The organism is Clostridium sp. BJN0001 (assembly GCF_022869825.1).
Lineage (GTDB): Bacteria > Bacillota > Clostridia > Clostridiales > Clostridiaceae > Clostridium.
Genome location: NZ_CP094971.1, coordinates 474,747 through 532,417 on the forward strand (window position 1 = coordinate 474,747; position 57,671 = coordinate 532,417).

Annotated in this window: 54 protein-coding genes, 1 pseudogene, 1 riboswitch and 1 other annotated feature (1 of these 57 only partly in view); of the genes and pseudogenes, 50 read left to right on the forward strand and 5 right to left on the reverse strand. The window is 28.8% G+C overall.

From position 1 onward, the window contains the following. The 17 genes from MTX53_RS02260 to MTX53_RS02340 form a co-directional block, all read left to right on the forward strand. A protein-coding gene (locus tag MTX53_RS02260) for a glycosyltransferase family 2 protein (protein WP_244834588.1) crosses the window boundary here: on the forward strand, positions 1-349 show its end. It extends 656 nt beyond the left edge of the window; only the last 349 of its 1,005 coding nucleotides appear in the window; its start codon lies off the left edge, out of view; its stop codon occupies positions 347-349. A 20-nt stretch (positions 350-369) separates the two neighbouring features. Next, positions 370-2,232, forward strand: coding sequence for a nucleoside-diphosphate sugar epimerase/dehydratase (locus MTX53_RS02265; protein ID WP_244834590.1), 1,863 nt, complete (start codon positions 370-372; stop codon positions 2,230-2,232). 3 nt (positions 2,233-2,235) lie between these two features. Further along, positions 2,236-3,726, forward strand: coding sequence for an O-antigen ligase family protein (locus MTX53_RS02270; protein ID WP_244834592.1), 1,491 nt, complete (start codon positions 2,236-2,238; stop codon positions 3,724-3,726). A gap of 29 nt (positions 3,727-3,755) precedes the next feature. Continuing rightward, complete coding sequence (locus MTX53_RS02275) at positions 3,756-4,778, forward strand: glycosyltransferase family 2 protein (protein ID WP_244834593.1); 1,023 nt, start codon at positions 3,756-3,758, stop codon at positions 4,776-4,778. A 91-nt stretch (positions 4,779-4,869) separates the two neighbouring features. Continuing rightward, complete coding sequence (locus MTX53_RS02280; protein ID WP_244835441.1) at positions 4,870-6,120, forward strand: glycosyltransferase; 1,251 nt, start codon at positions 4,870-4,872, stop codon at positions 6,118-6,120. 62 nt (positions 6,121-6,182) lie between these two features. Further along, the gene (locus MTX53_RS02285; protein WP_244834594.1) at positions 6,183-6,788 is read left to right on the forward strand and encodes a sugar transferase; all 606 of its coding nucleotides are present in this window, start codon (positions 6,183-6,185) and stop codon (positions 6,786-6,788) included. A 37-nt stretch (positions 6,789-6,825) separates the two neighbouring features. After that, complete coding sequence (locus MTX53_RS02290; protein ID WP_244834595.1) at positions 6,826-7,938, forward strand: Gfo/Idh/MocA family oxidoreductase; 1,113 nt, start codon at positions 6,826-6,828, stop codon at positions 7,936-7,938. Positions 7,939-7,961: 23 nt separating this feature from the next. Further along, positions 7,962-8,858, forward strand: coding sequence for a UTP--glucose-1-phosphate uridylyltransferase GalU (gene galU, locus MTX53_RS02295; protein WP_244834596.1), 897 nt, complete (start codon positions 7,962-7,964; stop codon positions 8,856-8,858). Between the two features lie 38 nt (positions 8,859-8,896). Continuing rightward, a complete protein-coding gene (locus tag MTX53_RS02300; protein ID WP_244834597.1) occupies positions 8,897-9,964 on the forward strand; it encodes a sensor domain-containing diguanylate cyclase in 1,068 nt (355 codons plus the stop codon). Positions 9,965-10,011: 47 nt separating this feature from the next. Further along, positions 10,012-11,169: an RNA-binding domain-containing protein gene (locus MTX53_RS02305; RefSeq protein ID WP_244834598.1), complete on the forward strand. Its 1,158-nt coding sequence runs from the start codon at positions 10,012-10,014 to the stop codon at positions 11,167-11,169. Next, positions 11,170-12,138 carry an acyltransferase family protein gene (locus tag MTX53_RS02310; RefSeq protein ID WP_244834600.1) on the forward strand — a complete coding sequence of 323 codons (969 nt, stop codon included), beginning with the start codon at positions 11,170-11,172 and terminating at the stop codon, positions 12,136-12,138. Between the two features lie 48 nt (positions 12,139-12,186). Further along, complete coding sequence (gene tyrS / locus MTX53_RS02315) at positions 12,187-13,407, forward strand: tyrosine--tRNA ligase (RefSeq protein ID WP_244834602.1); 1,221 nt, start codon at positions 12,187-12,189, stop codon at positions 13,405-13,407. A 98-nt stretch (positions 13,408-13,505) separates the two neighbouring features. After that, entirely contained in the window at positions 13,506-15,347 is a 1,842-nt protein-coding gene (locus MTX53_RS02320) for a flagellar hook-length control protein FliK (RefSeq protein ID WP_244834603.1), read from the forward strand. A gap of 23 nt (positions 15,348-15,370) precedes the next feature. Next, positions 15,371-15,628: an EscU/YscU/HrcU family type III secretion system export apparatus switch protein gene (locus tag MTX53_RS02325; protein WP_244834605.1), complete on the forward strand. Its 258-nt coding sequence runs from the start codon at positions 15,371-15,373 to the stop codon at positions 15,626-15,628. 18 nt (positions 15,629-15,646) lie between these two features. Then, the gene (locus tag MTX53_RS02330) at positions 15,647-16,339 is read left to right on the forward strand and encodes a metallophosphoesterase (RefSeq protein ID WP_244834607.1); all 693 of its coding nucleotides are present in this window, start codon (positions 15,647-15,649) and stop codon (positions 16,337-16,339) included. 391 nt (positions 16,340-16,730) lie between these two features. Then, positions 16,731-17,141 carry a hypothetical protein gene (locus MTX53_RS02335; RefSeq protein ID WP_244834608.1) on the forward strand — a complete coding sequence of 137 codons (411 nt, stop codon included), beginning with the start codon at positions 16,731-16,733 and terminating at the stop codon, positions 17,139-17,141. 26 nt (positions 17,142-17,167) lie between these two features. After that, positions 17,168-18,163 carry a type II toxin-antitoxin system antitoxin SocA domain-containing protein gene (locus tag MTX53_RS02340; RefSeq protein ID WP_244834610.1) on the forward strand — a complete coding sequence of 332 codons (996 nt, stop codon included), beginning with the start codon at positions 17,168-17,170 and terminating at the stop codon, positions 18,161-18,163. Positions 18,164-18,393: 230 nt separating this feature from the next. Here MTX53_RS02340 and MTX53_RS02345 read toward each other — a convergent pair whose 3' ends face one another. Next, positions 18,394-19,074 (reverse strand): DUF2225 domain-containing protein, encoded by a 681-nt coding sequence (locus MTX53_RS02345; RefSeq protein ID WP_244834612.1) that lies wholly within the window; start codon positions 19,072-19,074, stop codon positions 18,394-18,396. A 124-nt stretch (positions 19,075-19,198) separates the two neighbouring features. On the opposite strand from MTX53_RS02345, the gene MTX53_RS02350 reads away from it, so the two are divergent. From MTX53_RS02350 to MTX53_RS02370, 5 genes are all read left to right on the forward strand, one after another. Further along, entirely contained in the window at positions 19,199-19,990 is a 792-nt protein-coding gene (locus MTX53_RS02350) for a GTP pyrophosphokinase family protein (RefSeq protein ID WP_244834614.1), read from the forward strand. A 23-nt stretch (positions 19,991-20,013) separates the two neighbouring features. Then, positions 20,014-20,799, forward strand: a complete 786-nt coding sequence (locus tag MTX53_RS02355; protein WP_244834616.1) for a hypothetical protein — start codon at positions 20,014-20,016, stop codon at positions 20,797-20,799. A gap of 17 nt (positions 20,800-20,816) precedes the next feature. Next, on the forward strand, positions 20,817-21,896 hold the full coding sequence (locus MTX53_RS02360; RefSeq protein WP_244834617.1) for an AAA family ATPase: 1,080 nt from the start codon (positions 20,817-20,819) through the stop codon (positions 21,894-21,896). An 18-nt stretch (positions 21,897-21,914) separates the two neighbouring features. After that, a complete protein-coding gene (locus tag MTX53_RS02365; RefSeq protein ID WP_244834619.1) occupies positions 21,915-23,255 on the forward strand; it encodes a VWA-like domain-containing protein in 1,341 nt (446 codons plus the stop codon). A gap of 138 nt (positions 23,256-23,393) precedes the next feature. Beyond that, entirely contained in the window at positions 23,394-24,074 is a 681-nt protein-coding gene (locus MTX53_RS02370) for a hypothetical protein (protein ID WP_244834620.1), read from the forward strand. 69 nt (positions 24,075-24,143) lie between these two features. On the opposite strand, the gene MTX53_RS02375 is transcribed toward MTX53_RS02370, so the two are convergent. Further along, positions 24,144-24,464 (reverse strand): HesB-like protein, encoded by a 321-nt coding sequence (locus MTX53_RS02375; RefSeq protein ID WP_244835442.1) that lies wholly within the window; start codon positions 24,462-24,464, stop codon positions 24,144-24,146. 104 nt (positions 24,465-24,568) lie between these two features. Here MTX53_RS02375 and MTX53_RS02380 point away from each other — a divergent pair, with 104 nt between their 5' ends. Further along, positions 24,569-25,309, forward strand: a complete 741-nt coding sequence (locus tag MTX53_RS02380; RefSeq protein WP_244834621.1) for a hypothetical protein — start codon at positions 24,569-24,571, stop codon at positions 25,307-25,309. A 199-nt stretch (positions 25,310-25,508) separates the two neighbouring features. Here the strand turns inward: MTX53_RS02380 and leuS are convergent, their stop codons facing one another. After that, entirely contained in the window at positions 25,509-27,959 is a 2,451-nt protein-coding gene (gene leuS, locus MTX53_RS02385; protein WP_244834622.1) for a leucine--tRNA ligase, read from the reverse strand. Positions 27,960-28,003: 44 nt separating this feature from the next. Further along, positions 28,004-28,209 (reverse strand) — a binding site (T-box leader). Positions 28,210-28,349: 140 nt separating this feature from the next. Here leuS and rpoN point away from each other — a divergent pair. The 17 genes from rpoN (at position 28,350) to MTX53_RS02470 (ending at position 46,629) form a co-directional block, all read left to right on the forward strand. After that, positions 28,350-29,654, forward strand: coding sequence for an RNA polymerase factor sigma-54 (gene rpoN / locus MTX53_RS02390; protein WP_244834623.1), 1,305 nt, complete (start codon positions 28,350-28,352; stop codon positions 29,652-29,654). A 191-nt stretch (positions 29,655-29,845) separates the two neighbouring features. Beyond that, a riboswitch (glycine riboswitch) is annotated at positions 29,846-29,945 on the forward strand. Positions 29,946-30,046: 101 nt separating this feature from the next. After that, positions 30,047-31,447 carry a sodium:alanine symporter family protein gene (locus MTX53_RS02395; protein ID WP_244835443.1) on the forward strand — a complete coding sequence of 467 codons (1,401 nt, stop codon included), beginning with the start codon at positions 30,047-30,049 and terminating at the stop codon, positions 31,445-31,447. 199 nt (positions 31,448-31,646) lie between these two features. Continuing rightward, on the forward strand, positions 31,647-32,729 hold the full coding sequence (locus MTX53_RS02400) for a hypothetical protein (protein WP_244834624.1): 1,083 nt from the start codon (positions 31,647-31,649) through the stop codon (positions 32,727-32,729). A gap of 61 nt (positions 32,730-32,790) precedes the next feature. Beyond that, positions 32,791-34,224: a cardiolipin synthase gene (gene cls / locus MTX53_RS02405; protein WP_244834626.1), complete on the forward strand. Its 1,434-nt coding sequence runs from the start codon at positions 32,791-32,793 to the stop codon at positions 34,222-34,224. 340 nt (positions 34,225-34,564) lie between these two features. Then, complete coding sequence (gene aroF, locus MTX53_RS02410; RefSeq protein ID WP_244834627.1) at positions 34,565-35,578, forward strand: 3-deoxy-7-phosphoheptulonate synthase; 1,014 nt, start codon at positions 34,565-34,567, stop codon at positions 35,576-35,578. Positions 35,579-35,713: 135 nt separating this feature from the next. Further along, positions 35,714-37,009: a 3-phosphoshikimate 1-carboxyvinyltransferase gene (aroA, locus tag MTX53_RS02415; protein ID WP_244834628.1), complete on the forward strand. Its 1,296-nt coding sequence runs from the start codon at positions 35,714-35,716 to the stop codon at positions 37,007-37,009. Beyond that, complete coding sequence (gene aroC, locus MTX53_RS02420; RefSeq protein ID WP_244834630.1) at positions 36,987-38,072, forward strand: chorismate synthase; 1,086 nt, start codon at positions 36,987-36,989, stop codon at positions 38,070-38,072. The genes aroA and aroC overlap by 23 nt, the downstream gene beginning before the upstream one ends. A gap of 23 nt (positions 38,073-38,095) precedes the next feature. Further along, positions 38,096-38,371 carry a chorismate mutase gene (locus MTX53_RS02425; RefSeq protein WP_244834632.1) on the forward strand — a complete coding sequence of 92 codons (276 nt, stop codon included), beginning with the start codon at positions 38,096-38,098 and terminating at the stop codon, positions 38,369-38,371. Between the two features lie 21 nt (positions 38,372-38,392). Next, positions 38,393-39,202 carry a shikimate dehydrogenase gene (aroE, locus tag MTX53_RS02430; protein WP_244834634.1) on the forward strand — a complete coding sequence of 270 codons (810 nt, stop codon included), beginning with the start codon at positions 38,393-38,395 and terminating at the stop codon, positions 39,200-39,202. Between the two features lie 2 nt (positions 39,203-39,204). Beyond that, positions 39,205-39,714: a shikimate kinase gene (locus MTX53_RS02435; RefSeq protein ID WP_244834635.1), complete on the forward strand. Its 510-nt coding sequence runs from the start codon at positions 39,205-39,207 to the stop codon at positions 39,712-39,714. A 5-nt stretch (positions 39,715-39,719) separates the two neighbouring features. Next, on the forward strand, positions 39,720-40,151 hold the full coding sequence (gene aroQ, locus MTX53_RS02440) for a type II 3-dehydroquinate dehydratase (RefSeq protein ID WP_244834637.1): 432 nt from the start codon (positions 39,720-39,722) through the stop codon (positions 40,149-40,151). Between the two features lie 11 nt (positions 40,152-40,162). After that, positions 40,163-40,996, forward strand: a complete 834-nt coding sequence (locus MTX53_RS02445; protein ID WP_244834638.1) for a prephenate dehydrogenase — start codon at positions 40,163-40,165, stop codon at positions 40,994-40,996. An 85-nt stretch (positions 40,997-41,081) separates the two neighbouring features. Then, entirely contained in the window at positions 41,082-42,494 is a 1,413-nt protein-coding gene (locus MTX53_RS02450) for a DUF2334 domain-containing protein (protein ID WP_244834640.1), read from the forward strand. A gap of 76 nt (positions 42,495-42,570) precedes the next feature. Further along, positions 42,571-42,711: a clostri-philic family protein gene (locus tag MTX53_RS02455; protein WP_244834641.1), complete on the forward strand. Its 141-nt coding sequence runs from the start codon at positions 42,571-42,573 to the stop codon at positions 42,709-42,711. A 720-nt stretch (positions 42,712-43,431) separates the two neighbouring features. Next, entirely contained in the window at positions 43,432-44,709 is a 1,278-nt protein-coding gene (locus MTX53_RS02460) for an IS110 family transposase (protein ID WP_244834460.1), read from the forward strand. 268 nt (positions 44,710-44,977) lie between these two features. After that, on the forward strand, positions 44,978-45,709 hold the full coding sequence (locus MTX53_RS02465) for an ATP-binding cassette domain-containing protein (RefSeq protein ID WP_244834643.1): 732 nt from the start codon (positions 44,978-44,980) through the stop codon (positions 45,707-45,709). Between the two features lie 2 nt (positions 45,710-45,711). Further along, entirely contained in the window at positions 45,712-46,629 is a 918-nt protein-coding gene (locus tag MTX53_RS02470; RefSeq protein WP_244834645.1) for a SufD family Fe-S cluster assembly protein, read from the forward strand. Between the two features lie 69 nt (positions 46,630-46,698). Here MTX53_RS02470 and MTX53_RS02475 read toward each other — a convergent pair whose 3' ends face one another. Next, positions 46,699-47,448 (reverse strand): MurR/RpiR family transcriptional regulator, encoded by a 750-nt coding sequence (locus MTX53_RS02475; RefSeq protein ID WP_244834648.1) that lies wholly within the window; start codon positions 47,446-47,448, stop codon positions 46,699-46,701. A gap of 293 nt (positions 47,449-47,741) precedes the next feature. Between MTX53_RS02475 and MTX53_RS02480 the strand changes: the two genes are divergently transcribed. The 7 genes from MTX53_RS02480 (at position 47,742) to MTX53_RS02510 (ending at position 54,366) form a co-directional block, all read left to right on the forward strand. Further along, a complete protein-coding gene (locus tag MTX53_RS02480; protein ID WP_244834650.1) occupies positions 47,742-49,295 on the forward strand; it encodes a PTS transporter subunit EIIC in 1,554 nt (517 codons plus the stop codon). Between the two features lie 4 nt (positions 49,296-49,299). Further along, positions 49,300-49,782 (forward strand): PTS glucose transporter subunit IIA, encoded by a 483-nt coding sequence (locus MTX53_RS02485; RefSeq protein WP_244834652.1) that lies wholly within the window; start codon positions 49,300-49,302, stop codon positions 49,780-49,782. Positions 49,783-49,804: 22 nt separating this feature from the next. Then, positions 49,805-50,554 carry a MurR/RpiR family transcriptional regulator gene (locus MTX53_RS02490; protein ID WP_244834654.1) on the forward strand — a complete coding sequence of 250 codons (750 nt, stop codon included), beginning with the start codon at positions 49,805-49,807 and terminating at the stop codon, positions 50,552-50,554. 103 nt (positions 50,555-50,657) lie between these two features. Further along, entirely contained in the window at positions 50,658-51,983 is a 1,326-nt protein-coding gene (locus MTX53_RS02495) for a 6-phospho-alpha-glucosidase (protein ID WP_244834655.1), read from the forward strand. A gap of 200 nt (positions 51,984-52,183) precedes the next feature. After that, positions 52,184-52,603 (forward strand): hypothetical protein, encoded by a 420-nt coding sequence (locus MTX53_RS02500; RefSeq protein WP_244834656.1) that lies wholly within the window; start codon positions 52,184-52,186, stop codon positions 52,601-52,603. A gap of 20 nt (positions 52,604-52,623) precedes the next feature. Then, a complete protein-coding gene (locus MTX53_RS02505; protein WP_244834657.1) occupies positions 52,624-53,289 on the forward strand; it encodes an HAD family phosphatase in 666 nt (221 codons plus the stop codon). 207 nt (positions 53,290-53,496) lie between these two features. Continuing rightward, positions 53,497-54,366, forward strand: coding sequence for a KilA-N domain-containing protein (locus MTX53_RS02510; protein ID WP_244834658.1), 870 nt, complete (start codon positions 53,497-53,499; stop codon positions 54,364-54,366). A gap of 24 nt (positions 54,367-54,390) precedes the next feature. Here the strand turns inward: MTX53_RS02510 and MTX53_RS02515 are convergent, their stop codons facing one another. After that, a complete protein-coding gene (locus MTX53_RS02515) occupies positions 54,391-54,792 on the reverse strand; it encodes a hypothetical protein (RefSeq protein ID WP_244834659.1) in 402 nt (133 codons plus the stop codon). 162 nt (positions 54,793-54,954) lie between these two features. Between MTX53_RS02515 and MTX53_RS02520 the strand changes: the two genes are divergently transcribed. From MTX53_RS02520 to MTX53_RS02530, 3 genes and pseudogenes are all read left to right on the forward strand, one after another. Beyond that, positions 54,955-56,085, forward strand: a complete 1,131-nt coding sequence (locus tag MTX53_RS02520; RefSeq protein WP_244834660.1) for a YibE/F family protein — start codon at positions 54,955-54,957, stop codon at positions 56,083-56,085. Positions 56,086-56,088: 3 nt separating this feature from the next. Continuing rightward, positions 56,089-56,850, forward strand: coding sequence for a YibE/F family protein (locus MTX53_RS02525; RefSeq protein ID WP_244834661.1), 762 nt, complete (start codon positions 56,089-56,091; stop codon positions 56,848-56,850). Positions 56,851-56,960: 110 nt separating this feature from the next. Beyond that, positions 56,961-57,221, forward strand: a pseudogene (locus MTX53_RS02530) (sugar phosphate nucleotidyltransferase); the annotation flags it as partial. Positions 57,222-57,671 lie beyond the last annotated feature (450 nt).

Here is a 57,671-nt window from a genome sequence, read left to right on the forward strand (position 1 = left end):
ACAAGTACCTTCTTTAAAACATCTTGATTGCTACTACTCATATGTAGAACTCTACATGTATATAAAAAGTCTTAAGGAATCTAAAATAGAAGGGTTATCAAAAATAGAAAAGATAGTTAGAGAACATAAAATTCCGTATTCGGTTGCTCATATTTTTTCTATGCTTTCAAGAGATGAAAGATATTTTAATGATCTTTTCAAATTTTTAGATAAAGAAGATGTACAAAAGAATTTAAAAGAATATAAAATTCAGACGATAAACAAATATCATATAAAGTATTTTATAGAAAATAAAATGATTAGATTTTGTCCTAAGTTATTTCTAAAAGTATTAAGAAAACTTAGATGATTTTTAAGGAGGATAATATAGTGAAGAATATAAAAACCATAATAGTCATACTGATAGACATGTTTATGGTAAATATGGCATATTTATTTGCAATAAATATTACACATACAGGAGCATTTAGCGTTATAGCTCAAATATATTCTCATGATGCTATAGCGGTAAGTTTAATATATTTAGTATGTTTTTATCTATTTAAAATGTATGAGAGCCTTTGGCATCTTACAGGAACAGATGAATTTTTGATGGGCGTTGGAGGAAGTATACTTGCAGGAGTTTTTTCAATTGCATATACAAGAATATTAGGAGCTACAATTCCACTTAATGTATCAGTTGTAGGAGTGCTTCTTACAATTTTCTCTGTCCTTGGATACAGAATAATATATAGAGTATACAGAAGAGCACTTTTATATATTCCTTACAAATATTCATCAGATCAGAGAAGAGTTATGATAATAGGTGCAGGATCGGCTGGAAGCATGATAATAAATGAAATGATGGCAAGAAGAGAACTTAAGTATAATCCGATTGCACTTATTGATGATGATAAAAGTAAGCTTGGAAAAAGAATTTCTGGAGTTAAGGTAATGGGAAATAGAAATGATATCCCATACATAGTAAATGAACAGCAGATAGATTTAATTTTAATAGCAATTCCTTCATTAGATGCTAAAAACAAATCTGAAATGATAGATATCTGCAAAAACACAAACTGTAAACTTAAAATAATTCCTGGAATGTATGAAATTTTAAATGGCGATGCAACAGTAAGTAGAATTAAAGATGTTGATTTAGAAGATCTTTTAGGAAGAGATCCTATCGTTCTTGATAATAAGGGAATCTCTGAATATTTAAATAACAAAACTATTCTTGTAACAGGCGGAGGCGGTTCTATAGGTTCAGAGCTATGTAGACAGATAGCAAACTTTAATCCAAAGAGACTTATAATTTTTGATATTTATGAGAATAATGCATATGATATCCAAAATGAGTTAAAAGAAAATTATCCTGATATGCCTTTATCTGTTCTTATAGGTTCTGTTCGTGATAAAGATAGACTTAATGAGATATTTACAAAGTATAAGATTGATGTTGTTTTCCATGCAGCAGCACATAAGCATGTTCCTTTAATGGAAGACAGTCCAAAAGAAGCTATAAAGAATAATGTTTTTGGAACATTAAATCTTGCAATGCAGGCAAATGCTTCAGGCGTTAAAAGATTTGTTATGATTTCTACAGATAAAGCTGTTAACCCTACAAACATCATGGGTGCAACAAAGAGATTATGTGAAATGATAATTCAAGCAATGGATAAGAAGTCAAAGACTGAATTTGTTGCAGTAAGATTTGGTAATGTCCTTGGAAGCAACGGTTCTGTTATTCCACTTTTCAAAAGACAGATTGCAAATGGCGGCCCAGTTACTGTTACACATAAAAAAATAGTAAGATACTTTATGCTTATTCCAGAAGCAGCACAGCTTGTACTTCAGGCAGGTGCATTCGCAAAGGGTGGAGAAATCTTTGTACTTGATATGGGAAAACCAGTTAAGATATATGATTTAGCTTGCGATTTAATAAGACTTTCAGGACTAGAACCTAATAAAGATATTAAGATTGTTTTTACAGGACTAAGACCTGGAGAAAAACTTTACGAAGAACTTCTTATGAGCGAAGAAGGATTAAAAGATACAAATCATAAGAAAATTTATGTTGGGAAACCTACATTTGAGAGTATGGATACATTAAAGGTAAAGCTTGATCAACTTCATGGACTTATTAATGTTGATGATATAGCTGAAGTGAAAAATCAAATGCAGAAAATTGTACCTACTTATCACTACAAAAAAGAAGATGAAATTGCAGCTGAGAATGCGGATAAGGAGTAAATTATGTTTATGACAAAAGAAAATAATATGAAAAACATACTGTTTTTTATATTTATTGTTTTAGCGGTAGCTATGGGGGTATTAAATAAGAGCTATATTGTAACTTCTATGTATGTAGTAACTTTATTTGCTATATATTTATTGTTTAAAAATGATTCTCTATATGATTTATTTTATGGAGTGCTTATGGTTTCGGTAGTATATGATTATGTATTATATGTTCCTGGAATAAAAAATATTTATATATTTCATATAGCACTTGCATTATTTACTTTAGGAACTTTAATAAAACTTATTAAGGATCCACAGATATTTTTATCAGTAAATAAATTTGCAGCATTAATTTTATTTATATGGTTTATATATATATGTGCAAGTTTTTTCTGGGCACTTAATAAATCTCTTGCAATGAAGTACATAATGATATATGTTCTTATGTTCTGTTTTATTGCAAATCTTGCAATTTATAATATAACAAAAGAGAGATTCTCTAAAACTGTAAAGCTTATTATAGGCCTTACATCTCTTATAATTATCATAGGATTTGTAGAAGCTCTTATTGGATATCAGCTTCCTGTAGAACATCATTATGACGGACTTACAGTTACATATGATGTATTAAAATTAATGGCAAGACCTCTTGCATTTTCATTTAATATAAATAATTTTGCAGCAACATTAGCTATAATGATTCCTATACTTATGTTTACAATTAATAAAACAAGGTATATATCATTAAAGATATTTCTTCTTATAATATGTTCGTTATCATTTTTAATAGTTTCACTTACAACATCAAGAACAGGAATAGTTGCAATTGGAGCATCATTAGGTATTTATGTATTATATAGCTTAATTACTATAAAAAAAGATGGTTTAATGAATATAGCATACAGCATTATTTTAATTGTAGCTTTTGCAGTTGCAGTTACTAATGGATACAGAATGTTAAATGTACATGGAGAAGATAAAATTGAACAGCAAAGCAATGATCTTTTAAGCAAGATGGATAAACTTGTAGATGATCAGGTTATAATTGGTGGAGACGGTTCTATAAATGAGAGAATCACAATAATTCACGATGTAGTTGATGATGCAATTGAAAACAAGAAGCTTTTAGGTAATGGAGCAGGAAACGTATTTCAGCTTTTATATAATAAAGGAAATACATACGGTGTATATAATCCTCACTGCTACCCAATTGAAATACTTGGAGATTTCGGAGTTATTGGTATTATAATATATGCGATATATTATTTATATCTTCTAATATCAAACATAATACTTGGAATAAAGAAAGATAATATTTATTGTCTTGCAGCAGCAACTGGGCTTATTGCTTTTGCACCTGCATCATTTGGACCAAGTTCAATTACATATGTATTTTCATACTGGATACTTATGGCTTTTGCAATATCAACAATTCAAGTAGCTAAAAAAGATAATAACAATTTATTATATAGCAGAGTTAAGGAATTTAGTTTTTACAAATAAAAGTAAAATTGAAAGAGAGAGAATATTAAATGGATAAGACAGTTTCCATAATTATTCCATGCAGGAATGAGGAAAAATATATAAAAAAGTGTATAACTTCATTTTCAAATCAGAGTTATCCACAAAATTTACTTAAAATAATAGTATCAGATGGAATGTCTACAGATAAAACAAGAGAAATAATAAAGAAATTGCAAAAAGATAATTCTAACGTTATTTTACTTGAAAATAAAGAACTTACTGCACCTAAAGGAATGAACCTTGGAATAAGATATTCTGATTCTGAAATAGTAATAATTTTTGGAGCACATGCTTTTGCAGATAAGGATTTTGTAAAAGAGAGCGTAAAGGCAGTCGTAAAAGAAAACGTAGGCTGTGCAGGAGGAGTTATTACTACTATAAATGAAACAAATAAAGGAGCAGCTATAGCAGAATCAATGAGCTGTCCATTTGGAGTAGGAAACGCTCTATTTAGATTTGCAGATAAAGAATGTTATGTTGATACAGTAGGTTTTGGAGCATATAAAAAAGAAGTTTTAAATAAAATTGGATATTTTGATGATGAGTTAGTTAGAAATCAAGATGATGAATTAAATTACAGAGTTATAAAAAGTGGTGCAAAAATACTTTTGTCACCTAAAATAAAATCTACATATTATGGTAGAAGCGATTTTAAGAAACTCTGGAGACAGTATTTTCAATATGGTTTTTGGAAAGTAAGAGTTATTCAAAAACATAAGAAACCTGCAGCTTTAAGACATCTTATTCCTATGATGTTTGTATTATTTTTAGGACCTATCGGAATATTAAGTCTTATATTTAAACTTCTTAGAATACCTTATTTATGTATATTAAGTTTATATATTCTTTTAGACTTGATATTCAGTATAAAAATTTCGCTTAAAAATAAATGGAGCTATCTATGTTATCTTATAGTAACATTCCCAATTCTTCATTTATCATACGGAATAGGATTCCTTCTTGGAATTATAAATTTTTATATGATGAAGAGTTCTAAACTTGAAGAAAAAAACAAAAAAATGTCTAGATAATTAAAAAATGACGGCTGCACTTATGTAGCCGTTAGTTTGCGTTATAACGAATTAACAATATTTTGACAAAAGAGGTGATTTTGTGAAAAGTATGCTTTTATTTCTTACAAAGAACTTTCCTTTTGATAAAGGTGAGGAATTTATTGAAGATGAAATAATTAGTCTTTCTGAAAAATTTGATAAGATTGTACTTATTGCAACAAGTGTAATAGACGATTCTAAAAAAACAAGAACAGTACCTGAAAATGTTACTGTATTTTCAATTAAAGCTTCACAAGTAAAGAAGAATCTTCTTAAAGAAACAATAAAACTTTTTCCGTATATAGATTATAATAAAATGGTATCTGAAAAAGAGAAGGAATGTATAAAAGGTTCTATTAAAAAACGAGCGTTTTTAACTTACTTTCTTTCAAAATCAAATGCTGTTTATGAGGAATGTTTAAAAATAGTAGATAAGACAGATATACTTAAATATGATTCAGTTACTTTTTATAGTTATTGGCTTTTTGATACAGCTATTGCTATATTAAGCTTAAAAAAACATTATAACATTAAAAATTCATGCGCTGTAAGTAGAACTCATAGATATGATCTTTATGCAGACAAAAACAGTTTAAAGTATCTTCCAATGCGTTATTATCTTCTAGAAAATCTCAATATGGTATACCCTTGTTCAGATGATGGAACAAAGTATTTAAAAAAGCTATACCCAAAGTGTACTGAAAACGTAGAGACAAGATATCTTGGAACTAAGGATTTTGGAGTATCTTCTATTAAAGATAAAGATGTATTTAATATCGTAAGCTGCTGCCATATCTCACCTGTAAAGAGAGTTGATCTTTTAGCTAAATCTTTAGAATGCCTTAAAGATTCAGGATTAAAACTTAAATGGACACATTTTGGTTCTGGTGAAAAACTTGAAAAGTTAAAAGCTTTTTCCAAAGAGAATTTAAGCTTTATGGATGTTAATTTTTATGGCGCTATAAAAAATGCTGATTTGATGAAGTACTATAAAAATAATTCTGCTGATGTATTTATAAATACAAGTAGTTCTGAAGGACTTCCTGTAAGTATAATGGAAGCTTGTTCTTTTGGAATACCATCTATAGCTACAGATGTTGGTGGAACATCAGAAATTGTAAAAAATGGTGAAACAGGATATCTTATAGATGCAGATTTTAAGCTATCTGCTTTAGCTTCAAGAATAAAAGAAATGGCATCAATGCCTTATGAAGAAAAGCTCAAGCTTAGAGAAAAGTGCAGAAAAATATGGGAAAATAATTTTTATGGAAAATTAAATTTTCAAAAATTTTCAGACGAAATAAAAAGTAAATCTTTATAATGAAAAGCGTTAAATATGTTATAATATAAACGTATATTATAAATTACATTCAGGAGTGACTTATGGATAAATTCAATGAAATATTAAAGAGAATATTTGATATATTTTTTTCAGCAGTAGGAATACTTGTATTGAGTCCAATTCTTATAATTATATCAATACTTATAAAAATAGGCTCTGATGGTCCTGTGTTTTTTAAGCAAATAAGAGTTGGAAAAAATGAGAAAAATTTTAAAATATTAAAGTTTAGAACGATGATTGTTGATGCTGAAAAAGTTGGAAAGCAGATAACAGTTGGAGATGATAACAGAATAACAGGCGTTGGAAAGTTTTTAAGGAAATATAAAATCGATGAACTCCCACAGCTTTTTAATGTGTTAATTGGCGATATGAGTTTAGTTGGACCAAGACCTGAAGTTCCAAGATACGTTAAAATGTATAATAAGGAACAAAAAAAAGTCTTTAAGGTAAGACCGGGAATTACGGATCTTGCGTCATTAAGATATAAAGATGAAAATGATCTTTTAGGAGAATCAGATAATCCTGAAGAATTTTACATAAAAAAGGTAATGCCAGATAAATTAGCATTAAATCTTGAATATATAAAGAAAAGTAATATAATTTTTGATATTTATATAATAATAAAAACAATAATAAAATGTATCTAAGAGCAGTATAGTACTGATGGAAGGAAGTAAATTGGAAATGAAAAAATTAAATTTTGCGATTATTGGTTGTGGAAGAATATCATATAAACATGTTGAAGCATTATATAATAATAGAGAAGAAGCAGTTTTAAAGGCAGTTTGTGACGTCATTTTAAAAAAGGCTGAATCAAAAAGAGATGAATACTTAGAAAAGATGGGCGAAGACAAAAAAGTCTCTACATATACTGATTATAAAGACATGATAGATAATGAAGATTTAGATGTCGTTACAGTAGCTACAGAGAGTGGATATCATGCAAAAATTGCTATTTATGCAATGGAACATGGAATAAATGTTATTGTAGAAAAACCTATGGCAATGTCAATTGACGATGCTAATAAAATGATAGAAGTAGCAGAAAAGAACCATGTAAAATTAAGTATATGTCATCAGAACAGATTTAATAAACCAGTAGTAAAACTTAGAGAAGCAATAGAAAACAATAAGTTCGGAAAGCTTGTAAATGGAGAAGCAAGAATTTTATGGAATAGAAACATGGATTATTATAATCAGGCTCCATGGAGAGGAACATGGAAACTTGATGGAGGAACTTTAATGAACCAGTGTATTCATAATATAGATCTTCTTCAATGGATGATGGGAGGAGAGATAGACAAAGTTTATGCAGAGTGTGATACATTCTTAAGAGATATTGAAGCAGAAGATTTTGGAACTATCTTAATTAGATTTAAAAATGGTGCAATAGGTATTGTTGAAGGTTCAGCATGCGTATATCCAAAGAATCTTGAAGAAACTTTAAGTGTATTTGGAGAAAAAGGAGCAGTATCTATCGGAGGTCTTGCAGTAAATCAGCTTGAAACTTGGAGATTTGAAGGTGATGATGAAGAAAAAGTAAAAGGCGAAGTTAATACAAAGATAGATAACGTTTATGGAAAAGGACATACTCCTTTATTTAAAAATGTAATAGATGCTATAAATAATGATACAGAGCCTCTTGTTTCAGGAAAAGAAGGAATAAAGGCAATGTCAATTATACTTGCAGCATATAAATCAAGAAAAACAGGACTTCCAGTAAAATTTCCATTTACAAACTTTAAAACAACAGACATGGAAGATACATTTGAAGGAAGAAAAAAATATAGAAAATAAAAGATAAAAGGTGGGTATGAGTTATGAAAGTTAAAAAAGCAATTATCCCTGCAGCAGGTCTAGGAACAAGATTTTTACCTGCAACAAAAGCACAACCTAAGGAAATGCTTCCAATAGTTGATAAGCCAACTATTCAGTACATTATAGAAGAAGCTGTTGCATCGGGAATAGAAGAAATACTTGTAATAACAGGTAGAAATAAAAAATGTATAGAAGATCATTTTGATAAATCAATTGAACTTGAACTTGAACTTGAAAAGTCAGGTAAAACAGAAATGCTTAATATGGTAAGAAAGATTTCTGATATGGTAGATATACATTATATAAGACAAAAAGAGCCAAAAGGTTTAGGCCATGCAATTTATTGTGCTAAAACATTTGTTGGAAATGAACCATTTGCAGTTCTTTTAGGAGACGATGTAGTTCATAGTAAAAAGCCATGCTTAAAGCAGCTTATTGACTGTTTTGATGAATACAATACAACAATACTAGGAGTGCAGCATGTAAATAAGAATGATGTATCTAAATATGGTATTGTTGAAGGAATTCATATTGAAGGAAACGTATTTAAAGCAAAAAGACTTATTGAGAAACCTAAAATTGAAGAAGCACCAAGCAATATCGCTATACTTGGAAGATATATTATAATGCCTCAAATTTTTGATGTACTTAAAAATACAAAGCCAGGTAAAAATGGAGAGATACAGCTTACAGATGCATTAAATACACTTATAGGAAGAGAAGCTATGTATGCATATAGTTTTGAAGGAAGACGTTATGACGTAGGAGACAAAATGGGATTTCTTCAGGCGACAGTAGAATATGCACTTAGAAAACCAAAGTTACGTGATAGATTTATTGAATATTTAAGTAGCAAACCATGGGACAAAATAGAATGCGAACAAAAGAATAAGCAATAATATTTTAATATGTGAGTCGAAAGTGGTGAATAATCTAGATGCCTAATTATAAAGAATTATATTTGAATCTAAAAAAAGAGTATGAATCATATCAGCTTTCCTCAGAAAAAAATTTGCAAAAATTAAGCAACAGAGTTACAAAACTCGAAAAAGATATAAGTTCGCTCAGTAATATAGTTGAAATAAGTAAATATATAAATACGTTTTTATGCAATGATAATCTCACAATGATGATTAATGATATGATAATAGGTATTTTAGGGGTTACGTATTCAACTATATTAGTAAAACAGGGGGACATGCTCTTAATAAAGAGCACAAATGTTCCTGAAAATGAAAATGCATTAATTCCACAGGAAATTGATAAAATAAATAAATACGAAAGATTTATTATAAATTCTAAAAAGCCAATAAGACCTGAAAATGAAAATAGAACTCAAATAAAATCAATAATGGGAATGCCTATAAAGCTTAGAGAAAAATTTATTGGGTATGTAATAGTAGAGCATTATATATATAATTTTATGAATGCTGAACTTGAAAAGTTTTTAAATTCAATTGCGAATCAAATAGCAGTTGCACTTGATAATTTTGAATTATATAAAAAACTTGAGGACATTACTAAAAAAGATGCACTTCTTGGAATATACAATAGAAAATACTTTTTTGAATATATGAATAGTGAAATTATTGGAAAGACAAAGAATATGTCTATTATAATGCTTGATATAGATGATTTTAAGAATGTTAATGACACTTTTGGACATCAGTTTGGTGATGAAGTTTTAAGAGTAATTACGAGTATTATAAAAAGCAGACTTACTAAAGAAGATATTCTTGCAAGATATGGTGGAGAAGAGTTTATTATATGTATGCGTGATAAAGATAGAAATGACGTATATAAAATTATAGAGAATATCAGAAAAACAGTTGGAGAAACTGATGTAAAATATCAAGAAAGTTCAAGAAAAGTAACTGTAAGTTTTGGAATTGTATTTTATTCAGAAAGTATAAATAGTGCAAATAAACTTGTAAAAGTCGCAGATAAAATGCTTTACAAAGCAAAAGAATTGGGAAAAAACAGGGTAGTTGTATCAGAATTATAAAAAAAATATGTAACTTCGATTAATTTTAAGGAGGCTCTTTATTTAAAATGAATATAAAAAAATTAAAGCTTCTTATAAAAGGTGATGAAGGAGTTAAATTAGATTTTAAGCAGCAGCTTGAATTATCTAGTGAGACAGGTAAAAAAGAACTTACAAAAGACATATGTGCTATTGCAAATTCAAATGGTGGACGAGGCTACCTTGTAATAGGTGTTGAGGACAAGACTAAAAAAATAATAGGTCTTGATGATGAAAATATGTTTAAGGAAGAGCAGGTTCAGCAGATAATAACAAGTAGATGTGAACCTCCAATTCCTATAAAGGTAGATTTTGTAAATTATAAAGAGAAGGTTATTGGAGTAATTACAATATTTGATGCACAGCAAAGACCTTATCAGGTAAGAGATAATGGGGCTTTTTATATAAGACGTGGATCAACTACAGATGTAATGAGAAAGCAAGAGCTTATATCACTTTTGGAATCAGAACTTAGTCTTACAATAGAAACGTGTCCTGTTATTCAAAGTGATATAAAAATGCTAAACATGGATATTGTGAAAAAATATTTTCAAAAGAAAGATATTGAGCTTAATGAAAAAAATGAGAAGTTTCTTTTAGTAAGTGCAGGAATTATTTCAAAACAGAGAGAAACCTGTGAGTATAAATGCACTTATGGAGGTCTTCTCGTATTTTCAGATGAAAATTATTTGAGCATACCAAATAACATAATAAAGATAGTTTATTCAAATAATGGAAAAAGTGAAGTGGCAGTAATTCAAGGAAGTTTATTATCAATGATAGAAAAGTGTATGGATACTTTAAAGAAAATTCTTCCGTCAGATTATCCTATAACTTCAGTTCTTGAAGCTATAAAAAATGCAGTTTTATATAGGGAATACTTTGCATTAAACAGAATTATAGAAGTATTTATATCTGATGATGATATAATAGTAACAAGTCCTGGTGAATTTATTAATCAGAACATAAATGGTGAAAAAACTAATTACAGCAGAAGAAATATATGGCTCTATGAGAAGATGATTACTTTAGATGATGGAAAAGGTTTTTTGAATAATGGAAATGGGCTAAAGAGAATAAAGAATTCTTTTAAGGGAAGAAGAGTAAAGTTTATAAATTCAAGAGTTGAACATAGTTTTAAAGTAATACTTCCTGGAACAAAATATAAATTAAGAGGTGATATATAGGTGTCTAAGGAAAGAATAGATTACTTTGATTATGTAAAGGGAATTGCGATTTTACTCGTTATATGGGGACATTTAAATTATTGTAATGATAATATAAGAATGTTTATATATTCATTTCATATGCCTCTTTTTTTTATAGTTTCAGGTGCATTAATTAGATACATAGGTATTGATTCGGATTTAAAAAAAGGATTAATAAAAAAATTTAAAGCACTCATTGTTCCATATTTTACATTTGGAATTTTAAGCATATTAATACAGCTTAATTTTAGTGAATTTAATGATGAAACATTTTCTTATTATATTAAAAGACTTTTAACGCTGCAAGGATTTGATGCGTTATGGTTTCTACCATCTATGTTTTTTTCTATAATAATTTTTATGGTATTAAAAAAATATATAAAAAATGATTTTATTATAGCAGGTTCATGTATTTTTTTATTTATTGTAGGTTTAACACAAAATAGTATGGAAAGCATATTTTTATTAATACTTTTCAGAGTTTTTGTTGCTCTTTTTTTTATAGCTTTTGGATATTATTTATTTGAAGTTATAAAAAAATATGATGTGCCGCTTAGTCTTTCAATTGTAGGAATGATAATAGTATATTTTGCTTCACAGTATAATGGAGATGTTGAAATTTATGCACTTCAGCTTAATAATAAATTTATTTTTATTTTTACATCTTTATTTGGTACATATTTTCTTATAAACATGTTTAAAAATGAAAAAAATAATAAGGCTCTATTATTTTTGGGAAAAAATTCACTTTTAATAATGCTTACACATCAGATTATAATAAGAGCATTTAAAAATTATGGTTTTGTCATTTCAGGACATAGAAAAATGGCACTATTTTTAGTTGTAATTGCTTTTATTGAAGTGCCTATTATCTTTATTGTTAATAAGTTTCTGCCATTTATGATTGGTAGAAAATATAAGGGCAGTATTGATAAAATTAAAGGATAATGATATTATATTTAAATAGTTATAACATAAAGTACGGAGGTTTTAATAATGTCAAACGTTTTAGATGAGTTATTAGAAAGAGGTTACATAAAACAGTTTACTCACGAAGAGGAAACAAGAAAATTATTAGAAAATGAAAAGGTAACTTTTTATATAGGATTTGATCCAACAGCAGATAGTCTTCATGTAGGTCATTTTATTGCACTTATGTTTATGGCTCATATGCAAAGAGCAGGACACAGACCAATAGCACTTTTAGGTGGAGGAACAGCTATGGTTGGTGATCCAAGTGGAAAAACTGATATGAGAAAAATGCTTACTAAAGATCAGATTCAGCATAATGTTGACCATATAAAGAAGCAGATGTCAAGATTTATTGATTTTTCAGATGGAAAAGCACTTCTTGTTAATAATGGAGACTGGCTACTTAATTTAAATTATGTAGATTTTTTAAGAGAAGTAGGAGTACATTTTACAGTAAATAAGATGCTTACTGCTGAATGTTTTAAGCAGAGAATGGAAAAAGGACTTTCATTCTTAGAATTCAACTATATGCTTATGCAGGGATATGATTTTTACGTATTAAATCAGAAATATAACTGTAAGCTTGAACTTGGTGGAGATGACCAGTGGTCAAATATGATTGCAGGTGTTAATCTTGTAAGAAAAAAGGCACAAGGTCAGGCAATGGCATTAACATGTACACTTTTAACAAACAGTCAGGGACAGAAGATGGGAAAAACAGTAGGTGGAGCTTTATGGCTTGATCCTGAAAAGACATCTCCTTATGACTTCTATCAATATTGGAGAAATGTAGATGATGCAGATGTAGAGAAATGTCTTTCACTTTTAACATTCCTTCCTATGGATGAAGTAAGAAGATTAGGCTTACTTGAAGGAGCTGAAATAAATAAGGCTAAAGAAGTTCTTGCATATGAAGTTACAAAGCTTGTTCATGGTGAAGAAGAAGCTAAAAAAGCAGATAAGGCTGCAAAAGCATTATTTGTTGGAGGAACTGATATGAGTAGTGTTCCAACAAATGAAATGGGAAAAGAAGATTTAGGTCTTCCTATTATAGATGTTTTAGCAAAGCTTAAAATTGTATCTACAAAATCTGAAGCAAGAAGATTAATTCAGCAAAATGGATTATCATTAAATGATGAAAAAGTTACAGATGTTAAGAGAACACTTACAGAAGATGATTTTAAAGATGGTTCTGCTTTAGTAAAAAGAGGAAAGAAAAATTATAACAAAATAGTTATTAAATAATTTAAAGGAAAACTTCTCTATTAATTTTATTGTATTTATTTCGATATATAATATAGTAAAGTTAATTCAGAAGTTTTTTTTATAGGAGTTTAATAATAATGCCAAGTATTAATAATATAAACAATGGATACAAAGTTAATAATAAAAAAATATCAAGTAAACTTACATTTGAAGTTGGAGAGAAATTTACAGGAAGAATAGTAGATAAAGGTGATGGAAATGATATCACAGTAAGACTTTCTGATGGATGGCAGTTTATTGCAGAGTACGATGGACCAGATGTAAATCTTGATGATATTAAGCTAGTACAGTTTCAGGTAGATGGATATAGTAATGGAAAGCTTAAATTAAAACTTATAAAATCATCAGCAAATGCTGAGGATTTAAGTAGTGATGAAAATTTTAATAATATAATTGAAAAAGAAGGACTTTCAAAAGAGGATATTAGTATTTTAAAAGATATGGTAGATCATGGTATGAGCCTTACTAAAGAAAATATTAATCTTGTTAAAGGTCTTTTACAGTTTAAAGGAAAAATTTCGCTAGATAATGAAGAGGTAAATGAATTTATTCAGAAGTTTTTAAATAGTAGAGGAGTAAGTTCTGATTCTACAGAAGGAAATAAAATAAAAGAAATATTAACTAAATTTTTTAACGAATTTCAAAGTATGTCAGAGAAAGATATTTTAACATTTATTGAAAATAATATAGATTTTTCTGAAGAAAATATAAAAAGCTTTGAAGGTCTATTTAAAAACAGTGTAGATTCGAGTACCCCACAGAAAACTATTGAAAATGTGGTTAAGAATATAAATGATCAAATTCAAAATTTATCTAAAGGAGAAAATTTAACTGACTTTCCATCAGATAAGGATATTGAGTTATTTAATAAAATGATTATGGATAATTCAAATGATACGGAAAATCTTATCAAAGAAGATAAGCAAAATATATCTTCGCCTCAAAGCCAGATGAAAGCAACTGAAACATACGTTTCAAATGATCCTGGCAAAAAGATAAATGTTATGGATCTTTTAAAGACTCTTTCGGAAAATTATGATAATGATACAAAATTTCAGCAAAACGATGAATTTGTTGAAATAAAAAATATAATACAAAATTTAGATGATGAGTCTATAAAAAATATAATAAATGATCTTAATATAGATGGTAGTTATGATGAAAATAATATAAGTAAAGAAGCTTCAAAAATTATAGATGAAGCTAATAAAGCAAAACTTGAAAATATTATTTCAAAATCGCAAAATAAAGATGTAAATCTTACTGATAGTGAATATAAAAAGATAGTTAATCTAATAAAAGAAGAGATATCTAATAGTGCAGTAAAGAATGATACTTTAAATGATACGAGTAAAAATCTATTAAAAACTGACTATAAAGATATAAAAGATAATATAAAAAATAATATTAATGAAGTAAAGGATGCTGTTAAAAATATAATAAAGCATCTTCAGTCTGATTCGAATATTACTGATAAGATAATATCAATAATAAAAAGTAATATTAGTGATATAAAAGTCTTTAATTCTATAAATGATAAATATTATTATATTAATTTTCCTATAAAGGCTCAAGATAGTGAATGTCCATGTAGAGTAATTATTAAAGACAAAAGAAAAGATGGAAAGAAAATAGATAAGACAAATGCAAGAATGATAGTTACAATAGATACAGCTAATATGGGAAAAGTAGATAATTATGTAATTATAAATAAGAATAGGCTCGATGTAAATATAAAGTGTGAACCTAATTTTGTTAGAACGATAGAAAATAAAAAAATAAATCTTATAAATGGCCTTAGCACTTTAGGATTAAATATTAATGTTTCTGTAAATCCGAAGGTTGAAGAAACAGATATAACAAACTGTAGAAAGTTTTTCAACGATTTTACTATATCAGTAATTGACACAATGGTATAATTATTTTAAGAAAGGGGTAAGTTATGAATCAGAGAAAAAAAGCTGCGGCTCTTCAATATGAATTTAATAATGAAGCTCCTGTAGTTACAGCTTATGGTATTGGAAAAATTGCAGATAATATAATAGAAAAAGCGAAAGATAATGATGTTCCTGTTGTATATAATAAGGAACTTACAAATTTATTATGTAACGTTGATGTTGGAAGCGAAATTCCTGATGAACTATATGAAGCTGTAGCACATATTATAGCTTTTGTAACAGATATTGATAAAAAATTATAGACCGAAAGGAAATTATATATGGCACTTTACACTATTTCAGATCTTCATCTTGGTTTTAATGTGGAGAAACCAATGGATGTATTTGGAGAGAAATGGAAAGATCATGCGTTTAAGATAAAAAGCAATTGGTTAAAAAAAATAAAGGATACGGATACTGTTTTGATTGCAGGGGATATTTCATGGTCTCTTAAAGAAAAAGACAGTGAATATGATTTGAATTTTATAAATGATCTTCCAGGAAGAAAAATAATAAGCAAGGGAAATCATGATTATTGGTGGGGGAGCATAAGTAAACTAAATAGTCTTTATGAAAATACGAAGTTTATCCAGAATAATTTTTATACATATAAAGATTATGCTATATGCGGTACAAGAGGTTGGATATGTCCAGGAAGTGATAAGTTTACATCTAAAGACGAAAAGATTTACTTAAGAGAGCAGATAAGGCTCAAATTATCACTAGATGAAGCTAAAAAAAATGGCTATGATAAAATAATAGTTATGATTCATTATCCACCAGTTAATGAAAAGTTTGAGGATTCAGCATTCACTGAAATTTTTAAACAGTACAATGTTGAAAAAGTAATATATGGCCATCTTCACGGAGCAGTTTTAAAAGGAAAATTATATCAAGGAATGATAGATGGAATAGAATATATGCTTACATCATCAGATTATATAGATTTTGATCCTATAAAAATAATGGACTAAGGAAAATGATAGTGCAAATGACAAATTGTTAAATGACAAAGGACAAAGAAGGTGGCAATTCCTCCGGAATTTCATTGTATGTATTTTGCGATTTTCGCAAAAAATAAAGCTTTCGCTTGAAGCGAAAGCTTTTATTTTTTGTTTCTGCACTTTAAGCAGAAACTTCTACAATTATCAATTATACATTAGCACATTATGAATTTTATCAAATTCCAAGTTTCTGTGCCTAAGTATAAAGAGCCCTATTTGTCATTTAGTATGTTCTTTTTCTTATTTGATGCATGTTTGCAGATAATATAAAAAATTCATAAATATAAATGCACTAATTGATACATTTATATTGACAAATAGCATATAATAAAGTATCTTTGTATTACAAAGAGGTGATGCAATGAATCCATATTATAACCAGAACTACACAAGAGAGCAGATAGATGCTATTCTTAATAAAATAAAAAATTGTGTGGTGAATAATAAATTTACGATTGCACTAAACAAAAATAGACAGGAAAATTTAGACTTTATTAATGAATATAATATTCGAAGTGATAAACAAAAATCAATATTATTACAGATAAAAACAGAAGATTTTTGTCATACATTGCAGAATATAAAAATTGGTTTTGAATATGAAGTTCTTTATGTTTTTGTTCCGAAGGCTCAATTATTTAATGCTGATGGAGAAGAAGAAACCGTAGATATTTACACCAAATTTAATGTGATAGATATGTCTAATGGAAGCCGTACAGTTGTAATATCTTTTCATAAACTAAACAAGCCGATTGATTACTTATTTAAGTAAGTCGGAAATTGAAAGGAGACGCTATTATGAGTGAAAGAAAAGTATTTTGCGAAGAATGTAGAAATGATGTTGCTTTTACTATTAATGAAAAGAAAATGGAAGGTACTATTAAAGGTGAAAAATATTCTTATATTGGAAAAGAAGCACGTTGTGTAGATTGCGGCTCAAAGATTTATGTTGCAGAGGTAAATGATTTTAATTTGAAAGAGTTATATGATGCATATAGAGAAAAGAATAATATCGTATCGCTTAAGGTGATTTTAGCAATTCCTGAAAAATATTCGATTGGAAAAAGACCACTTTCCCTTTTACTTGGTTGGGGAGAACAGACATTTTCTAGATATTGCGATGGAGATATGCCAACAAAGCAGTATTCTGAAATTCTGCAAAAGCTCTATGATGATTCAGCTTATTATGCAGAAATATTAGAAAATAATAAAGGAAATTTGAAAACTACTGCATCTTATGAGAAGAGCAAAAGAGCAGTAAATAAACTTCTTGGAAGAACTCAGAATACAAAGACAAAGATAGATTTAGCAATTGAATATTTGTTGAGTCAATGTGAAGACATCACGCCATTAGCATTACAGAAAGCACTATATTATATTCAGGGATTTTATTATGCTTTTTACAAAACATTTCTTTTTTCTGAGGAGTGTGAAGCATGGGTTCATGGGCCTGTCTATCGAGATATATATTATAGGTATCGGGATTATAGATTTGATTCTATTGAAGGAAATGACGAATTTGATGATTCAGTATTTTCTTCATCTGAAAAAGCAATTTTAGATAGTGTGATAAAGAATATTTGTTGCTATAGTGGAAAAGTTCTTGAAGCATTTACACATTCAGAAACTCCTTGGCTTTCAACTAGAGGAGAACTTTCGCTTACTACAGCATCAGATAAAATTATTGAGAAAGAACTTATAGGAACTTACTTTAGTGCTGTTAAAGAAAAGTACAATATGATTAATACAAATGATATTAAAGGATATACTCAGAAAATGTTTGAACAGATTTAGAACGTTTAATGGACAAATGACAAATTGTTAAATGACAAAGGACTTTTCAAATGACAAATTGTTAAAGGACAAAGGACAAAGAAGGTGGAAATTCCGTAGGAATTTCAATTTATGTATTTTGAGATTCTCTCAAAATACAAAAGCTTTCGCCTGAAGCGAAAGCTCAATATATTTTAGTTTCTGCGACTGAGCAGAAACAACCCTCTTTGTCATTTGTCAATTGTGCTTTGTCATTTGTCTTGTCCTTTTATTTCATATTTAAGATTTCTAGCCATGTCTTTTACTCTGTAAGAAGAATTAAAGCTTGTCAAAACTTTTGAAATCCATTTCAAAGCTTCTTCTTTATTATCTATTCTATAATTTAAATTTCCAAGAAGGTATATAAGAGAATCTCTTTGCAGACCATATACAGGAAGATCTTCTTTGTAGTATGTACTGCTAAAACAATCGATTGCTTGTTTTATATACTGCTTTTCGTTTGAAGTATCTTCTAAAAGCCTGTACATCCATGCCATTTTAAGAAGTATCATTGCTTTTGTACTATCATTTAAATTGGCGAGAACAGCTGTTAGAAGCGCTAATTTATATCTTTTTATTGCTATATGTTCATTTGAAATTACAGTTAATTCTCTTGGAGACCATTTAGGAGTTATATTATCTAATACATCTTGTTTTTTATAAGACTTTATCTTTTCAAAATCAGCTTTCATTGCTGAATATCCACAAGAATTGCATATCCATACATCATAAAAGTAAGGATTTATTACTGAATAGCGCATAAAAAAATCACTATCTCGTGATAATATACGAGGTGATTTAGATTTTACAACTTTTACTTTAAATTTTGCCCCACATACAGGACAAACAACTTCTTTGTCAAATAAGTGATTTAAAATGTTAGTATCATACATATTGTCAGCTCCAAAATTAATAATATGTATTTATTATAGCATAAATATATATTATTTTTACAAATTAAGTTTGTTTTTTGTTATAATACTAGTGATGTATTAAGAATTTAAGGGATGAAGCAAAATGGCGATACAAGATTGGAAAAATTTTTTAATGCCTTATGAACAGGCAGTTGAAGAACTAAAAGTAAAATTAAGGTCTATAAGAAAAGAGTATAGAAAAAAGAATGAGTATTCACCTATAGAGTTTGTTACGGGGAGAGTCAAAGAAGTATCAAGTATGCTTGAAAAAGCAAATAAATTTGAGATACCAATTGATAGAATACAGTATGAACTTGAGGATATTGCAGGAATAAGAATAATGTGTCAGTTTGTTGATGACATTGATACTGTTGTTAATCTTTTAAGAAATAGAAAAGATATGCAGATATTATATGAAAAGGATTATGTAACAAATGTTAAAGAGAGTGGTTACAGAAGTTATCATATGTTAATTAAGTATCCTGTTAATATGGCAGAAGGACTTAAGTTTATTTTAGCAGAATTTCAAATAAGAACTCTTGCTATGAACTTCTGGGCAACAATTGAACATTCGCTTAATTATAAATATAAACACCATATACCTGATGAATTAAAGACAAAACTTAAAAGTTCTGCTGATGCAGCATTTAAACTTGATGAAGAGATGCTCGAAATAAAAGATGAAATAAAAGATGCACAGAAGCTTTTTGAAGTTAAGTCTCATCTTATTTCAAGTATTATGAATGGTCTTTTAACTTTAATATCTTTAGGTAAAAATGCTGATGCGGCAAGGTATCAGAAAATCTTAAACAAGCTAATAGATGAAGGAGAAGTATGGGAGCTTAATAATCTTTTAACTGATGTAAAAAAAGAAATAGAAAAGTATAGGGATTAATATTTTAAGGAGCATGACTTATTATGAAAATAGAAGACATCTTATTAAAGCTTAAAGATAATCCATCATTTGTTAGAGAAATAAAAGACAGAGATGATTATTATAAAATCTGTTTACAAATGATAAAAGAAGATGGAGCATTTATTAAATATATAGAAAATCCTACTGAACAGATGCAGATAGAAGCTATAAGAAAAATGCCAATATCAGTTAAATATATAGATGATTTAACTGAGAATGCAGCTATATTTGCAGTTAAAAGCTCATGGAATACACTTTCATATATAAAAAATCCTTCAGAAAAAGTCTTATCTGAGGCAGTAAATGCAAAAGGGTGGGCTATAAGGTATATAAAAAATCCATCTGAAAAGCTAAAGATAGATGCAGTAGAAAACGATTATGATGCAATAAAATATATAGAAAATCCATCACTTTTAGTACAGCTAGAAGCAGTTAAAAACTACTATCTTGCAATAAAGTATATAAAAAATCCAAATAAAGAAGCAGTTCTATTAGCAGTTAAAAGTGATGCACAGGCAATAAATTATATACCTTCATATACTTTAGATGATTTAAAAGATTTTATAAGGGTTAACATAAACGTAGTTAAATATGTTTATGAAAGTATAGATATATCTATTGTTATTGACGTTCTTAAAGAAAAACTTAAAGATGAAAATTTAGATAAAGATTATCTTAAGAATTTTTTAGAACTTGAGATTCTCGATATGGATAAGATTAATTTTATAAATGATTATGGATGCAAAAATGTAAAGAAATTAACAGTAGATTATGAACTTGAAATATAATCTTTTAGGAGGAAAAAATGAACTTTAAAGATGCTTATGAAGCTGTAAGTCTTGTTATAGAATCGAATGATGTTCCTCTTATTATAGGACATAGTGGAATTGGTAAGACTTCTCTTGTAAAAAAGCTTGCAGATGATAATAATTATATGCTTGTAACAATAGATGCTAATTTATTAAAGGAAGGTGAGATAGGTGGCCTTCCAATGATAGAAAACGGTGTGACAGTCTATGCAGTTCATAGTAAATTAAGAAAGACAAGTGAGCTATTAAAAAGCAGTGATAAGGATTTAATATTATTTATTGATGAATTAAATAGGTGTGATCATGCAGTAGCACAGGAGCTTATGAATCTTATTTTAAATAGGGAGATAAACGGGTATGTATTATCAGATAGAGTAAAGGTAATAGCCGCTATGAACCCTTCAAATAGAAATGATGGTTTTTATGACACAAGCTACGAAGTATCAGATTTGGATCCAGCTCAGGAAGATAGATTTGTATTTATAAGGCTTGATTCAGATGTACACGAGTGGATTAAATGGGCTATGAGCGGCAGTGGAAATATAGATTTAGATATTATCGAATTTATTTCAAACTTTCCTGATTATTTAAATAAACCTACAATAGAAGAAACTATAAAGCCTACACCAAGAAGCTGGGAGAGGGTATCTAAATCATATAAAGTTTATAAAAATTCAGAAAAGAAATATTCATTTGATACATTTTTAAATACTGTAAAAGGAAATGTAGGAGTTTCTATAGCAAACGATTTAGCTACATTTTTAATGAACTTAAAAAAGCCTTTTGTAACTGCAAAGAAGATATTTAAGTATGGAGTTATAAGTGATGATTTAAAGAATATGTTATTAAAAGAGAGCCACTCAAGGCTTTACATATTATTTAAAGATTCAGTAAAATATCTTATGGAAAATGGAGCCTCTTCTGATTATAAGCTTTTCTCAGAACTTTTAGATTGCTATCCAAGAGATTTAAGGCTTGGAATAATGAAAGAAATAAAGAGAGATTATACTTTTTTATATAATAAACTTCTTGATGAGGATAGATTTATAGAATCATTTTTTAATATTTATAAGTAGTAAAGAGGATTGAAGATAATGGATTTTAAGTCAAAGCGTGTTTCACTTCTTCAAAGAGCATATAAAAATTCTAATAATAAAGAGTTTGATGAACAGTTTACTTTTGATTTCTTTTCACTTATAGAAGATGTTGTGCTTTATATGTCATCATCTGAGGATTCATTTTTTGGATATTTTATGATGAATATAAAGAGAAAAATAAGATGTGATATAGAATCTCCTATAGCAGTCATACCTAAAAGAGATGGGTTTAACATGTATTTTAATCCGCATATTTTTCTTGAGTGTACAAAAAAAGAAATGGCAGCATTATTTAAGCATGAGATATATCATATTATGTATATGCATTATACACGTGCAAAGAAGATGCTTCAGAGTATATCAAAGGAAGCCTGTGAAGTGGCACTTGATATTTCTATAAATCAGTATATAAATAATCTTCCGCTTTGGAGTAGAAAATTAAATAAAGTAGAGCGTGAATATAACGTATCTCTTATGCCTGACAAAACTGCAGAGGAGTATGGAAAGATAATAAATAAATCTATTAAATTAAGAGAAAAGTCTAAAGATTATAGTAAAGATAAAAATAATGATAAGAAGATAAATGATTTTGAATTAAAAGACAGTCATAAATTGTGGGAAGAGAGCAATCTTAATTACGATGAAATACGTTCTCTTATAAAGAAAACAGCTTTTTCAAAGGTAATAAAAAATATACCAGAAGGTCTTGAAGAGCCTATAAAAGCGCTTATTTATACTCCTGAAATTCCATGGCAAAACGTACTTAAAATGCAGATAACAAAAGTTAAATCAGGCTATAAAAAGACAACAGCACGTCTTAATAGAAGACAGCCTAATCGTTATGATTTAAGAGGAAATCTTCCAGAGAAAAAATCAAAGATTGCTGTAGTTATAGATATAAGTGCAAGTATAAGCGAAGATGAGATGAAAAAGTTTTTAATTGAAATTATATCAATTGTAAAAAATAATGAGTCAGAGATAACAGTTATAGAATGTGATGATAAAATAAGAAGCGTTTATAAATTAAAAGATGAAAATGATATAAAAAAGAGATCAAAAAATAATGGAAGTACACTTTATTCACCTGTTTTTGAGTATTTAAAAGAGAATAGAATGAAAGATTATTTAGTTATTTATTTTACAGATGGAGTTTCAGAGAAGAAACTTTCTATAAAACCTGTAAATAGGAAAATAATATGGGTTATTTCAGGATCTGAAGAATTTTCTTTAAAAGAATCATATGGAATAGTTAAAAGAATAAATAAAGATAAGAAAAAAGTAGAAGGCTCTATAAGTCTTGAAATGGTTAATTCTGTTATTCATGACTGGGCACGATAAAAGTATTTAAATTTAATTAAAATTTGTGTATAATTATATATAATATAGATACAGAAAAAAATTTATATTACTTCAAATATTTGGAAAGGGAAAATTCTTATGTTTTAAGTAACATGGATTATTTAGGTGACTTTATATATGAAAAGTTATAAATATGTCGATATAAAATTCACTCTTAGTATTCTGCTTGTAATAAGCATAGTTGCGAATATTTATTATTTTGTTATAAATAGGAGCTATAGATATGAATCTGAGAAATATGCATATACTGCAATAACTGATATACGTGATAAAAATGAAATTAATTATAATATTATTAATAAAGGAATACAGGCTGGTTTTATAAGCAATACGAATTTATTAAGGTTATATAAAAATTATGAAAGTATAGATTCTGATTTAGTATTACTAGGGAAGCAGTATTCTGAACATGTAAAAGAATCAATCCCATTTTTTTATAAAAAGATAGACAAGGTTAAAGTGTTTGATAAATTAGAATATGATAATATTACAGAATATATTTTATCAAATCTTAATGAAACAATGGAAACTGAAGAAAAAGGTCTTACTTTAGGAAGTAATGAAACTTATTATGCTGATGTTTTATCTAAGATGGCAACTGAACTTAAAACTTACTTTGAAGATTTTGATAATAAGTATCTTCAGAATATTCCAGCTGAAAAGAGAGAAAAGATTATAATAAATAAACATTATTGGATAGATATGATTAATGGAATGAGTAATATAAATGAAAAATATGGAAATGTTGAATGGAAACTTAAAGAAGAAATTAATAAGGAAGAGAGTAGTGAAAAATAAAAAATAAAAAGGCTGACTTAATTTAAGTCAGCCTATAGATATAAATTTAATAATCTTTAGTTAATTATTTTAGTGACATCCAGAACAATCTCCACTACATCCACAAGATGGAGGAGCGATAACTGGCTTTAATGATAAACCGTATTCGTTGTTATCAATGATAAATCCGCCGAATTCATCAATTAAATCTTTCTGCATTATAAATGTTATATCATTTACTGTTTCTGTTACATCATCTTCTGATGGTTTTGAAACAGATATGTTAAATGCTGGACCACTGCATGAATTTCCTGCAAAATTTATTCTTATATTAAAGTCGCTAATATTATTTTCTTCTAGAAAAGATTTAAATTCGTTATAAGATTCTTCACTAATTGTAATTTTTTTAATATCACTCATTATAGTACACCTCTTTCTTTAATCTTGATTTACTGAATTCAGTATATCATATATAATTAAAAATAAAAAGAGATTTTATCATTTAAGGAGAAGCAATGAAACCGTACAGTTATGATTATGCATTAGAGCAGATGAAATTATTCAATAGTTTAATAAAAGAAAAGTCTTTTGGAAAATGTTCAATTGAGAAAAAGACTGAATACGCTTTAGAAGATGAAGGATATATGTATAAAATACATAAGAAAACCAAGTCTAACCATATAATTTTAAAAAATGGTGAAGAAGTTCTTATGGATCTTTGCAAAAAAGAAATTCAAGGTGCATTTGTATCTATAAAGATGGCTAAAGGCAAAGTAGCTGTTGCAGGACTTGGTCTTGGATATGTACCTTATATTATGGCTCTTAAAAAAGAAGTCAGTAAGGTAATAGTTTATGAGAAAAATAAAGACGTTATAGAGTTATATAATAGAAATTTTAAATATAATCCTAAAATAGATATTATAAACATAGATGCTTTTGAAGCGAAATCAGAACATTTTGATTTTTATTATGTCGATATATATAATTATGAATTATCAGATAAAGTAGTTTATGATTATGAAAAACTTAATAAACTTCATCAAATTGAAGAATATTCTTTTTGGGGTATAGAACATTTTCTACTTAGCTGTAATTATAACGATATAATGTTTGTATATCTTCCAGAAGGATGGGCATATATGGCAAAATTCATGTATGGTGAACTTGAATCACACGGATATTTAGATTATTACTATCCACTTGATGCGGATTTAGTAAGAGATGTGTTGATGAAATTTAAAAAAATACTAAATTAATTGACAAACGACAAAGCACAAAGGACAAAGGACAAAGAGGGAAGTTTCTGCTCAAAGTCGCAGAAACTAAAATATATGAGCTTTCGCGTTCAGGCGAAAGCTTATTTTTTGCGTAAAAACGCAAAAAACCATAAATTGAAATTCCTGCGGAATTTCCACCTCATTTGTCATTTGTCCTTTGAAAGTTTGTCATTTGAAATTATTTTGCAACTATATTAACAAGTCTTCCTTTTATTACAATAACTTTAACTATATTCTTTCCTTCTGTAGCTTTAACTATATTTTCATCTTTAAGAGAAATTTCTTTTATTTCATCTTCAGATGCATCTGACGCAATAGTTACTTTTGATTTTATTTTTCCGTTTACCTGAATTGCAATTTCAACTTCATCTTTAACAAGTGCTTTTTTATCAAAGTCAGGCCATTTTTCATTAAAGATTGATGTATTATGTCCCATAAGATTCCACATTTCTTCTGAAAAATGAGGTGCAAATGGTGCTAATATCTTTATAAGATCATTAACGGTATCAGTAAGTAGTGATGCGTTTATATTCTTTGATTGAGTATATTTATTTAATGAATTTACAAATTCCATTATTCTTGCGATTGATGTGTTAAATTGCATCTTCTCAGCATCTTCGCCGCATCCTTTTATGCTTGAATTTCTCCAGTAGTTTAATTCTTTTTCATCAGATGAGATTGAATCATTTTTTCCTTTATTTTGATCAATTAATTCTTTGCAAGATTCAATAATTCTTTCCATTCTGTCAACGAACTTAGAAATTGATTTAATTCCATCATCGCTCCATGCACCACCTTCTGAATATGCAAAACCAAATTCAAGGTACATTCTAAATACATCAGCACCATACATCTTTATATATTTATCAGGTGAAATTGTATTTCCTTTTGATTTACTCATTTTAAGTCCGTCTGGTCCAAGAATTAAGCCTTGATGTCTTAAACTTAAGAATGGTTCATCAAATTTTAAGTATCCCATATCTCTTAAAGCTTTAGTTACAAATCTTGCATATAATAAATGCATACATGCATGTTCTGGTCCACCTACATATTTATCTACTGGAAGCATCTTGTTTATTATTTCAGGATCAAAAGGCATATCAGCATTTTTGTTATCAGGATATCTTAAGTAATACCATGAAGAACATACAAATGTATCAAGTGTATCAGGATCTCTTTTTGCAGGTCTTCCACAAACAGGACAAGTTGTATTCATAAATTTCTCTGACTTACTAAGAGGTGATTTTCCATCAGGAGTAAATTCAACATCATATGGAAGCTCAACTGGTAATTGATCTTCAGGTACAGGAACTATTCCACAGTGATCACAGTGTATAACAGGAATAGGTGCTCCCCAGTATCTTTGTCTTGAAACGAGCCAGTCACGAAGTCTATAATTTACTTTCATCTTTCCGTTTTTCTCTTTTTCAAGTTCTTCAATTAATTTTTTCTTAGCTTCTGTAGTTTCAAGTCCATCAAATTTTCCTGAATTAACTAAATATCCATGTTCACAATAAGGAAGCTCAGGATCAGTATGGTCTTTATTTGTTATTACTCTTTCTATTGGAAGATTAAATTTTGTAGCAAATGCAAAATCTCTTTCATCATGAGCAGGAACAGCCATAACGCATCCTGTACCATATGTAGAAAGAACGTAATCTGAAATCCATATTGGAACTTCACGTCCGTTTATAGGATTTATAGCATAAGAACCAGTAAATACACCGCTTTTTTCTTTAGTTATAGATTGTCTTTCTATTTCTGACTGTTTTGCAGCATATACTTTATAATCTTCGACAGATTTTTTATTTTCGTCAGTAGTTAATTTGTCTACTAATTTATTTTCTGGAGCAAGAACTACATATGTAACTCCGTTTAATGTATCTGCTCTTGTTGTAAATACTGAAAAATCTAAATCTGAATCTTTAACTTTAAATTTAACTTCTGCACCATAAGAACGTCCAATCCAATGTTTCTGCATTGCTTTAGTTTTTTCTGGCCAGTCTAAAGTATCAAGTTTATCTATAAGTTCATCTGCATAATCAGTTATTTTAAAGAACCACTGAGTAAGATCTTTTCGTACAACTTCTGTTCCACATCTTTCACAGCATCCATCAACAACCTGTTCATTTGCAAGAACTGTGTTACATGAAGGACACCAGTTTACAGGTGCATTTTTTCTGTATGCAAGATTATGTTTATATAATTGAAGAAATAACCATTGAGTCCATTTATAATATTCAGGCATACATGTTATAACTTCATTTTCCCAGTTGAACATTGCACCCATTGATTTTAACTGTTTTTCCATTGTATCAATGTTTTTAAGAGTTGAATCTTTTGGATGAATTCCTGTTTTTATTGCATAGTTTTCAGCAGGAAGTCCGAAAGCATCAAAGCCCATTGGTTGAAATACATTGTATCCATGCATTCTCTTAAATCTTGCCCATGTATCAGCAGGTGCATAATTAAACCAATGTCCTGCATGAAGCTGAGCTCCTGATGGGTATGAGAACATTTCAAGAGTATATAATTTTTTGTCTAATTTACTAGGATCAAACTTATAAGTTTTGTTTTCTTCCCATATTTTCTGCCATTTAGCATCAATATTAGTTCCGTATTTTTCCATTTAAAAAACCTCCTATAATATAAAAAAAGCTTTCATCTCATAATTGAAGAGACGAAAGCGTAATTTCCGTGGTACCACTCTAATTTAGAAGAAAAATCTTCCCACTTAAAAAATTTTAACGGTATTACCGTACTTGTTTTGCAAGTAAGCTCATAAGATAAGTTCATATAATAATAGTACCGGCTCACAGCATTATACCGGCTCTCTGAAACTATTTTAGAATATTACTACTTCTAATCATAGCTTTATATTAAATTTAACCATATTATATATTAATGTAATAACAAAAGTCAAATTATTTATTATATTTTTTAAAATACATAATAATTGAAATATTGTATATTTTGATATAATATGGAAGGGTAAATATATGAACAAGGGGGATAAAAAATGGATTTATCTTTTGATATGAAAATAGTCCAGAAACAGAAACTTACTCTTACACCTAAGATGAAACAGAAGATAGAAATTCTTCAAATGTCAATGTATGATTTAAGCGAAAAAATAGATGCTGAATTTCAGGAAAATCCTGTAATAGAGATAGATGAAAATTATAAAAAAAATGATGATTTCATGAAGATGTCAGAAAAAATAACGGATGAATATGTGTCACCATTTAATTTTATAGAAAAAAAGAAATCGTTGTCTGAATATCTATATGAACAGATATATGAGGAAAACATAGAGAAAACATATAGAAAAATTTGCATATACATAATAGATTCAATAAATAGTGATGGCTATTTAAAAACATCTTTAGAAGAAATAGCAGAAAAAACAAAAAGAAGTAAGGATGAAGTTTTACATGCTTTAAAAATAGTTCAAAATCTTGAGCCTTTTGGAATTGGAGCTCGCAGCATAAAAGAGTGTTTAATAATTCAAGCAGAAAAATTATTAATATGTGATGAAAATATGAGAAAGATAATAAATAATTATCTTGAAGATATATCAAAATCTAAATTCAAACCGATTTCAGAAAACCTTTTGATATCAGAAAAAGATGTTCAAAGATATTCTGACATGATAAAAAAGCTGGAGCCAAAACCTGCAAGAGGATTTTACACGGGTGATGAAACAGAATTTGTAATTCCAGATGCGAAAATAAAAAATTTAGATGGAAATTTGATAATAATAATGAACGATTCTCTTATTCCGCATTTATCAATAAACGAAACTTATAAAAGTATTTTGAATGAAAAAGAAAATAATGAGACAAAAAAATACATAAAAAAGAATCTTAATAAAGCATTTTTTTTAATGAAAGCGATAGATGATAGAAAGACAACAGTTTATAAGATATTAGAATGTCTTTTAAAAAAGCAGAGAGACTTTTTTAAAAAAGGAAAAAAATACATAAAACCACTCAATTTAGTAGATGTATCAGATACTATAGGTATGAATGAATCTACTGTAAGTAGGGCTATTAAAGATAAATATATTTTGACTGAATTTGGAACAATAAGAATAAAATATTTGTTTGCACAAGGTTTTAATAACAAAGCTGATTTATCTAAAAATAGTATAAAGAATAGAATAAAGGACATTATAGATTCAGAAGATATAAAGAAGCCTTTTTCGGATCAAAAAATAGCAGATATACTAAAAAAGGAAAATATAAAAATATCAAGAAGAGCGGTTACAAAATACAGGGAGCAGCTTTTGATAAAATCTTCCCATGAAAGAAAAAGAGTATAATATTTAACAAAAATATGCATTGTTTTTTATCATAATGTTAATTATTTAACAGAAACACTTGAAAAAAATTTAAAATGCATATATAATTTTAAATAGAAAATTAATACTAATGTTCGTGTGAAGGAAGCGGGAGAGTTATTATTTTGTAATACACCGAAGAAGCAAATCTTTCAGGTCGATGGACCGTTTCTGGACGAAACTCTGGAGAGACTTAGGTTTTCTAAGCGCCGAAGGAGCAAGGCATATTTTTTATATGCTGAAACTCTCAGGTAAAAGGACAGAGGATAGGAAGCTATTTTTAAGAAGCGTTCGCTTTCTATTCTCCTCCAAAATAAATTTTAGGGGGATATTTTTTTATGACACTAACAAATTCATTTTTATCAGCGAGCATAATGTCATCTGCACAGTCTTTTTTTGGTGCAATAGATGATTTTATATGGGGACCGCCGCTATTAATTCTATTAGTAGGGACAGGTGTGTATCTTACACTTCGTCTTAAACTTCTACAAATTTTCAAACTTCCACTTGCTTTAAAATACGTATTCGGAAAAGACAGTAGAAAAACTGATGAAGAAAATGGTGATGTATCAAGCTTTGCAGCTTTATGTACAGCACTTTCAGCTACAATAGGTACAGGTAATATCGTAGGAGTTGCAACAGCAATAAAACTCGGAGGACCTGGAGCTCTTTTTTGGATGTGGATTGCAGCCTTTTTTGGAATTGCAACTAAGTATTCGGAATCACTTCTTGCAGTTAAATACAGAGTTAAAGGTGAAAACGGAGAAATGTGTGGAGGACCTATGTATTATATACAAAACGGTCTTGGAATGAAGTGGCTTGCAAAATTATTTGCGTTTTTTGGAATAGGAGTTGCCTTTTTTGGAATAGGAACATTTACTCAGGTAAATTCTATTTCAGCAGCAGCTGAAACTTTTAATATACCTAAGATATTTACAGCAGTTGTAGTTACGCTACTAGTTGCACTTGTTACTCTTGGAGGAATAAAGAGAATATCAAAAGTTGCAGAAAAGATGGTTCCATTTATGGCAATTGCTTATGTACTTGGTGCTTTTGTTGTAATTTTATTTAACATTTCAAACGTTCCGTCTGCAGTTTCTTTAATAATAAGAAGTGCGTTTAACCCACAGGCAGTAGGAGGAGCACTTTCTGGTACATTAATTTCAGTAGCTATAAAAAGTGGTGTTGCAAGAGGAGTATTCTCAAATGAATCAGGACTTGGTAGTGCACCAATAGCAGCAGCCGCAGCAAAAATTAAATCACCTGCAAAACAGGGACTTATTTCTATGACAGGAACATTCTTTGATACAATAATAGTTTGTACAATGACTGGACTTGTAATAGTATTAACAAGCGGCACTACAGGAGTGTTTGAAGTTGGTGCTACAATTGAAGGAGCAGGACTTACAACAGCAGCATTTGAAGCTGGTATACCCGTTGCAATTTTTGGAAAATACATTGTTAATATAGGACTTTTATTCTTTGCATTTACAACAATACTTGGATGGAACTATTATGGAGAAAAATGTATCCAGTATTTACTTGGAACAAAGTCTATAAAACCATATAAAATAATATACATAATTCTTGTTGCTATAGGACCATTTTTATCATTAGAGCTAATATTTACAGTAGCAGATATAGTAAATGGATGTATGGCTATTCCAAACCTTATCGGACTTATTGGACTTAGAAAAGTAATAATAAGTGAAACTGAAAAGTTCTTTAAAGAACTTAAAGATGAAAAAAACGATACTGAAATTTTAGAAGCATAGAATAAAAAACATGGAGCTGTCGTACTAGCAATTAAAAATTGCTATCGGCATGCTCCTTTTTTATACATTTATTCTTGCTATTATAATTTTTGATACGATAAATCTTATGCATGCCTTTTTTTATTTTTAGGTTATTAAATTAAGTAAGTAAATAATATACTATAGTGTAAATAAAAAGTACTGTTTACGGAGGAGCGGCATGGAATTAGAATCACAAATAGAACTAGACAAAATAGAGAAAAGGAATTTTTCTGCAAAAATAAAGCAGTCAATTAAAATACTCAAGATGTCTATGTATGATTTAAAAGTATACGTTAATTTAGAGTATATTAATAATCCCGCACTTGAAATATATGAAAAAGAGAATGTATCAGCTAAAGAGAAAGAGATTAATATTAAACCATACCTTTTTTTAGAACAGCATAGATCACTTAAGAAATTTTTAATTGATCAACTTAGAGAACTTAATCTTGATAAAAGATATTTAAAATCATGTAAATATATAGTAAAGCTATTAAATGGAAATGGATATCTTGATGTGAAACTTACAGATATAAATATGGAAATTGGTATACCTTTAGATATTTTAAAAAAATCTTTAGATATAATTCAGTCACTTAAACCGTATGGTATTGGAGCAAGAAATCTTAAAGAGTGTCTTCTTATTCAGATGAAAAAACTTGGCGTTAATAATGATAAAATAAAAAAGATAGTAAAATATCACCTTTCAGATGTAGGAAGTGGAAGATTTGATTTAATAGCAAAAGATCTTTCAATTAAAAGTAGTGAAGTAAAAAAATATGTGGAATTCATAAAAACTCTTGAACCAAAACCATCAAGAGGCTTTTATACATGTAAAGAAGCAAGTTTTATAATACCAGATGCAGAAATGAAATTTGTTAATGGAAAAATTAATATTGTTATGAATGATGATTCGGTTCCGTCCCTTAGCATAAATAAGTCCTATGAAAAGGTTTTAAAGACGAGAAAAAAGAATTTTAATAAAAAATATTATGAAGTAGAAGATGAAATAAATATGGCTTATGATATTATACGCGATATAAAAAATAGACGAAGAATATTATATAATATATTAAAATATATTGGAAACTCGCAGGAAGAATATTTTATGTATGGTAAAGATAAAATAAAAAAAATAAGTATAGATAAATTATCATTAGAAATAAGAATTGATAAGTTTATCATAAAAAATGCTATTAAAAATAAATCGATAGTTACTAAATACGGAATAATTAAACTTGAGAAAATAATTGATATTTGAAATAAAATTCATATATTAGTATAATATATAAAAACGTTATAGTATAAAAAGGAGAGTTAATGTGTTTATATTACTTATCTTAGTTCTTATAACAGTTGTACTTAATATTATTTTTTCTCTTTCTCTTATTTTTATAGAAAGAAGAGATCCACCCACAACATGGGCATGGCTTTTTATAATGATTTTGATGCCTGGGCTTGGATTTATAATATATCTTCTTTTAGGACAGAATTTAAGTCGTCAGAAGCTTTTTAAAGAGAAAACAAAAATAGATGAGATAAGAAGGATAAAACCTAATTCAAAATTTTACAGTATAAATCATAGTCATGATGGTGGTTTTAAGTATATTGATTTAAGAAGAATGAATTATAGAAACAATGGCTCTCTTTATACAATAAACAATAATGTAAGGTTGTTTTATGATGGAAAAAGAAAATTTAAACAACTTATATCGGATATAAAAAATGCTAAAAAATTTATTCATGTAGAATATTATATTTTTAGAAGAGATAATCTAGGTTTAGAGATTATAGATGAACTTACAAAAAAGGCTAGAGAAGGTCTTGAAGTAAGAATTCTTGTTGATAGTATGGGTTCTTATAAATTAACTAGAAAAAGTCTTAAAGAATATTTAAATGCAGGAGGAAAGTTTTCTATATTTTTCCCAGGAATATTTCCTCATATAAATACACGAATAAATTATAGAAATCATAGAAAAATAGTTGTAATAGATGGAAAATATGGCTATGTAGGAGGCTTTAATATTGGAGATGAGTATATAGGAAAAGATCCTAAAATAGGCTTTTGGAGAGATACTCATGTAAGAATTCAAGGAGAGGCTGTAAGTGATTTAAGTGAGAGATTTTTGCTTGATTGGTGCTATGCATCAGGAGAGAAGATAGATAAATATGAAAATTATTTTAATAAGGATATAGACATTGTAGGGGACACAGGAATTCAGATCGTAACAAGTGGTCCTGACCACAATGAAGAATATATAAGAAATTCCTATCTTAAGATTATAAATAATGCTAAAAAAAATCTATATCTTGAGACTCCATATCTTGTACCAGATATAACCATGCTTGAAACTTTAAAGATATCAGCACTTTCAGGAGTAGATGTACGTATTATTATACCTGGAAATCCTGATCATTTCTTTATGAAATGGGCAGCAAGTTCATATATAGGAGACCTTCTAAATGCTGGAGTAAGAATCTACAGCTATGAGAATGGTTTTATACATGCGAAAACAATAGTTTCTGACAGCATAATTTCAAGTGTTGGAACTGCAAACCTTGATATACGAAGTTTTAAGCTTAATTTTGAAGTTAACGCAGTCATTTATGATGATAGAGTTTCAATAAATATGGAAGATCAATTTTTTAAAGATATTGAAAATTCAACAGAAATTACGATTGATATATATAATAAGAGAAGTAGGCTTCTTAGGATACAAGAATCTCTTGTTAGGCTTTTATCGCCAATTTTATAAAAGCGTTAAAAAATTTGACATATGTTATTTATTTGATATAATAATAACAAGATTATTTTCAGAAAGGAAAAAGATAAATGGAATCTAACATTAAAAAAATATCAGTTTTAGTAGAAAAATTTTATAATGTCTTTTATTTTATGTTCTGGGGCTATTATTATTGCGCTGGCTATTTTTTCTGCAAAAAAACTGAATATGAATTTTTAATGAGTGATCCTTTATTATGAAAATTGTAAGGAAATAAGATTAAATTTATTTTATAGTATATATTTAAGACTCATTATATTTATATAGTGAGTCTTTTTTTTATAAAAAACATAAAAATTAGGAGGAAGAAAAAATGATAATAATACTTAACAAAAATGCGGACAAAAATGAAATTAAAAAACTCGTAGCTCAGATTGAAAAGAAAGGATTAAAGGTAAACATAGTTCACGGTGCAGAAACGAATATTATTGGACTTATTGGAGATACAAGCACAGTTGATGCAGGACAGATAGAATCAAATAGAGTAGTTGAGAAGGTTATGCACGTTCAAGAACCTTTCAAAAAAGCAAATAGATTATTCCACCCTGATGATACAGTAATAGATATAATGGGACAAAAAATTGGTGGAAAGAAGATAGCAATGATTGCAGGACCTTGTTCTGTTGAAACAAGAGATCAGATAGTTTCAATAGCAGAGGATGTTAAAAAGATAGGTGCAGGATTCTTAAGAGGAGGAGCATTCAAGCCAAGGACTTCACCATACAGCTTCCAAGGATTAGAATACGAAGGATTAAATCTTTTAAAAGAAGCTAGAAAAGAAACAGGTCTTCCAATTGTAACTGAAATTATGAGCCCATACGATATAGAAAGATTCGTAGAAGATGTTGATGTAATTCAAGTCGGTGCAAGAAATATGCAGAACTTTGAACTTTTAAAAGAGCTTGGAAAGATAGATAAGCCAATTTTATTAAAGAGAGGATTATCTGCAACAATAGAAGAACTTTTAATGAGTGCTGAATATATAATGGCAGGCGGAAATGAAAAAGTAATATTATGTGAAAGAGGAATAAGAACATTTGAAACTTACACAAGAAACACTCTTGATTTAAGTGCAATTCCTGCAATTAAAAAATTAAGTCATCTCCCAGTAATCGTAGATCCAAGCCATGCAACAGGAAAGTACTGGATGGTAGAACCTCTTGCAAAAGCTGCTGTAGCTGTTGGTGCAGATGGACTTATAATTGAAGTTCATAACGATCCTGCTAATGCTTTATGTGATGGTGCACAATCAATAAAACCTGCTAGATACGAAAAGATATTTAATGAATTAAAAGTAATAGCAAACGCTGTTGGAAGAGAAATCTAAAATTAAGAAATAATCTTGCAATATAGCATAGTTTTGTAGTAATGTTAATAAAGAGAATCTATATCATAAAAGAGGCTTATAGCTTATAAATTTACGATGCAGATACCGAATTTTTTAATTAATATGGGGTGAAAAATGGGAGAATATAAAATTAATCCACAAAAGTTAAAGGGTGAAGTTAAAGTTCCACCATCAAAAAGCATGGCTCATAGAGCAATAATCTGTGCAGCATTATCTGAAGGCGAGAGCATAATTAAAAATGTAGATTTTTCAGATGATATTAAGGCAACATTAGATTCTATGATAAAGCTTGGTGCAAAGGCGAGTGTCAAAGAAGATACACTTTATATAAAAGGTATATCTAAAGATTCAGAATTAGGCGATAAAGAAGTAGTTATAGATTGTAATGAATCAGGTTCAACTTTAAGATTTATTGTACCTATAGCACTTATGAGATATGGAAAAACTAAGTTTATAGGAAGAGGAAATTTAGGAAAAAGGCCGCTTAAAACATATTATGATATATTTGATTTACAAAATATAAAGTATTCTCATAAAGAAGGCGTTCTTGATTTAAAAACAGAAGGACAGCTTAAAAGCGGTATATTTAAAGTAAGAGGAGACATAAGTTCTCAATTTATAACAGGACTTCTTTTTGTTCTTCCACTTTTAGATGGAGATTCAAAAATAGAGATAACAACTAACATGGAATCAAAAGGTTACATAGATATGACTTTAAAAGCTATAAAAGATTTTGGAGTTACTATTGTAAACAATGATTATAAAGAATTTATAATAAAAGGAAATCAAAAATACAAAAATAAAGATTATAAAGTTGAAGCAGATTATTCACAAGCTGCATTTTACCTCTGTGCTGATGCATTAAATAATGAAGTATATGCAGATGATCTTTCTAAAGATTCACTTCAAGGAGACAAGGAAGTTATAGATGTTTTAGAGAGAATGGGAGTTAAGTTTTCTTATAAAGATTCATCTTTAATAGGAAAAGTAAGTGGCACTTTAAAAGGAACTGTCATTGATGGTTCACAGTGTCCTGATATAATTCCTGTTTTAGCACTTGTATGTGCTCTTTCAGAAGGAAAATCTAAGATAATAAATGCAGAAAGATTAAGAATAAAAGAATGTGATAGATTAAAGGCTGTAACTGAAGAATTAAATAAACTTGGGGCTGATATTAAAGAAACAGAAGACGGACTTATAATAAATGGGGTTTCATCTTTAAAAGGAGGAACTACAGTATGGAGTCATAAAGATCATAGAATTGCAATGACTCTTGCAGTTGCAGCTACAGTATGCAGTGAGCAGATAGTAATAAAAGATTATGAATGTGTATCAAAATCTTATCCAGATTTTTGGAAAGATTATATAAGTCTTGGGGGTTGTATTAATGAGTGGAATGATAGGAAATAAATTAAAAATATCAATTTTTGGGGAATCGCATGGGGTCGCTATAGGAATTACTATAGATGGCCTTCCATCTGGTATAGAACTTTCTTATGAAGAAATTTTAAAAGAGATGGCAAGAAGAGCGCCAGGAAAAAGTGCTCTTTCAACTAAGCGAAATGAAAGCGATACTCCTGAAATATTAAGTGGATTTTTTGAAGGAAAAACAACAGGAACACCTCTTTGTGCGATAATACGAAATAGTGACCAGCATTCAAAAGATTATGGAAAGCTTAAAGATCTTATGAGACCTGGTCATGCAGATTATACAGGTTTTGTTAAGTATAAAGGGTTTAACGATTATAGAGGAGGAGGACATTTCTCAGGAAGAATTACTGCTCCACTCGTATTTGCAGGAGCTATAGCAAAACAAATATTAGAAAAAGAGAAAATCACAGTAGGTGCTCATATTAAGAGCATTGGAAGTGTAGCTGACAAAAGTTTTAATGAAGTAGAACTTACAAAAGAACTTTTAAAAAAGCTTTCATTGTCTGAACTTCCTCTTTTAAGCTCTGATAAAGAAGAAAAAATGAGAAATGAAATTATTGAAGCTAAAAATAATTTAGATTCAGTAGGTGGAATTATCGAAACATCTGTAATCGGGATAAAACCAGGAGTAGGAGATCCATTTTTTGATTCTATAGAATCAACTCTTTCACATCTTTTATTCTCTGTTCCTGCAGTAAAAGGTGTTGAGTTTGGTCTTGGTTTTGAAATGGCTAAGATGCATGGTTCTAATGCAAATGATGAATATTATTATGATAATGATGGAAAAGTTAAAACATATACTAATAATAATGGGGGAATATTAGGAGGCATAACAAATGGAATGCCGATACTATTTAAAGTAGCGATAAAACCTACTCCTTCAATTGCAAAAAAACAGAGGACTGTAGATATAAGTACAAACAAAGACTCATATCTTGAAGTAGAAGGAAGACATGACCCATGTATTGTACAAAGAGCAGTTCCAGTAATTGAAGCAGTTACTGCAATCGGTATTTTAGATCAGATTTTATTAAATAAATAATAATTTAGAGGTGGAATTTTTAGATGTCAGATATAAATAATCTTAGAGTAAAAATTGATGAAATAGATAAAAAACTTACAGAACTATTTGAAGAGAGAATGGAGATTGTTCTTAAAGTATCAGAATATAAAAAGAAGAATTCAATTCCTGTTACAGATTCAAAGAGGGAAGATGAAGTAATAAGAAAGAATATAGATAGACTTCATAATAAAGATTATGAAGCTGATATCAAAAAATTCTATGTATCTCTTATGGATATAGCTAAGGGTATAGAGCATAGGAAAATAGATAAAAAGTAGCAGTAAAAAGGGGGATATATTATGGACTTTTATGGACTTTTTGGTGAGAAATTAGGGCATAGCCTTTCACCTGAAATACATAATACTTTTTTTAAAATCTGCAATATTGAAGGTGCATATAAGCTTTTTGAAGTAGAAAAGGAAAATCTTAAAGATGCAGTTTTAGGACTTAAAGCATTAAAGATAAAGGGAGCTAATGTAACAATTCCTTATAAAGTTGAGATAATGAAATATCTTGATTTTATATCTGACGAAGCTAAGAAAATAAAAGCTGTGAATACAGTCTGCCTTAAAGACGGAAAGCTTTATGGATATAATACAGATTACTTTGGATTTAGCGATATAATAAGGAAGAATAATATAGATATAGATAAAAAAACAGCAATGGTTCTTGGAAATGGTGGGGCATGTAAAGCTGTAATTACATATCTTTTAGATAATAATATAGAAAAAGTATATTTAATTTCAAGAAGAAAGAATACTGAAAATGATTTTGATGATAATAGAGTAATACTTAAAACGTATGATGAAATTTCAGATATTAAAGGAAAAGTTTTAATAAATACAACTCCTGTAGGAATGTATCCAAACTGCGGTAAAAGCGTAGTTGATGAGGACATAATACGTAATTTTGATGTGCTTATTGATATTGTATATAATCCAGCAGAAACTGAATTCTTAAAGATTGGAAAAAAACTTAATAAAAAGGTTTATGGCGGTATGACAATGCTAATAGGTCAGGCTATTAAATCTGAAGAGATATGGCAGGAAAAAGAATTTAGTGATTCTTATGTAGAAAATCTTTATAAGAAGTTTAAGGATAGGTTTTAATTATGAAAAAAAGTAATGTTTTACTTATAGGAATGCCAGGATGCGGGAAAAGTACAGTAGGAAAGATAGTAGCCAAATATCTTAACATGGATTTTATAGATATGGATGATTATATAGAAAAAGAATCGGGCACAAGTATACCAAAATTATTTGAAAAAGGTGAAGAGTATTTTAGAGACTTAGAGAGTAGTGCGTGCAAAAAACTTTCATTATCTAAAAACACAATCATATCAACAGGTGGAGGAGCAATTAAGAGAAAATCAAATATTGATGTATTTAGAGAAAATAGTATTGTGATTTTCATTGATAGACCACTTGATATTTTAATTAATGATGTTGATATAGATAAAAGACCGCTGCTTAAAGAAGGAAGAGAAAAAATAGTAAATCTATATAAAGAGCGTTATAATTTATATGTCAATTATTCTGATGTAATTGTAAAAAATGATGGGACAATAAATAAGATAATAAGCAAATTAAAAAAAGCAATAGTAAAAGTAAAAGAGGCGTAATATATATGAAGATACTTGTAATTAATGGACCTAATATAAATATGGTAGGGGTAAGAGAAAAACAAATTTATGGAACACGTTCTTATGATGAGATTTGTAAATTTATAAAGTCAGAAGGAGAAAAAATGGGGCATGAGGTTACTCTTTTTCAGAGCAACTGTGAAGGAGAAATAATAGATGAGCTCCAGAAGGCATATTATGAAAAGTATGATGGAATAGTAATTAATCCAGGAGCGTATACGCATTATAGCTATGCAATCCATGATGCTATAAAAGGAATAAATATAGATACAGTTGAAGTACATTTATCTAATATACATAAGAGAGAAGATTTTAGAAGAAAATCAGTTACTGCACCTGCATGTATAGGACAGTTATGCGGGTTTGGTGAAAATGGATATATTCTTGCGATGAAAGCATTAGAAATGAATAAATAGGGGGAAATAAAATGAAAATTGCTGTTACAGGTCTTGGGGTTGTAGGCGGATCGTTTGCAATGGCGTTAAAAGAGGCAGGGTTTTGTGATGTATACGGAATTGATATAGATAAGGTAACTTTAAAAAAAGCAGAAGATTTAAAAATAATAAAAAAAGGATATCAAGATGGAAAAGATATCTTAAATTCATGTGATCTTGTAATAATTGCTCTTTATCCTGAACTTATTGAAAAGTTTATAAAGGATAATAAAAATAATTTTAAAGAAGGAGCAGTTATAACTGATGCAACAGGAATAAAGAGACCTTTTATTGATAATATAGTAAAACTTCTTCCCAAAAATATAGACTTTGTTTTTGGCCATCCAATGGCAGGAAGAGAAAAAAAAGGAATAGATTTTGCGAGTAGTAATGTATTTAAAGGGGCAAACTATATAATAACTCCTATAGAAATAAATAAATCTGAAAATATTGATAAAATAGAAAATTTAGCCTTTAAGCTTGGTTTTAAAAGTGTAAAAAAGATTACACCTAAGGAGCATGATGAACTTATAAGCTATACAAGTCAGCTCCCACATTCAATCGCAGTAGCGCTTATTAACAGCGATAAAGAAGGAAGAGATACTGGGAAATTTATTGGAGATAGCTATAGAGACTTAACAAGAATAGCTAATATAAATGAAGACTTATGGTCAGAACTTTTTATTGGAAATAAAGATAATCTTTTAAATTCAATTGATAATTTTGAAATCGAACTTAATAAACTAAAAGACGCTATTAAAAAAGATGATAAAGATGCTTTAAAGAAACTTTTTATAAAATCAACTAAAAGAAGAGAAAAATTATAATATTGTTATGATATGTCATAAAATTGCCATAAAATGATTGTATATTTTATTGTGGAATAGTAATATTTTAATGAAGGTGAAGATAATGTCAAAAAATATTTCAAAAAAAATTATAGTTATTACATCGTGTATAGTAGTATTTGCAGTTTGTGCAGTAACAGCACTGCGTTGCACTTTGCTTTATGAGAAGAATATAACGATTATTAACAATAAAATATATTCTAGTATGCTTCCGACAGATAGTTTTAGTAAATATTATACTCCAGAGTTAAAATTTGAGGATACTAATGTTTCTAAAATTAATGATGTATCTATATCACTTTTTGGAGAAAAATTAAAACTTAAAAAAATACTTCTTAAATCGCAGAGGTACTATATTCCTTTAAATGTTATATGTAATAAACTTAAATATAATATGATAAAAGAAGATAGTTCAGTTCTTTTAAGTAAAGATGGACAAGAAATAATATTAAATGATGATACATATAATGATGGTCTTACAACAAGACAGTTAAGAGGAAAGTTATTAACTCAAGGAAAGCATAAATTTATAGCTATTTCAGATATTGAACAGATTTTTAATCTTTTTGCTGTATTTGATTTTGATAATAAGAGCATATCTCTTATACAAAATGTGCCTAAGCAGGATAACGATATTGAAAAGCAGACAAAGCTCAAATTTATGCCTGATCAGAAAGTTGCGCTTATAAGGCTTGAAGATTTTGGATGTGGAGATACAAACACATCATCAAAGAATCAGACAAAGACTAAGATAATGGTAAATTTTCTTTATAATAACAATATAAAATTCCATGTAGGCTGGGTTCCAAGATTTGTAGATCCTTCTGAAAATATAGACAATGATCTGCTTACTATACAGAACATTACAAATGTAGGATTTATAGATGTACTTGACTATATTATAAATAAAGGTGGACAAATAGGAATTCATGGATATACTCACCAAGATGGAGATACAAAGAGTATATCAGGTGAAGAAATGTCGAAGGATATTAATAATACTAAAGAAGATGTTGAAAGAATACTTAAAAATTCTATAAACACTGCATCAGCACTTAATATTCCATATACATTTTTTGAAAGCCCTCATTATAGTTCAACATATCTTCAAAAGAGTGTTGTAAATAAATTTTTCCAATATTCATTTGAACCTTATGATTGGGAGCATAATCAAAATATTTATAAGACAGATACAAATAATTTATACGTTCCTGCACCTTTAGGACGTGTTAAAGATGTTAATGATATGTCTGAGATCTTAGATGGATTTAAAGATGATGATCAAGATAAACTTCATGCACTTTACTATCATCCATCGATTGAGCTTGATTATATAGATTATTCTCTTTCTAATAATAAGATGAATATAAAATATGATGAAAAGTCACCTTTAAAGAAGATAGTAAGAGCGATTGAAGATAATGGGTATACAACAATTCACATAGATGAATTGAAAACAGAAGACGAGGAAGAATAGGACAAGATTGGTTTTTATTTGCGAGTATCTTTTTATTTTGCAGAGGGAAACTAAAAAGTGAAGGGAGTGTTTGTTTATGAAAAAAGGAAGACCATGTATAAACAATCCAATGCAGAAAGGCAAAAGAAGGCAGAAACTTCACGAGATGCAAAATAATGTTGGAGATAAAAATGTGAAGTCCCATTTTCAAAATTTTAATGGAGAAGACATGGACTAAAGGACAAAGGACAAAGGACAAATGACAAATCAGGATGTTTCTGCTCAAAATCGCAGAAACGTAGAATTTATTGAGCTTTCGCTTCAGGCGGAAGCTTTATTTTTTGCGAAAACCTTAATCCAAAGGACAAAGCACAAATGACAAATGACAAATTAGGAAGTTTCTGCTCAGTCGCAGAAACTAAAATATATGAGCTTTCGCTTCAGGCGAAACCTTCGAGTATTTTGCGAGAATCGCAAAATACAATAAATTGAAATTCCGTAGGAATTGCCACCTACTTTGTCATTTGTCCTCGTATAATAGGTTTGTAATAAGAAATTTTCTTATTATAAACCTATTTTTATTATATAGAATAAAGAAAGTGTCTTTTTTCCTATGGGAGTTCTCCCGATATTTTGTTACTCATTCTTATCTGCTTTCTAAATCTATATTTCAAAAAAATATTTATAAAGAATTATCCTAATGTTAAAATATCCGTAATGGAAATTAACAAAGGTTACAGCCGCATTTGTCCTGCAAAACATTATGTTATTGCCTTTAAAGCTTGCTGCCTAATCAGAATATCAAATTCTGCTTACACAAATGTTGCATCTCCTACCGTAGCCGCCAGCAAGGTATTTCGGTTTGGATGAATGCTGATTACGCGAGGGTTCAGTTAATATTCTGAATTAGGATAATTCCTTTTTAACTTCCTTATTATATTTGAAAGGTGGTGATTTTATGAAGAATATAAATTACTTATCAACGCTATTTGTAGGAATTGATATAAGTTCACGAGAAAATGTTGTTTCTGCTTTAAATTTCAATCAAGATTTTTTAATTAAAATGAAAGCGGTCGCGAATACGCAGACCGGTGCAAAGCAGCTTGAAACTATGCTTGTTGATGTATTAAAAAATAATATTTATAGATCTGTAATAATTGGATTAGAATCTACTTCGTTTTACGGAGTTCACATCGCTAATTTTTTATCAACAAGTGAAATATTAATGCCATATAAACCATATGTTTATTGTTTAAATCCAAAGGAGATTGCTAACTACAAAAAATCATTTAATGACCTCAATAAAAATGATGGTATAGATTCATTTGTAATTGCTGATTTTGCAAGGGTTGGGAGAATACATATCGAACCATGGCATGGCTCTCAATATCTTGCTTTGCAAAGACTTACAAGACATAGGCTTCATATAGCAAATTCCTTAACAAGAGAAAAAACCTATATGCTTTCAAATGTATTTCTCAAATTTAGTGAATTTGCTTTATTAGATGATGAAAAGCATCCTTTTTCAGACAAATTTGGAGCAACTGCATCATCAATATTAACAGAATTTTTGTCTACTGAAGATATCGCAAATACTCCCATGGAGGAGCTTGTGAATTTCGTAAATAAAAAAAGCCGAAAACAAATTTCTAATCCTGAACTTACTGTTGAAATTCTGCAGCAAGCGGCGCGAAACTCGTATCGGCTTGATAAATGTTTATATGAACCCCTTACAACTTCTATTGCCTGTTCTTTTAACTGTATTCAGGCATTTCAAAATCAACTAAAAACTATTAACAGAGCTATCGAAAAAACTGTAAAGGGTTTAAATGCTAACGAATATCAAATCTTGATGTCAATCCCTGGATTTGGTCCTGTATACTCTAGTGGTATAATCGCCGAACTAGGTAGCATAAAAAACTTTCCTAACAATGATACCGTTGCAAAATATGCCGGTATCGTATGGAAGGAAAATCAATCCGGTAGTTTTAAAGCTGAAAAAACACCTATGAGCAAAGCTGGTAACAGATATTTGCGTTATTATCTTATAGAAGCTACTACAAGTGTCATAAGACACATTCCGGAATATGAAAAATTCTATAAAAAGAAATACGCTGAAGTTACTACTCATCAACATAAACGAGCACTTGCGTTAACATCTCGTAAATTAATTCGTTTGATTTTTGGATTGCTGGCTAAAAATCAACTCTATTCTGCAGATAGTGTAGATAGATAACTTAATACATAATTTGGCGAACATACATTCCCGCCAGACTGTATGTCTATTAGTGTTGACTTTTTTTATAAAAATTATTCAAAATTATTTTCATTTTTCTCTTGACCTATTACCAAATTGCTTTAACAATTTGTCCTTTGCATGTCCTTTGTATTTAGTATTTGATTTAAACAAAGTATTAGTATAAAATATATACATGACGTATGCAATACAATCTAATACAGGAAGGAGATAGTCGTTTAAAACTAAGTTTAAACGGCGATAAGATGTGCTTGAATTAAAAGATATTTGCTTCAAAGTAGACGATGAAAATAGAGATATATTAAAAAATATAAATCTTAAAATTGACAATTCAAAGTTTATAGTTATTACAGGACCTAATGGGGGAGGTAAGTCTACTCTTGCAAAGATAATATGTGGAATAAAAAAGCCAACCTCAGGAAAAATAATATTAAATGGTGAAGATATAACTGACCTTGATATAACAGAAAGAGCGAAAAAGGGAATAAGTTTTGCTTTTCAGCAGCCTGTAAGATTTAAAGGAATTACGGTTGAAGATCTTTTAAATATAGCATCAGGAAATACTAAAAGCAGAAATCTTTTGAAAAAAGATGTCTGTACATATCTTCGTGATGTAGGTCTTTGTCCAAAAGATTATTTAAGAAGAGAAGTCAACTCAAGTTTATCAGGGGGAGAGCTTAAGAGAATAGAAATAGCAACTATTCTTGCAAGAAATACAAAGCTTTCAATTTTTGATGAGCCTGAAGCTGGAATTGATATATGGAGTTTCAAGAATATGATTGAAGTATTCGAGAAAATGAGAAAAGAAAGTGACGGTTCAATTATGATAATTTCTCATCAGGAAAGAATTTTAAACATTGCAGATGAGATAATTCTTATAGAAAACGGCCAGATAAAAGTTCATGGTGACAAGGATAAGATACTTCCAAAACTTTTATCAGCAGCAGATAGTGTTAAATGTTACAAAGGAGAGAAGTAACGATGGATGATATAGAGAAAAATTTATTAGAGGAGATTTCAGATCTTCATAAGATTCCAGAAGGTGCTTATAATATAAGAGTAAATGGCCAGCCTCTTATGAGAAATTCAACATCTGATATAGAGATAGTGCCTAAAAAAGATGAGCCAGGAATAGATATTTATATAAAGCCTGGTACTAAAAACAAAAGTGTGCATATACCTGTAATTCTTACTAAAACAGGTATGAATGACCTTGTTTATAATGATTTTCATGTAGGAGAAGATGCTGATGTAACAATTGTTGCAGGATGTGGAATTCATAACTGCGGAAATCAAGATTCAGAGCATGATGGAATACATACTTTTTATATAGAAAAGAATGCAAAAGTAAAGTATATAGAAAAACATTATGGCGAAGGCGATGGAAAAGGAGAAAAAATATTAAATCCTAAAACTATCGTGCATATAAAAGATGGCGGATATATGGAGATGGACACATCTCAGATAAAAGGTGTCGATTCAACAAAGAGAGACACAGAAGGAACACTTGCTGATAATGCTACATTAGTAGTAAAAGAGAAGATATTTACTCATGGAAGTCAATTTGCACAGACAAGTTTTAAAGTTGATTTAAATGGTGTAAACTCAAGTACAAATGTAATTTCAAGATCAGTTGCAAAGGATGATTCAAGACAGAGATTTTCAGCTGATATAAATGGAAATTCAAAATGTATGGGCCATTCAGAGTGTGATGCAATAATAATGGATAATGGAAGAGTTGAAGCTATTCCAACTATTTCTGCAAACAATGTAGAAGCAAACCTTATCCATGAAGCTGCTATAGGAAAGATTGCAGGAGAACAGCTTATAAAGTTAATGACACTTGGTCTTACAGAAAAAGAAGCAGAATCTCAGATAGTAAATGGATTCCTTAAATAGATAGTATACTTAAAGGCTACTTATAATAGATTAATAATTTATTATAAGTAGCCTTCTTTATATCTGATTTTATAAAGTATCATTTAAAAACAGTTCAACATATTTAAAAAATATGTAATCACATAGTATTAAAAGCTGTGCTCTTGATTTTATTTCTATATTATGATTCAAAAAAGAGCTTGATATTATGTATAGTGATATGTCACTTAATTTTGATAGAGTGTTATTTCCTATGTCTGTTATGCAGATGATTTTTATATTTTTGCTTTTGGCTACATTTATTGCAGATAGTATCTGCTCTCTTTCACCAGATGATGATATTGCAATTATTAAATCAGAAGAATTCGCATTACTGCTGCACATATACATAGAAGAACTATCACTATATGAGAAGAAATGCTTATTTATACTTTGAAATTTTTGGCATAAGTCAGTAGATATTAATGAATTGTTTCCGAGTGAAAATATATGTATTCTGTTTTTTTCATGTATTAGTTTTGCTACCTTTTCAATAGTAGTTTGATTAATTATATCTATACTCTTTCTTATGTCATTTAAATATATATCTGAACTGTACTCATTTTTTTCACAATCATTTTTTAGTTTGAAATTGAGTGCAACTTTGAATTCTGAAAATCCGCTGAAATTTAACTTCTTGCAAAATCGTTCAATACTAGCAGGTGATGACTTGAGTTTTGTTGCTAAGTCTATAATTTTTATAGAAGATATTTCACTGCTGTGCTTTATACAGTAGTTTAAAATCTCAAGTTCCTTCTTATTTAGGTTGCTGCAATTTAGCGTAAAATTAGATAAACTCATAGTTTAACATACCTTTCTTAATTTGATAAAAAAATTTTCATAAAATGAAAAAAATTCAATAGAGTAAACCGCTTTCTAACTCGTCTTAAAACCTTTTCAGAAAGCATTCTTATGATATAATTATATTTGTTAACAGGAATATTTACAATATTCAATATATATGGCCATTAGATAAAAGAATAGTCTAACAGTCCTTATTTAGGAAAATATTTATTTTTGACCTTAAAGTAAATGTTTGTAAGAAAGCATATATTTACATATTAGTTAGCAAAAACACTTAAGGAGGGAATTTTATGAAAAAAAGAATTAGTTTCTCAGGTTTCCAAAAGTTAGGGAAAGTATTAATGACTCCAGTTATGATACTTCCAATCGCAGGTATTTTAGTTGGAATTGGTTCAGCCTTTTCATCACCGAATGTAATCGCTTCAATGCCTTTTCTAGCAAATTCAGTTTTCATTTTTAATCTCTTAAAAGCGATAGGAAATACAGTATTTACATTTTTACCAATAATCTTCGCTGTATCAGTTGCAGTAGGATATGCAAAGAAAGAAAAAGGAATTGCCGCTCTATCAGCAATGATTGGTTTCTTAGTTATGCATAATGTAATGAATTCACTACTATCTGCATTAGGTAAACTTGATCCAAAAGCATTAAAAACAGGACAAGCACTTGTAATGGGAATTCCAAGTCTTGATACAGGAGTTTTTGGAGGAATAATAGTTGGCCTAATAGTAGTATGGTTACATAATAAATTTTATAATATTGAACTTCCACCAGTTCTTGGAATCTTCTCAGGAACAAAGTTTGTTCCAATGATTTCTATTATCGGATGTTCTATATTAGGAGTAGTAATGGCATTTGTCTGGCCACAAGTACAGACAGGAATATCAGCAATTGGTGAACTAATATATAAGACAGGTGCATTTGGAAGTATAATTTACGGAACATGTGAACGTGCATTAGTACCATTTGGACTTCATCATTTTATTTATACACCATTCTTCTTCACTAATCTTGGTGGATCAATGGCTATTGATGGGGTACAGCAAGAAGGAGCTTTAAATATTTACAAAGCTATGCTTGCATCTAAAACAGCAATGTTTGATATAAACATAAGTAGATTTACTATGAATGGAAAAGTTATATTTGCAATGTTTGGTCTTCCAGGAGCTGCACTTGCAATGTACAGAACTGCTAAACCAGAAAATAAGATGAAAGTAAAAGCACTTATGATAGCTGCAGTAATTCCAGCAATATTCACAGGTATTACAGAACCATTAGAATATGCATTCTTATTCGTTGCACCAGTACTATTTGCAATCCATGCAGGATTTGCAGGACTTGCATATTTAATAACTTATCTTCTACAAGTAAATGTACCAGGCTCTGGTTCATTTGGAGGACCTTTCTTAAGCTTTATATTTAATGGAATAATGCAGTCAGGAAAAGGTTCTAACTGGATTATGATTCCAATAATAGGAATAATATTTTTCTTCTTATACTACTTCACATTCAAGTTTGTAATATTAAAACTTAATTACAAAACTCCAGGACGTGAAGATGCTACATCAGATGAAAAAGCAGAAGTAAAGAAAGTTGATAATGATAAAATTCTAACAGCTATTATTGATGGATTAGGTGGAGCAGCAAACATTTTAAATGTTGATGCATGTTTTACAAGACTTAGAGTTGCTGTAAAAGATAAAACTTTAGTTGCTGGCGATGATAAATGGAAAGAAACAGGAGCAAATGGAGTTGTCCGTCTTAGTGATGGAGTACAGATTATATATGGAAGTAAAGCAGATGTATATAAGACAAGACTTCAAAATATGCTAGGAATGGAGTAGATAGATGTTTAATTTGTTTAAAAAGAAAAATATAGATATAAAAACATGTGCAGCAGGCTGGGTAAGACAGCTAGAAGAAATTAGCGATGAAGTTTTTTCAAAAAAAATGATTGGCGATGGAATAGCTGTTATACCTGAAGATGGGAAGATATATTCTCCTATAGATGGAACAGTTCAGACTGTTTTCCCAACAAAGCATGCTATTGTTATAAAAAGCACAAAAGGGTTCAATTTACTTTTGCACTTAGGAATAAATACTATTTCGCTTAAGGGTGAACCATTTGAAATAAATATAAAAGAAGGTGATAATGTAAGAGATGGAGATTTAATAGGAAGCATGGATCTTGATTTCTTAAAGAAAAAGAATGTAGATTCAACAATAATGATTATATGTATGGATGAAGGAAACGAAGATAATCATTTTATAAAAAGTAGAATGGAAGACGATTATATAGATAATAATGCAGTTATTATGCAAATTGAATAATTAATGAATGATAGAGGTTATTATGGATTTATTAAACGAGATGATACAAAATGTAAAGAATCTGAATAAAAATGATATGGAAATATTAAATTATTCTTTCGAACACATAAAAGATATTGAAAATCTTAAAGTTAAGGATATTGCGAGTGCTACATTTGTTTCATCGGCTACTGTAGTTAGGTTTTGCAAAAAGCTAGGATTTAATGGCTTTCTCGAATTTAAAAATTATATAAAGTTTCAGTTTCAGAAAATGCATAAAGAAAAGATTGACGTATGTATAGAGAAAGATATTGAAAAAACATTTGAGTTTATGAAGCAGTCTTCTTTAGAAGAAGTTGCAAAATTAATAGATAGTGCAAGACGTATAGAATTTTTTGGCACAGGAGCTACAAGCTTTGTCTGTCATCAAGTTGCAAAAATATTAAGAGGACTAGGTCTTATGGCTTTTAGTTATGACGACAACTCTATGATGACAATGCAGGCAGAAACATTAGATAAAAGCGATCTTATCTTAGTATTTTCAGTGTCAGGTGAGACAAGTCAGGTTATAAAAGCTCTAATGGTAGCAAAAGAGAAGCAGGTAAAGATTGTTTCAATAACAGGTTTATCTAATAATACAATATCTCGTTTAGCTGATATAAGTTTTTACACAGGAGTTACTACGTATCAGTTAAATGAAAGAAGTATAAGTTCTCATATAGAGCTTCTGCTTGCAGGAGAGATGATAGTACAGTCATTTATCGGATATAAGAAAAAATTATCGCAAAGCTAATAAATTTCATAATATGAATATTGTTTCAAAATCATTAAAAAGCATTTAAAAGATTGAATATAAAATTATAATAAGAGTATGAAGTTAAGAAAGGATGATATTTATGAAGAAGTTTAATGTAGTAATAGTTGGTGGAGGAAGTACATTTACTCCAGGATTTTTAAAATCATTTGTAAGAATTAAGGATAAATTCCCATTAAAGAAATTAGTCCTTTTTGATATTGATAAAGAAAGACAAGAACCAATAGGAGCAGCTGGAAAGATATTATTTAAAGAATATGCACCAGAAGTTGAATTCTCATATACAACAGATCCTAAAGAAGCATATACAGATATGGATTTCGTATTCATGCAGATGCGTGTTGGAAAATATGCAATGCGTGAAAAGGATGAAAAGATTCCTTTAAAGATGGGACTTATTGGACAAGAAACAGTTGGAGCCGGTGGATTTGCTTATGGACTTAGATCTACTAAGGAAATGATAAAAGCTATTTATGACTTAAGAAAATATTCAAAGGATGCATGGGTATTAAACTATTCTAACCCTGCTGCAATTGTTGCAGAAGCACTTAGAAGAGAATTCCCTAACGATACACACATTTTAAATATATGTGATCAGCCAGAAAACATCATACGTTCAGCAAGTCGTTCATTAAATTGCGACTACAATATAATAGATCCAGTTTACTTTGGACTTAACCATTATGGATGGTTCACTCATTTATATAACAAAGAAACAGGAGAAGATTTATTACCAAAATTAAAGAAGATAATCCATGAAAGAGGATTCCTTCCACAAGATGCAGAACAAAGAGATCAGTCATGGCTTGATACATACGGATTTGTTCAACAGATGTTAGAAGACTTCCCAGATTACCTTCCAAACTCATATGATCAGTATTACTTATACCAGAATCATAAGTTAAGTATCTTAAACCCTGATTTCACACGTACAAATGAAATCCAGGAAGGAAGAGAAAAGAGAGTATTTGAAGAAGCAAGAGAAGTAATTGCTAAAGGAACAACTAAAGGAATTTTAGATATTCATGAAGATGCACATGCAGAATTTATGATAGAAGTTGCAATGTCAATTGCTTATAATAGAAATAACAGATATATAGTTATCGTAGAAAATAATGGTGCAATAAGCAACATGGATGATGATGCAATGGTTGAAGTTGCAGCAGAATTAGGATTTAATGGACCTAGACCACTTGGAGTTGGAAAGATTCCTACATTCTACAAAGGTCTTTTAGAACAACAAGTTGCTTCAGAAAAACTTTTAATAGATGCTTACTATGAACATTCATATGTAAAGGCATTACAGGCATTAACTTTAAATAGATTAATCAATGATGCTGAAAAAGCTAAAGAAGTTTTAGACAAGCTAATAGAAGCAAACAAAGATTATTTCCCACCATTAAACTAAAGAAAAATCGCTCTCTCATTATCAATATATTGTAAATAAAATGAAACTGACGCATAAGAAAACTTCTGCGTCAGTTTTTTCATATTTACAACGATATAACATTAATGTATACTAAAAATAAATACTATATTATCGGTCACAAAGAAGTGAAATGGATTTTTCTGTTTCGCTTCTTTTTTAGATAAAAGGAGTGGAGAATTATGGATAAAAAGATATTAGAACTTAATGAGGAAAGAAACTATACAATAAAAAATGAAATACTTGGATGTAACTTCTTTGATTATAAGGAGTTTATTCAAAATTATAATTTTAAGGAATGTGAAGAAAATACAAAAATATATTTAAAAAGAGTATGTGAGGCTCTTAGCTCTGTAGGACACAGCAAAGGTACACATTATAAAGTGAAAAAAATACGTATTGAAAATATGTTTTCACATTCCTTAGGAAGCTTATCTAGGAGTATAATAAGTATTGAATGTGTTTCAGAAAATGATACTCTTGATAAAAAATGTTTAGTTAAGTATGATTTTTATTCAGATAATATTACAATTTCTGGAACAGATGTAAATGGAGATGAATTTACGATTGAAACAGATAATCTCTATTATAATTCAATATAAAATAAATCTAGGAGATTGAGATGAAGGATATAAAAGCAGTAATATTTGATATGGATGGAGTTATTTTTGATACGGAAAGGTTATATCTTAAAACATGGGAAAAAATATTTGATGAATATGGATATACCATGACAAAAGAAATATACACATCTGTAATGGGCTCTGGCAGGGATAATGTTAAGAAAACATTTTTAAAAATATATGGAGACTCTCTTCCTATAGAAGAAATGTATTTAAAAAAAGACATAATGATAAAAGAGAGCATTAAAAATGGAGAGGTTTCTATAAAAGATGGAGCATTAGAAATACTAAATTTTTTAAAGGAAAATAACATAAAGATAGCACTTGCAACATCAGCTACAAAAAAGAGGGTTACTTTGCAGCTTAAGCTATCACATATAGAGCATTTATTTGATACTGTAGTATGTAAAGATGATATAAAAAATGCAAAGCCTGATCCTGAAATATTTTTAAAAGCAGCAGAACTTCTTTTTGAAAAACCTCAAAACTGCATAGTTATTGAGGACTCATTATCTGGAATAAAAGCTGCATATAATGGAAATATTACAGCTTTTCATGTCGTTGATTTAAAAAAACCTAACAAAGAAATTTTAGAATACAGCTATAAAAGTTTTAGGGATTTGTTTGAGATTAAAGAGGAGATAGAGGGGATTTTGAAAAGATAGAATTAAATTTTATAAATCTGCTAGAACTTTTAATTTCAAAGTGGAAAGATAATACTTATAAATTTTTGCGACAATTTGTTTTACAACTACCACGTTAGGAGATAATGTAAGAAAAGCACATGATAGATTTTTAAGAAGAAATAAGATAAGCTAAACTATTATGTGATAAAATAATAGTATTAAATTATGATAAGAGAGGTTTAATTAATGCCTGAAAAGAAAGAATATAAAGCAACTATACATGCAAATGGAGCAGATATTTCTGTTGTTTCAAAAGGAAACGAAGATGATTATATTAGTTTAACCGATATTGCAAAACATAAAAGTGATGAACCGAATGATGTCATTCGTAATTGGCTTAGGAATAGAGATACTATTGAATTCTTGGGATTGTGGGAGAAGATGAGTAATCCAGATTTTAAACCCGTCGAATTCGACGGGTTTAAAAAAGAGGCGGGAAGAAATGCGTTTGTATTGTCACCACAAAAATGGATATCAGCAACAAATGCAATTGGTATTATTTCAAAAGCAGGTAGGTATGGTGGAACATATGCACATAAAGATATTGCTTTTGAATTTGCATCATGGGTTTCACCTGAATTTAAACTGTATATAATTAAAGATTATCAAAGGTTAAAGCAGGACGAAAATAGTAGGCTATCATTGGAATGGAATGTAAATCGTGTGCTTTCTAAAGTAAATTATAAAATACACACAGATGCCATAAAAGAAAATCTAATTTCTAATGATTTAACAAATAAGCAAATAGGATTTACATATGCAAATGAGGCAGATATGTTAAATATGGCTTTGTTTGGGAAAACTGCAAAGCAGTGGCGTGATGAAAATCCAGATTTGAAGGGTAATATAAGAGATTATGCAACAATTGAACAGCTTATTGTAATGGCTAATCTTGAAAACATGAATGCCAATTTTATTGGAAAAGGGTTAGATCAAAAACAAAGACTTATAGAATTAAATAAGATAGCAAGAACACAGTTAAAATCGTTATTAGATAATAAGAGTGTTAAAAAATTAGAAGACTTAAACAGAAAACAATTAGGTGATGGTAAGTAAAATAATAAACTCTTTTTACATTATTTAATGTAATTCTATACTTTCGCTTTTATCATCAAGAGAAATTACTACAGAAACTGAAGAAGCTTTTTTTATTATTATATTTGAACTTTCTGAATAAACCTCATGGGTAAACTTTTTTGAATCAATTGAAGGATCTAAATATATTTCACCTTCTCCATGATTAATATCTGTTTTGTATGAATATTTTAAGCATTTGGAAGATTGCAAATCTGATAAATTGCCTTTATAAGTAAGCGTAAGTTTTCTTGTTTTTCTATTGTTTAATTTAGATACAGTATACTCAGCATACCAATTTTCATTTTCGCCTTTGTAATTATATTGGGATTTGTTTTTACTCGTACATCCTGAAATGGATGAAATTAATGCAAATATTATTAATAATGAAGATAGGATTTTTTTCATATCTATAAACTCCTTTGATAAGACTGTATAAATATAATTATACTGACTTTATTTGTAAAAGCAACAAAGGATTGTAATTTTATATTTGCTTAAATAACCCATAGTAGTATAATTCTTAAGATACAAATTTACTAATTTAATGCAAGAATTATAGAGGCAAAAATGATTAATGATTTTATTAAAAAGATAATAAATAATAAAAGAAAATTAGTGATATGGGTAGGATTAATAATTCTATCCTTATTTAGTTTGATTTTTATTTCAAATAATGAAGGATTATATAATAAACCTATAGCTAAAATAATTGAGATAAGTGAAGAAGAATCAAGCAAGCAAACTAATGATGGAAAAATAGAACCGATGAAAAATCAAAAAATTGAAGCTATTATTATGAATGGTATTCATAAAGGTGAAGAAGTTAATCTTCATAATGTGGCTTCGTTTTCTGGTGCTAATGATTTGAATTTACAGATAAATGATGAGGTTTTCTTATCAATTGTGGATGATGATAACAATCAGATAACATCTGCAAAGATAACTGAATTTAAAAGAGACAAGTATATTGTATACATAATAAACATTTTTATTCTGTTAATCTTATTAGTAGGAGAGTCAAAAGGATTTAAGTCCATAGCTAGTCTATTTATTAATATAGTAATTTCTTTTATTATGATTAAATTATTTACTAAAGGAGATTACTTAATATTCTTTTCTATAATAGCCAGCATACTATTTATTGTTTCTTCAATAATAATAGTATGTGGGAAAAATAAGAAAGGGTTTGCAGCTATAACAGGAACTTTAGCAGGAACTTTTGCATCAATGCTCATTGCAGGAATAGTTATTAAGCTAAATAATTGGAGCGGAGTTCATTTTGAAGAGATGGATTTTCTTACTTTGCCACCAGAGACAATATTTTATATTGAGCTTATGGTAGGTACATTAGGTGCAATAATGGACATTGCAATTTCAATTTCTTCAGCAGTACAGGAATTGTATGATAAAAATCCTAATGTTAGTAAAAAAGATATAATTAAATCTTCAAGAGAAATTGGACAAGATATTATGGGAACTATGGCTAATACTTTAGTTTTCGCATATTTAAGTGGGAGTATTCCAACTATATTACTCTATTTAAGAGATGGTGTGCCAATTACGTATATAATAAGTTTTAATCTTTCTTTAGAATATATGAGGGCAATTGTTGGAAGTATAGGTATCGTATTAAGCATTCCTATTACTATGTATACTTCTATTTTAATTCTTAAGAATCGTAAGATAGGAGAGGTTTAAGTTATGAATATTATATTAATATTACTCATAATACTACTAATTCTAATGGGAGCTATTGGAGGTAAAAGAGGAGTTCAGTCATTTTCAACATTAATTTTGAATTTTTTTACTCTGTTTTTTATGCTTATATTGATAGGTGCTAAAATAGATCCAATTAAAGTTACATTTATAGGTGCTATGATTATAAGCTTTTTCAGTTTATTTTTTATTAATGGATATAATAAAAAGACAATATCCTCATTAATATCGGTTATCATAGTAATAACATTAGTTATGGCTGTCACATATAAGATGGGAATAAATGCAAATATACAAGGCTTTAGTGATGAGCAGATAGATTTAGTATCATTTTATTCTTTATATGTTCAAATTGATTTTTCTAAAATAGTTATTTGTGAAATATTAATAGGACTACTTGGTGCAATTATCGATGTATCTATATCAATATCATCATCTATGAATGAAATTTATAAAAGCTATTCTAGTATAACGCAGCATGAACTATTTAAATCAGGTATGAATATAGGAAAAGACATTTTGGGTACAATGACTAATACATTATTTTTTGCATACATAAGCGGTTTTATGACTTTGATGATATATTTTAACCAGCTTCATTACTCATTAAGTACAATTATGAATGCAAAAGTATTTTGTTCAGAAGTTTTTCAATCTATATGCTGTGGAGTAGGAATTATACTTATTATACCTATTAATGCTTTTGTTACATCTAAATTAATGTTTATAAATAAAAAAGCAAAATAGATAATAGATATAATTGTCAAAATGCTCTTTTTCTTTAAATTTATAAATCCTCACAATTAGTAAAAAAAATACATATAATAAATTATATTATTAAGTGGAGTTGAAAATACGTGATATACGGGCTTATTTTAGCTGGAGGAAAAGGCAGCAGACTGTATCCGCTTTCAAGAGCAAATCTCCCTAAACAATTTTTAAAACTAATTAATGGTAAAAGCTTTTTAGTAAATACTGTAGATAGGGTAAAATCAATAATTGATAAGAAAAATATCTACGTTGTTACTAATACTTTTTATAAAGATAAAGTAAAAGAAGAACTTAAAGATATAGATGAAAATAATATTTTCGTTGAACCACTTAATAGAGAGACTGCTTTATAGACGATAAGGGTCTTTTTGAAAAATTGGGATGGATAGTATTTATTTTGAAATTGAGTTGATATTAATAAATATATATTGATTATATAAATAATCAGGATTTTTTTCGAATTTAAATAATTAAGTAACACTTTATTTAAAATGTATAAATATGATTTAGAGATGGAGACTTTCATGAAAGTACATATTGAATTAGTACATTAAAATTGTTGAAGATAATCAAGTTTACTATTAAATATTACTTAACTTTAGAGACTGAAAATTTGAATTTTCATTTTTCTGTCTATAGTATAGATGGGAGGTTGAAGTTTATGAATAAAAAGTGTTTTACATTTAATAATAGATTAAGAGTGAAAAAATCAAAAATATATTGAAGAGTTTGGTAGTTTTAGTGATGAAGAGTTATTAAAAAAGTAAATAATTTGGAATTATTCTTATTAATTTACT

Bases quoted from the DNA above. Each gene is read 5' to 3' on its own strand.
- MTX53_RS02510 (WP_244834658.1), top strand. From the start codon at position 53,497: ATGCCTGAAAAGAAAGAATATAAAGCAACTATACATGCAAATGGAGCA.
- MTX53_RS02520 (WP_244834660.1), top strand. From the start codon at position 54,955: ATGATTAATGATTTTATTAAAAAGATAATAAATAATAAAAGAAAATTA.
- MTX53_RS02380 (WP_244834621.1), top strand. From the start codon at position 24,569: ATGAAACCGTACAGTTATGATTATGCATTAGAGCAGATGAAATTATTC.
- MTX53_RS02475 (WP_244834648.1), bottom strand. From the start codon at position 47,448: ATGAGTTTATCTAATTTTACGCTAAATTGCAGCAACCTAAATAAGAAG.
- aroQ (WP_244834637.1), top strand. From the start codon at position 39,720: ATGAAGATACTTGTAATTAATGGACCTAATATAAATATGGTAGGGGTA.
- MTX53_RS02505 (WP_244834657.1), top strand. From the start codon at position 52,624: ATGAAGGATATAAAAGCAGTAATATTTGATATGGATGGAGTTATTTTT.
- MTX53_RS02525 (WP_244834661.1), top strand. From the start codon at position 56,089: ATGAATATTATATTAATATTACTCATAATACTACTAATTCTAATGGGA.
- MTX53_RS02445 (WP_244834638.1), top strand. From the start codon at position 40,163: ATGAAAATTGCTGTTACAGGTCTTGGGGTTGTAGGCGGATCGTTTGCA.
- MTX53_RS02335 (WP_244834608.1), top strand. From the start codon at position 16,731: ATGAATCCATATTATAACCAGAACTACACAAGAGAGCAGATAGATGCT.
- MTX53_RS02325 (WP_244834605.1), top strand. From the start codon at position 15,371: ATGAATCAGAGAAAAAAAGCTGCGGCTCTTCAATATGAATTTAATAAT.
- MTX53_RS02395 (WP_244835443.1), top strand. From the start codon at position 30,047: ATGTCATCTGCACAGTCTTTTTTTGGTGCAATAGATGATTTTATATGG.
- MTX53_RS02320 (WP_244834603.1), top strand. From the start codon at position 13,506: ATGCCAAGTATTAATAATATAAACAATGGATACAAAGTTAATAATAAA.
- MTX53_RS02300 (WP_244834597.1), top strand. From the start codon at position 8,897: ATGCCTAATTATAAAGAATTATATTTGAATCTAAAAAAAGAGTATGAA.
- MTX53_RS02285 (WP_244834594.1), top strand. From the start codon at position 6,183: ATGGATAAATTCAATGAAATATTAAAGAGAATATTTGATATATTTTTT.
- MTX53_RS02480 (WP_244834650.1), top strand. From the start codon at position 47,742: ATGAAAAAAAGAATTAGTTTCTCAGGTTTCCAAAAGTTAGGGAAAGTA.
- aroC (WP_244834630.1), top strand. From the start codon at position 36,987: ATGAGTGGAATGATAGGAAATAAATTAAAAATATCAATTTTTGGGGAA.
- MTX53_RS02290 (WP_244834595.1), top strand. From the start codon at position 6,826: ATGAAAAAATTAAATTTTGCGATTATTGGTTGTGGAAGAATATCATAT.
- MTX53_RS02275 (WP_244834593.1), top strand. From the start codon at position 3,756: ATGGATAAGACAGTTTCCATAATTATTCCATGCAGGAATGAGGAAAAA.
- MTX53_RS02370 (WP_244834620.1), top strand. From the start codon at position 23,394: ATGAAAAGTTATAAATATGTCGATATAAAATTCACTCTTAGTATTCTG.
- tyrS (WP_244834602.1), top strand. From the start codon at position 12,187: ATGTCAAACGTTTTAGATGAGTTATTAGAAAGAGGTTACATAAAACAG.
- MTX53_RS02435 (WP_244834635.1), top strand. From the start codon at position 39,205: ATGAAAAAAAGTAATGTTTTACTTATAGGAATGCCAGGATGCGGGAAA.
- MTX53_RS02340 (WP_244834610.1), top strand. From the start codon at position 17,168: ATGAGTGAAAGAAAAGTATTTTGCGAAGAATGTAGAAATGATGTTGCT.
- MTX53_RS02425 (WP_244834632.1), top strand. From the start codon at position 38,096: ATGTCAGATATAAATAATCTTAGAGTAAAAATTGATGAAATAGATAAA.
- MTX53_RS02270 (WP_244834592.1), top strand. From the start codon at position 2,236: ATGTTTATGACAAAAGAAAATAATATGAAAAACATACTGTTTTTTATA.
- aroF (WP_244834627.1), top strand. From the start codon at position 34,565: ATGATAATAATACTTAACAAAAATGCGGACAAAAATGAAATTAAAAAA.
- MTX53_RS02345 (WP_244834612.1), bottom strand. From the start codon at position 19,074: ATGTATGATACTAACATTTTAAATCACTTATTTGACAAAGAAGTTGTT.
- aroE (WP_244834634.1), top strand. From the start codon at position 38,393: ATGGACTTTTATGGACTTTTTGGTGAGAAATTAGGGCATAGCCTTTCA.
- MTX53_RS02400 (WP_244834624.1), top strand. From the start codon at position 31,647: ATGGAATTAGAATCACAAATAGAACTAGACAAAATAGAGAAAAGGAAT.
- MTX53_RS02360 (WP_244834617.1), top strand. From the start codon at position 20,817: ATGAACTTTAAAGATGCTTATGAAGCTGTAAGTCTTGTTATAGAATCG.
- MTX53_RS02495 (WP_244834655.1), top strand. From the start codon at position 50,658: ATGAAGAAGTTTAATGTAGTAATAGTTGGTGGAGGAAGTACATTTACT.
- aroA (WP_244834628.1), top strand. From the start codon at position 35,714: ATGGGAGAATATAAAATTAATCCACAAAAGTTAAAGGGTGAAGTTAAA.
- MTX53_RS02490 (WP_244834654.1), top strand. From the start codon at position 49,805: ATGGATTTATTAAACGAGATGATACAAAATGTAAAGAATCTGAATAAA.
- galU (WP_244834596.1), top strand. From the start codon at position 7,962: ATGAAAGTTAAAAAAGCAATTATCCCTGCAGCAGGTCTAGGAACAAGA.
- MTX53_RS02350 (WP_244834614.1), top strand. From the start codon at position 19,199: ATGGCGATACAAGATTGGAAAAATTTTTTAATGCCTTATGAACAGGCA.
- leuS (WP_244834622.1), bottom strand. From the start codon at position 27,959: ATGGAAAAATACGGAACTAATATTGATGCTAAATGGCAGAAAATATGG.
- MTX53_RS02450 (WP_244834640.1), top strand. From the start codon at position 41,082: ATGTCAAAAAATATTTCAAAAAAAATTATAGTTATTACATCGTGTATA.
- MTX53_RS02460 (WP_244834460.1), top strand. From the start codon at position 43,432: ATGAAGAATATAAATTACTTATCAACGCTATTTGTAGGAATTGATATA.
- MTX53_RS02515 (WP_244834659.1), bottom strand. From the start codon at position 54,792: ATGAAAAAAATCCTATCTTCATTATTAATAATATTTGCATTAATTTCA.
- rpoN (WP_244834623.1), top strand. From the start codon at position 28,350: ATGGATTTATCTTTTGATATGAAAATAGTCCAGAAACAGAAACTTACT.
- MTX53_RS02485 (WP_244834652.1), top strand. From the start codon at position 49,300: ATGTTTAATTTGTTTAAAAAGAAAAATATAGATATAAAAACATGTGCA.
- MTX53_RS02455 (WP_244834641.1), top strand. From the start codon at position 42,571: ATGAAAAAAGGAAGACCATGTATAAACAATCCAATGCAGAAAGGCAAA.
- MTX53_RS02365 (WP_244834619.1), top strand. From the start codon at position 21,915: ATGGATTTTAAGTCAAAGCGTGTTTCACTTCTTCAAAGAGCATATAAA.
- MTX53_RS02355 (WP_244834616.1), top strand. From the start codon at position 20,014: ATGAAAATAGAAGACATCTTATTAAAGCTTAAAGATAATCCATCATTT.
- MTX53_RS02330 (WP_244834607.1), top strand. From the start codon at position 15,647: ATGGCACTTTACACTATTTCAGATCTTCATCTTGGTTTTAATGTGGAG.
- MTX53_RS02500 (WP_244834656.1), top strand. From the start codon at position 52,184: ATGGATAAAAAGATATTAGAACTTAATGAGGAAAGAAACTATACAATA.
- MTX53_RS02305 (WP_244834598.1), top strand. From the start codon at position 10,012: ATGAATATAAAAAAATTAAAGCTTCTTATAAAAGGTGATGAAGGAGTT.
- MTX53_RS02470 (WP_244834645.1), top strand. From the start codon at position 45,712: ATGGATGATATAGAGAAAAATTTATTAGAGGAGATTTCAGATCTTCAT.
- MTX53_RS02280 (WP_244835441.1), top strand. From the start codon at position 4,870: ATGCTTTTATTTCTTACAAAGAACTTTCCTTTTGATAAAGGTGAGGAA.